The sequence below is a fragment of the Rugosimonospora acidiphila genome, from assembly GCF_039543385.1.
GTDB classification, from domain to species: Bacteria; Actinomycetota; Actinomycetes; order Mycobacteriales; family Micromonosporaceae; genus Rugosimonospora; species Rugosimonospora acidiphila.
The window spans coordinates 171,329-228,999 of the sequence record NZ_BAABJQ010000014.1 but is presented as its reverse complement, the minus strand read 5'-3'; the positions used below and the strand labels follow the sequence as shown (position 1 = coordinate 228,999).

Annotated in this window: 49 protein-coding genes and 1 pseudogene (2 of these 50 running past the window's edge); 29 read left to right on the top strand and 21 right to left on the bottom strand. The window is 70.7% G+C overall.

Features of this window, described 5'->3' with window-relative positions:
* A protein-coding gene (locus ABEA87_RS23585) for a DEAD/DEAH box helicase (protein WP_345632910.1) crosses the window boundary here: on the top strand, positions 1-1,912 show its 3' portion. Its footprint begins 515 nt before the window's first position; the window shows 1,912 of its 2,427 coding nt (coding positions 516-2,427); the start codon falls outside the window, past its left edge; the stop codon is at positions 1,910-1,912.
* Here ABEA87_RS23585 and sigJ read toward each other — a convergent pair.
* Positions 1,909-2,853, bottom strand: a complete 945-nt coding sequence (sigJ, locus tag ABEA87_RS23580; protein ID WP_345632908.1) for an RNA polymerase sigma factor SigJ — start codon at positions 2,851-2,853, stop codon at positions 1,909-1,911. The two genes, ABEA87_RS23585 and sigJ, sit on opposite strands and share 4 nt — an antisense overlap.
* 177 nt (positions 2,854-3,030) lie before the next feature.
* On the opposite strand from sigJ, the gene ABEA87_RS23575 reads away from it, so the two are divergent.
* Entirely contained in the window at positions 3,031-3,537 is a 507-nt protein-coding gene (locus ABEA87_RS23575) for a carboxymuconolactone decarboxylase family protein (RefSeq protein WP_345632907.1), read from the top strand.
* Positions 3,538-3,653: 116 nt separating this feature from the next.
* Here the strand turns inward: ABEA87_RS23575 and ABEA87_RS23570 are convergent, their stop codons facing one another.
* Both ABEA87_RS23570 and ABEA87_RS23565 read right to left on the bottom strand, forming a co-directional pair.
* Positions 3,654-5,285 carry an amidase gene (locus ABEA87_RS23570; protein ID WP_345632905.1) on the bottom strand — a complete coding sequence of 544 codons (1,632 nt, stop codon included), beginning with the start codon at positions 5,283-5,285 and terminating at the stop codon, positions 3,654-3,656.
* Positions 5,282-5,587: a hypothetical protein gene (locus tag ABEA87_RS23565; RefSeq protein ID WP_345632904.1), complete on the bottom strand. Its 306-nt coding sequence runs from the start codon at positions 5,585-5,587 to the stop codon at positions 5,282-5,284. The genes ABEA87_RS23570 and ABEA87_RS23565 overlap by 4 nt, the downstream gene beginning before the upstream one ends.
* A 196-nt stretch (positions 5,588-5,783) precedes the next feature.
* On the opposite strand from ABEA87_RS23565, the gene ABEA87_RS23560 reads away from it, so the two are divergent.
* The 6 genes from ABEA87_RS23560 (at position 5,784) to ABEA87_RS23535 (ending at position 11,004) form a co-directional block, all read left to right on the top strand.
* The gene (locus tag ABEA87_RS23560; protein WP_345632902.1) at positions 5,784-6,563 is read left to right on the top strand and encodes an aspartate/glutamate racemase family protein; all 780 of its coding nucleotides are present in this window, start codon (positions 5,784-5,786) and stop codon (positions 6,561-6,563) included.
* 102 nt (positions 6,564-6,665) lie between these two features.
* On the top strand, positions 6,666-7,109 hold the full coding sequence (locus tag ABEA87_RS23555; protein ID WP_345632901.1) for a GNAT family N-acetyltransferase: 444 nt from the start codon (positions 6,666-6,668) through the stop codon (positions 7,107-7,109).
* 71 nt (positions 7,110-7,180) lie between these two features.
* Positions 7,181-7,825, top strand: coding sequence for a hypothetical protein (locus ABEA87_RS23550; protein ID WP_345632899.1), 645 nt, complete (start codon positions 7,181-7,183; stop codon positions 7,823-7,825).
* Between the two features lie 82 nt (positions 7,826-7,907).
* Entirely contained in the window at positions 7,908-8,957 is a 1,050-nt protein-coding gene (locus tag ABEA87_RS23545; protein WP_345632897.1) for an aldo/keto reductase, read from the top strand.
* Positions 8,958-9,109: 152 nt separating this feature from the next.
* Positions 9,110-10,345 carry a sensor histidine kinase gene (locus ABEA87_RS23540; protein ID WP_345632896.1) on the top strand — a complete coding sequence of 412 codons (1,236 nt, stop codon included), beginning with the start codon at positions 9,110-9,112 and terminating at the stop codon, positions 10,343-10,345.
* Complete coding sequence (locus ABEA87_RS23535; RefSeq protein ID WP_345632894.1) at positions 10,342-11,004, top strand: response regulator transcription factor; 663 nt, start codon at positions 10,342-10,344, stop codon at positions 11,002-11,004. The genes ABEA87_RS23540 and ABEA87_RS23535 overlap by 4 nt, the downstream gene beginning before the upstream one ends.
* A 3-nt stretch (positions 11,005-11,007) precedes the next feature.
* On the opposite strand, the gene ABEA87_RS23530 is transcribed toward ABEA87_RS23535, so the two are convergent.
* Positions 11,008-11,718, bottom strand: coding sequence for an FkbM family methyltransferase (locus ABEA87_RS23530; RefSeq protein ID WP_345632892.1), 711 nt, complete (start codon positions 11,716-11,718; stop codon positions 11,008-11,010).
* Between the two features lie 301 nt (positions 11,719-12,019).
* Between ABEA87_RS23530 and ABEA87_RS23525 the strand changes: the two genes are divergently transcribed.
* The 3 genes from ABEA87_RS23525 to ABEA87_RS23515 all read left to right on the top strand — a co-directional run bounded on the left by ABEA87_RS23525 (position 12,020) and on the right by ABEA87_RS23515 (position 15,021).
* Positions 12,020-13,108: an alpha/beta hydrolase gene (locus ABEA87_RS23525; RefSeq protein ID WP_345632891.1), complete on the top strand. Its 1,089-nt coding sequence runs from the start codon at positions 12,020-12,022 to the stop codon at positions 13,106-13,108.
* Positions 13,105-14,352 (top strand): acyltransferase family protein, encoded by a 1,248-nt coding sequence (locus ABEA87_RS23520; protein ID WP_345632889.1) that lies wholly within the window; start codon positions 13,105-13,107, stop codon positions 14,350-14,352. The genes ABEA87_RS23525 and ABEA87_RS23520 overlap by 4 nt, the downstream gene beginning before the upstream one ends.
* Positions 14,353-14,478: 126 nt before the next feature.
* The gene (locus ABEA87_RS23515; protein WP_345632887.1) at positions 14,479-15,021 is read left to right on the top strand and encodes a hypothetical protein; all 543 of its coding nucleotides are present in this window, start codon (positions 14,479-14,481) and stop codon (positions 15,019-15,021) included.
* A gap of 202 nt (positions 15,022-15,223) precedes the next feature.
* On the opposite strand, the gene ABEA87_RS23510 is transcribed toward ABEA87_RS23515, so the two are convergent.
* The 4 genes from ABEA87_RS23510 to ABEA87_RS23495 all read right to left on the bottom strand — a co-directional run bounded on the left by ABEA87_RS23510 (position 15,224) and on the right by ABEA87_RS23495 (position 18,708).
* Positions 15,224-15,841, bottom strand: coding sequence for a GNAT family N-acetyltransferase (locus ABEA87_RS23510; RefSeq protein ID WP_345632885.1), 618 nt, complete (start codon positions 15,839-15,841; stop codon positions 15,224-15,226).
* A 49-nt stretch (positions 15,842-15,890) separates the two neighbouring features.
* A complete protein-coding gene (locus ABEA87_RS23505) occupies positions 15,891-17,459 on the bottom strand; it encodes an APC family permease (RefSeq protein WP_345632883.1) in 1,569 nt (522 codons plus the stop codon).
* A gap of 50 nt (positions 17,460-17,509) precedes the next feature.
* Entirely contained in the window at positions 17,510-18,148 is a 639-nt protein-coding gene (locus ABEA87_RS23500; RefSeq protein ID WP_345632882.1) for a GOLPH3/VPS74 family protein, read from the bottom strand.
* Positions 18,149-18,519: 371 nt separating this feature from the next.
* Positions 18,520-18,708 (bottom strand): hypothetical protein, encoded by a 189-nt coding sequence (locus tag ABEA87_RS23495; RefSeq protein WP_345632881.1) that lies wholly within the window; start codon positions 18,706-18,708, stop codon positions 18,520-18,522.
* Between the two features lie 335 nt (positions 18,709-19,043).
* Between ABEA87_RS23495 and ABEA87_RS23490 the strand changes: the two genes are divergently transcribed.
* Positions 19,044-21,896 carry an ATP-binding protein gene (locus ABEA87_RS23490; protein ID WP_345632879.1) on the top strand — a complete coding sequence of 951 codons (2,853 nt, stop codon included), beginning with the start codon at positions 19,044-19,046 and terminating at the stop codon, positions 21,894-21,896.
* A 480-nt stretch (positions 21,897-22,376) separates the two neighbouring features.
* Positions 22,377-22,628 (top strand): hypothetical protein, encoded by a 252-nt coding sequence (locus ABEA87_RS23485; protein WP_345632877.1) that lies wholly within the window; start codon positions 22,377-22,379, stop codon positions 22,626-22,628.
* Positions 22,629-22,765: 137 nt separating this feature from the next.
* Here ABEA87_RS23485 and dnaE read toward each other — a convergent pair whose 3' ends face one another.
* The 3 genes from dnaE to ABEA87_RS23470 form a co-directional block, all read right to left on the bottom strand.
* Positions 22,766-26,278, bottom strand: coding sequence for a DNA polymerase III subunit alpha (gene dnaE / locus ABEA87_RS23480; RefSeq protein ID WP_345632875.1), 3,513 nt, complete (start codon positions 26,276-26,278; stop codon positions 22,766-22,768).
* Complete coding sequence (locus ABEA87_RS23475) at positions 26,271-26,597, bottom strand: hypothetical protein (RefSeq protein WP_345632874.1); 327 nt, start codon at positions 26,595-26,597, stop codon at positions 26,271-26,273. The genes dnaE and ABEA87_RS23475 overlap by 8 nt, the downstream gene beginning before the upstream one ends.
* 92 nt (positions 26,598-26,689) lie before the next feature.
* The gene (locus ABEA87_RS23470) at positions 26,690-27,979 is read right to left on the bottom strand and encodes an MFS transporter (RefSeq protein ID WP_345632927.1); all 1,290 of its coding nucleotides are present in this window, start codon (positions 27,977-27,979) and stop codon (positions 26,690-26,692) included.
* A 60-nt stretch (positions 27,980-28,039) separates the two neighbouring features.
* Between ABEA87_RS23470 and ABEA87_RS23465 the strand changes: the two genes are divergently transcribed.
* The 3 genes and pseudogenes from ABEA87_RS23465 to ABEA87_RS42680 all read left to right on the top strand — a co-directional run bounded on the left by ABEA87_RS23465 (position 28,040) and on the right by ABEA87_RS42680 (position 30,467).
* Entirely contained in the window at positions 28,040-28,804 is a 765-nt protein-coding gene (locus ABEA87_RS23465; RefSeq protein WP_345632872.1) for a helix-turn-helix transcriptional regulator, read from the top strand.
* Positions 28,805-28,979: 175 nt separating this feature from the next.
* Positions 28,980-29,792, top strand: a pseudogene (locus ABEA87_RS42685) (alpha/beta fold hydrolase); the annotation flags it as partial.
* A 30-nt stretch (positions 29,793-29,822) separates the two neighbouring features.
* Positions 29,823-30,467, top strand: a complete 645-nt coding sequence (locus tag ABEA87_RS42680) for a hypothetical protein (RefSeq protein WP_425570938.1) — start codon at positions 29,823-29,825, stop codon at positions 30,465-30,467.
* A gap of 93 nt (positions 30,468-30,560) precedes the next feature.
* Here ABEA87_RS42680 and ABEA87_RS23455 read toward each other — a convergent pair whose 3' ends face one another.
* From ABEA87_RS23455 to ABEA87_RS23445, 3 genes are all read right to left on the bottom strand, one after another.
* On the bottom strand, positions 30,561-31,895 hold the full coding sequence (locus ABEA87_RS23455; protein WP_345632869.1) for an MFS transporter: 1,335 nt from the start codon (positions 31,893-31,895) through the stop codon (positions 30,561-30,563).
* A gap of 238 nt (positions 31,896-32,133) precedes the next feature.
* A complete protein-coding gene (locus tag ABEA87_RS23450; RefSeq protein ID WP_345632867.1) occupies positions 32,134-32,700 on the bottom strand; it encodes a GNAT family N-acetyltransferase in 567 nt (188 codons plus the stop codon).
* 176 nt (positions 32,701-32,876) lie between these two features.
* Positions 32,877-34,076, bottom strand: coding sequence for a hypothetical protein (locus ABEA87_RS23445; protein WP_345632865.1), 1,200 nt, complete (start codon positions 34,074-34,076; stop codon positions 32,877-32,879).
* 176 nt (positions 34,077-34,252) lie between these two features.
* Between ABEA87_RS23445 and ABEA87_RS23440 the strand changes: the two genes are divergently transcribed.
* Both ABEA87_RS23440 and ABEA87_RS23435 read left to right on the top strand, forming a co-directional pair.
* Positions 34,253-34,576 carry an alpha/beta fold hydrolase gene (locus ABEA87_RS23440; protein ID WP_345632925.1) on the top strand — a complete coding sequence of 108 codons (324 nt, stop codon included), beginning with the start codon at positions 34,253-34,255 and terminating at the stop codon, positions 34,574-34,576.
* On the top strand, positions 34,573-34,743 hold the full coding sequence (locus ABEA87_RS23435; protein WP_345632864.1) for an alpha/beta fold hydrolase: 171 nt from the start codon (positions 34,573-34,575) through the stop codon (positions 34,741-34,743). The genes ABEA87_RS23440 and ABEA87_RS23435 overlap by 4 nt, the downstream gene beginning before the upstream one ends.
* 95 nt (positions 34,744-34,838) lie before the next feature.
* Here ABEA87_RS23435 and ABEA87_RS23430 read toward each other — a convergent pair whose 3' ends face one another.
* On the bottom strand, positions 34,839-35,864 hold the full coding sequence (locus ABEA87_RS23430) for a LacI family DNA-binding transcriptional regulator (RefSeq protein WP_345632862.1): 1,026 nt from the start codon (positions 35,862-35,864) through the stop codon (positions 34,839-34,841).
* Between the two features lie 314 nt (positions 35,865-36,178).
* Here ABEA87_RS23430 and ABEA87_RS23425 point away from each other — a divergent pair, with 314 nt between their 5' ends.
* From ABEA87_RS23425 to ABEA87_RS23400, 6 genes are all read left to right on the top strand, one after another.
* The gene (locus ABEA87_RS23425) at positions 36,179-37,477 is read left to right on the top strand and encodes an ABC transporter substrate-binding protein (protein ID WP_345632860.1); all 1,299 of its coding nucleotides are present in this window, start codon (positions 36,179-36,181) and stop codon (positions 37,475-37,477) included.
* 79 nt (positions 37,478-37,556) lie between these two features.
* A complete protein-coding gene (locus ABEA87_RS23420) occupies positions 37,557-38,495 on the top strand; it encodes a carbohydrate ABC transporter permease (protein WP_345632858.1) in 939 nt (312 codons plus the stop codon).
* A complete protein-coding gene (locus ABEA87_RS23415; protein WP_345632856.1) occupies positions 38,495-39,391 on the top strand; it encodes a carbohydrate ABC transporter permease in 897 nt (298 codons plus the stop codon). The genes ABEA87_RS23420 and ABEA87_RS23415 overlap by 1 nt, the downstream gene beginning before the upstream one ends.
* A 2-nt stretch (positions 39,392-39,393) precedes the next feature.
* The gene (locus ABEA87_RS23410) at positions 39,394-40,422 is read left to right on the top strand and encodes a glycoside hydrolase family protein (RefSeq protein WP_345632854.1); all 1,029 of its coding nucleotides are present in this window, start codon (positions 39,394-39,396) and stop codon (positions 40,420-40,422) included.
* 99 nt (positions 40,423-40,521) lie between these two features.
* Entirely contained in the window at positions 40,522-44,019 is a 3,498-nt protein-coding gene (locus ABEA87_RS23405) for a galactose-binding domain-containing protein (RefSeq protein WP_345632852.1), read from the top strand.
* 234 nt (positions 44,020-44,253) lie between these two features.
* Positions 44,254-44,493, top strand: coding sequence for a PspC domain-containing protein (locus ABEA87_RS23400; protein WP_345632850.1), 240 nt, complete (start codon positions 44,254-44,256; stop codon positions 44,491-44,493).
* Positions 44,494-44,523: 30 nt separating this feature from the next.
* Here the strand turns inward: ABEA87_RS23400 and ABEA87_RS23395 are convergent, their stop codons facing one another.
* The 6 genes from ABEA87_RS23395 to rhaI form a co-directional block, all read right to left on the bottom strand.
* Positions 44,524-45,129 (bottom strand): LutC/YkgG family protein, encoded by a 606-nt coding sequence (locus ABEA87_RS23395; RefSeq protein WP_345632848.1) that lies wholly within the window; start codon positions 45,127-45,129, stop codon positions 44,524-44,526.
* Positions 45,126-46,604, bottom strand: coding sequence for a lactate utilization protein B (locus ABEA87_RS23390; protein ID WP_345632847.1), 1,479 nt, complete (start codon positions 46,602-46,604; stop codon positions 45,126-45,128). Before ABEA87_RS23390 ends, ABEA87_RS23395 begins: the two co-directional genes overlap by 4 nt.
* Complete coding sequence (locus tag ABEA87_RS23385) at positions 46,601-47,296, bottom strand: (Fe-S)-binding protein (RefSeq protein WP_345632845.1); 696 nt, start codon at positions 47,294-47,296, stop codon at positions 46,601-46,603. Before ABEA87_RS23385 ends, ABEA87_RS23390 begins: the two co-directional genes overlap by 4 nt.
* Positions 47,297-47,299: 3 nt before the next feature.
* Positions 47,300-48,802, bottom strand: a complete 1,503-nt coding sequence (locus tag ABEA87_RS23380) for a rhamnulokinase (protein ID WP_345632843.1) — start codon at positions 48,800-48,802, stop codon at positions 47,300-47,302.
* Positions 48,799-50,838, bottom strand: coding sequence for a bifunctional aldolase/short-chain dehydrogenase (locus ABEA87_RS23375; protein ID WP_345632841.1), 2,040 nt, complete (start codon positions 50,836-50,838; stop codon positions 48,799-48,801). Before ABEA87_RS23375 ends, ABEA87_RS23380 begins: the two co-directional genes overlap by 4 nt.
* Before the next feature lie 121 nt (positions 50,839-50,959).
* Entirely contained in the window at positions 50,960-52,126 is a 1,167-nt protein-coding gene (gene rhaI, locus ABEA87_RS23370; protein WP_345632839.1) for an L-rhamnose isomerase, read from the bottom strand.
* Positions 52,127-52,321: 195 nt separating this feature from the next.
* Between rhaI and ABEA87_RS23365 the strand changes: the two genes are divergently transcribed.
* The 5 genes from ABEA87_RS23365 to rhaS form a co-directional block, all read left to right on the top strand.
* Entirely contained in the window at positions 52,322-53,338 is a 1,017-nt protein-coding gene (locus tag ABEA87_RS23365; protein ID WP_345632837.1) for a LacI family DNA-binding transcriptional regulator, read from the top strand.
* Between the two features lie 400 nt (positions 53,339-53,738).
* Positions 53,739-55,256: a sugar ABC transporter ATP-binding protein gene (locus ABEA87_RS23360; RefSeq protein WP_345632835.1), complete on the top strand. Its 1,518-nt coding sequence runs from the start codon at positions 53,739-53,741 to the stop codon at positions 55,254-55,256.
* Positions 55,257-55,293: 37 nt separating this feature from the next.
* A complete protein-coding gene (locus ABEA87_RS23355; protein WP_345632833.1) occupies positions 55,294-56,334 on the top strand; it encodes an ABC transporter permease in 1,041 nt (346 codons plus the stop codon).
* On the top strand, positions 56,327-57,376 hold the full coding sequence (locus ABEA87_RS23350; protein WP_345632831.1) for an ABC transporter permease: 1,050 nt from the start codon (positions 56,327-56,329) through the stop codon (positions 57,374-57,376). The genes ABEA87_RS23355 and ABEA87_RS23350 overlap by 8 nt, the downstream gene beginning before the upstream one ends.
* 48 nt (positions 57,377-57,424) lie before the next feature.
* Positions 57,425-57,671: the 5' end (the start) of a rhamnose ABC transporter substrate-binding protein gene (gene rhaS / locus ABEA87_RS23345; protein WP_345632829.1), read on the top strand. Its footprint extends 848 nt past the window's final position; the window shows 247 of its 1,095 coding nt (coding positions 1-247); it begins with the start codon at positions 57,425-57,427; its stop codon lies beyond the right edge, outside the window.

The following is a 57,671-nucleotide window of genomic DNA, read 5'->3' as shown; positions in this document are numbered from 1 at the left end:
GGGCATGGCGGCCGACCTGGTCATCATCGACGAGGCGCACCACACCGCCGGCCGGGTCGACAAGGCCGTCGCGCTGATGCACCACGACGCGTACCTGCCGGCGACCCGGCGGCTGTACATGACGGCCACCCCCAGGGTGCTCGGCGCGGCCGGAACGGGCCGGGGCGCGGCCGGGGAGACCGAGTTCGCGCTGTCCATGGACGACAGCGACACGTTCGGCCCGGTCGCCTACACCTACCCCGTCGCCCAGGCCATCGACGACGGGTGGCTCGACGACTACCGGATCGCCGTCATCGGGGTCACCAGCAAGGAGGCGCTGGCTATCCTGCGCGGCGCCGAGGAGTCGGCCATCCTCGAACCGGCCGGTGCGCCACTGCGTACCGCCGTGGTGCAGACCGCACTGGTCCGGGCCGCCGCGGAGTTCGGGCTCAAGCGCATCATGGTGTTCACCTCCCGGGTCGCCGCGTCGCAGGCGTTCGCCCGCACGCTGCACCGCCGCGCCGAAGCCATGGACGGCGAGCACCGGCCGCCCGGCGCGCTGACCGTGGGGCACGTGGACGGTGAGCAGAGCGGCGCCCAGCGGCAGATCCACCTGGCGCACCTGGCGGACCCGCCCAGGGACGGGTGGACAGTGCTGTCCTCCGCGCGGTGCCTGCTCGAGGGCGTCGACGTGCCGGCGGTGGACGCGGTGTGCTTCAGCCGGCCGCGGTCGGTCGTCGACGTGATCCAGGGAGTCGGCCGGGCGCTGCGCCAACACCCCGGCGGCACCGGGGTGGCCACCGTCCTGGTGCCGGTACTGCTGCCCGACGATCCGAGCGAGCTGCCCGATGAGGACGACGAGTGGGCGACCCTGTGGCAGGTGCTGCGCGCACTGCGCGCCCACGACAGCCGGCTGGCCGCCGCGCTGGACACCAGCCGGGTCACGCTGGCGTGCGACGGCCCGCCCGTGCTGCCCCGCAACGTGATGGTGCACCTGCCCGACGAGTACGACACCGAACAGCTGCTGCGCCATGTGACCGTGCGGCTGCTGGAGCAGACCACCCCGGACTGGCTGGTCGGCTACGCCGGTGCGGTGGAGTTCCACGCCGAGCACGGGCACCTGACCGTACCGGAGGGCTACACCTGGGGCGGCATCTCGCTGTACGGCTGGATCGCCAACCAGCGGGCCGCGTACCGGCACCGGGCACTTTCCGCCGACCGGGTGCGGGCGCTGGACGACCTCGGCATGGAGTGGGACCCGTACGGGGCGGCCTGGCAGCGCGGCCTGAGCGCGGCCAGGGCCTTCCACGCCGAGCACGGCCACCTCGCCCCCGCCGCGAACCATAACGAGGGCGGCGTGAACCTGCACTCGTGGCTGAAGAACCGGCGCGGCGACCGGCAGCGCGGCCGGCTTCCCGCGGAGCGGATCGCGGCGCTGGACGAACTGGGCATGGAGTGGACCGCGGAGGGCTCCGACTGGGACCGGGGCCTGGCCGCGGCCCGGGCGTACCGCGCCGAGCACGGGCACCTGGACGTCCCGCCGCGGCACCGGGCAGGCGGCGTGGACCTGCACGCCTGGATCAGCAACCGGCGCGGCGAGCGGCGGCGGGGCACCCTGTCCGCCGAGCGGGTGCGGGCCCTGGACGAACTCGGCCTGCGCTGGTCGCCCAACGAGTCGGCGTGGGAGCGGGGGCTGGCGGCGGCGCGCGCCTTCCGCGAGCGCGAGGGGCACCTGAGCCCGTCCAAGGACCACGCCGAGGACGGGGTCAAGCTGTTCCACTGGCTCAAGAACCGCCGCACGGAGCTGCGCCAGGGCAAGCTGCCCGCCGATCGGGTCACCGACCTCGCCGAGCTGGGCATAGTAGACCAGCCCAAGGCTGTCGACCAGCCCAAGGCCGCCAAGCAGCCCAAACGGGCCACGACCGGAGGTTAGACCTCCGGCGCGGCCGTCCACGGCCGGAGCTTCTCGGGGTTGCGGATCGCCCAGAGGCGCGTGATCCGGTCGCCCGCGAGTTCGAACGCCATCACCGTGACGGTGACGCCCTCCTGCTGCATCACCAGGCCGGGCTGGCCGTTGACCGTGCGCTCCAGGAGCGTCATGTTGGGCACCCGGCCGGCGAGCTCGATGGCGTAGCGGGCGATCTGCTCGGCGCCGCGCATCGGGTGAAGCACCGCGCTGACCAGTCCGCCGCCGTCCGCGCTGGCCGTGACGTCGGGGTCGAGCAGGGCGATGAGGGCGTTGATGTCCTTGGCCTCCCACGCCTGCCTGAAGGTCCTGACGATGCCGGCCTGCTGGACGGTGGGGGCCGTCGGGGTCTGCGCCGCGCGGATGCGGCGGCGGGCCGAGGTGGCCAGTTGACGGCAGGCCGCGGGGGTGCGGCCGACGATCTCGGCGACCTCGGCGAAGGGGTAGCGGAAGACGTCGTGAAGGATGAACGCGACGCGCTCGGCGGGCGTCATGGCTTCGAGCATGACGAGGAAGGCCATGCTCACCGACTCGTCGAGGGTGACCCGGTCGGCCGGGTCGGCGCTGGTACCGCCGGCCCGTCCGGTGACCCATTCCGTGCTGTCGGGCAGCGGCTCCGGGATCCATTCCCCCACGTAGCGTTCCCGCCGGGCCCGCGCCGATCCGAGCACGTCGAGGCAGATGCGACTGGCCACCGTGGTGAGCCAGGCGGCGGGGGTGTCGATGGCTTCCTGCTGGTCAACGGGCATCGCGTACCAGCGGGCGTAGGTCTCCTGTACGACGTCCTCGGCCTCGGCCAGGGAGCCCAGCAGCCGGTACGCGAGGTTGATCAGCCGCCGCCGCTCGCTCATGATCGCGCTCAGGCTCGGGTCGGCCCGAACGTGTTCCGGCTCGGATTGGGTGGTCATGGCGTCTTCGGCTCCCTCGTTCGCAAACTGCTCTCACCAGTTGGACGAAGCGCCGCACCGAAATGTGAGGCCGCTGCGCCGGCTCACATTGTCGGCGCCCGGATCGTCAGGCCTCCAGAGACAGTTCAGCGCTGGGAGCCCGCGCGACCCGGCCATTATGTGAAGGGAAGTCCTCCCATGTCCACGCCCACGACGACCACGCCGGACAACCTTACGTCGCGTCTACCCGACCCCACCGAGCTGTTCCCCGAGATGACTTCCGTCGCCGGGGGCATGATCAAGGCCACCCACAACGGTTCGATCCCGCGCACCACCATCAGCCTCGTGCACCTGCGCGCCGGACAACTCGTCGGCAGCACGTACCACACCGTCCGGCAGACCGGCGAGCTTCGCAAGGCAGGGGAGACCGAGGAGCGGATCACCTCGGTGGCCTCCTGGCGGGACGCACCCTACTTCACCGACGCCGAACGGGTCGCGCTGGAGTTGGTGGAGGCCGTGCTCACCCCGAACCCGTCCGGCCAGCGCGTCCCCGACGAGCTGTACGCCAGGGCGTCCGCCCACTACGACGACAAGGCGCTCTGGACGCTCACCATAGCGATCGGCCAGATCTGCTTCTTCATCCCCGTGGCGCTCATCGCCAGGCCCATCCCCGGTAAGGCGCCCGGGAAGAACTACACCAGCTGACGGACCGGGAGCCCGGTCATGCGCGAAGAGCCCGCCCGGTCGCGCGCGAGGGGGGCGACCGGGCGGGCGCCGACGGTCGCGTCCCGTGGTGCGTAAGGGAGCGCGACCGTCGCGGGTCAGGCGCTGGTGGCCGCGGCCTGTTCCGGGGTCAGCCGTGGCGGACCGGTCACCGCCGCCCGGGACAGCGGCGCCGCCACCACCGGGTCGGCCGGGCGCTCGGTGTGCCAGGACGTCACCGCCTGATACGCGGCGGCCACCTCCAGCAGCCGGTCCTCCTCGTACGGCGCACCGCCGAGAATGGTGCCGACCGGCACCTTCGGGTCCGATCCGACGGGGGCGAACCCGATCGGCAGCGCGAGTTCGGGCAGGCCCAGGATGTCGAAGGGTACCGGCCCGGTCTGCAGCAGCACGTCGCAGCCGCTCATGACGCCGTCGAGCAGCTCACGCAGCAGGTGGTTCTTGGCCCGCTGGCCAGTGATCCACTCGTCACCGGACAGGAACAGGCCCTGCAGCCAACTGAGCAGCGACACGCCGAACAGCTTCGGGTCCTGCCTCAGGTACGGCAGGAACGGCTCGGTCCGCTCGCTGAGCCGCACGTTGTTGAACGTGTCGGTCAGCAGGCCCCAGTCGTCGGGGTAGCCGACGTTCACAATCTTCGCGCCCGGGATCGAGGCCAGTTGGTCCAGGAACCCGTGGCGCAGTGCGAGGACGTCGGCGCCGACCCCGGTGAGGTAGTCCGGCGGTACCCCGATCGTCGTGGCCCGCCGCAGCACCACCTTCTTGCCCCGGCGCACCGGCAGCGCCGAGGTCACCAGGTCCGGCACGGCCGGCAGGCCGAGCGTGCGCGGGTCGTTCTGGTCCGGGCCGGCGAGGACGCTGAGCATGATGGCGGCGTCGAGCGCGTCGCGGGCCAGCGGTCCGGAGTGGTCGCGCGTGTAGGACAGCGGGATCACGCCGTAGACCGAGGTGCGGCCCATCGTCGGCTTGAGGCCGGTGAGGTTCTGCTGGTTGGACGGCAACACGATGCTGCCGCCGGTCTGGGTACCGATGGAGGAGCACGCCATCCGGCCCGCCACCGAGCAGGCGGGGCCGGTCGACGAGCCACCCGGGTCGACCGACGGGTCCCCGGGCGTCCAGGCGTTGACGGTGGTGACCGTGCCGTTGGGGGTGGTGGCGCGGGTGGTCGCCAGCGGGCCCATCTGCCCCTTGCCGACCACTATCCCGCCGGCGGCCTTCAACCGGGCCACCGAGGTGGCGTCGTAGGGCGGTACGAAGTTCTCGAAGATGAAGGAGTTGGCCGTCGTGACGACCCCGGCGGTGTAGTAGTTGTCCTTGACGCACAAGGGAATCCCGCTCAGCACCCCGCCCGGGTGCCGGTCCGCGGCCCTGGCCTGTTCGCGGGCGGCGTCCGCGGTGACCGCGTTGAACGCCTGGTACACCGAATCGAACGTGGCGATGCGTCGCAGGTGCGCCTCGACCAGCTCCACCGCGCTCAGCTTCCGGTGGCGCAGCAGCGTGACGGCCTCGGCGACGGTCGCCTCGGTCGGGTCCTGCCTCGCCTCCGGCCGCACGTCCACGTCCGGCACGGTGACCTTCTTGCCGCCGGCCAGCGATGCCGCACCGGCGTCGGGCCCCCCGGCGGCGGGGGAGGCGAACGCGGTGGCCGGCAGGGCCGCCGCCGCGGCGGTACCGGCGGCGACCGAGGCGGACCGGGCGAGGAACACCCGCCGGTTGAACTCCCGGGTCACCGTCCCTCCCGTCCGGTCCACGCCTCGGTGATCGAGGGGTACTCCAGCGGCGGGGACAGCTCCTGGCTGAGCGCGTCGGCGTCGGTGGTCGTCGCCGGCACCGGCCGCCACCCGTTGATCGCGGTGGGAGTCTTGAGCACGAACGAGCGCAGGGAGGAGAGCACCTGCGCCTGGGTGGGCGCGCCGGTGACGGGGTCGGCGGTGGTCGGCAGCAGGTTGAGGTCGATTCCGGAAACGGCCAGCCGGGCCACGATGAACGTATTCAGCTGGTCGGTGGTCAGTGACGAGGGGTCGATGGCCATGCATTCCTCCGGGTCCGGGGAGCGAGGTGCGGGCTCGCGACTATCCGATCCGCCGTGCCTGGATCGCCGCGCTGGCCGCGTCGATGAAGATCCAAACCGGCAGCGGTTTCGCCGGCGGGTCGCGACAATGAAGAGCGCGTTTCCCGCCGGTCCGTACCGCCCGCGACGGGCGGCGCGGCGCTGGTAGAAAGGGATCATGCTGACCATCGGGATGCTCGGCGGGATGAGCTGGGAGTCCAGCGCGCACTACTACCGGCTGGCCAACGAACTCGTGCGCGAGCGCCTCGGCGGCCTGCATTCGGCCCGGTGCGTGCTGCACTCGGTCGATTTCGCCGACATCGAACACCTGCAGGCGACCGAGCGGTGGGACGAGGCCGGCCTCCTGCTCGGCCGGGCCGCCGCGGCCGTGCAGGCCGCGGGCGCGGACCTGCTGTTGTTGTGTACCAACACGATGCACAGGGTCGCCGAGCAGGTTCAGGACGCCATCGACATTCCCCTGCTGCACCTGGCCGACGCCACCGCCGCCGCGGTCACCGCGGCCGGTCTGCACACCGTCGGCCTGCTCGGCACGGCCTTCACCATGGAGCAGGACTTCTACCGCGACCGGCTCGCCGCGGGCGGCCTGCGCGTGATAGTTCCCGAGGCCGGCGACCGCGCCGAGGTGCACCGCGTCATCTACGAGGAATTGTGCCTCGGCGACATCCGTGACACCTCCCGACAGGCGTACCGGGGCGTCATCGACCGGCTCGTGGGCTCCGGCGCCCGGGGCGTCATCCTCGGCTGCACCGAGATCGAGCTGCTGATCTCGCCGGCCGACTGCCCCGTTCCGGTGTTTCCCACCTCGCGGCTTCACGTCGAGGCCGCGGTCGATGCCGCCTTGGGGGGAGCGCAGCCGAGCCGGTTCGTGGCGCAGGCGAGCCCCCCCGACGCCCTCCTACCAGGACGCATCGAAGCCCGCCACATCGCCACAGCGTAGGGCGCTGTACGCCGGAAGGGCGTCCGCTTGAGCAGCTGTTGAGAGTACCGGGATCGCGCTCGCCCGAGGGTGGCCGGGCCGGGGCTGGCCTACACTCTCGGCGTGATCATCCGTGAGGCGACCCGCGCCGACCTGCCCGCCATCCTCGCCCTGCTGGTAGACGACGACCTGGGCGCCGACCGCGACAGCGTCGAGGTCGACGAGGCGTACGAGCGGGCCTTCGCGGACCTCGACGCCGATCCGCGGGCCCTCCAGATCGTGGGAGAGCAGGACGGCCAGGTAATCGGCTGCATGCAGATCGTCTACCTCCCGGGTCTCAGCCGGCACGGCGCGCGGCGCGCCCAGATCGAGGCGGTCCGGGTCCGCTCGCAGCGTCGTGGCCAGGGGCTCGGCCGCCAGTTGATGGACTGGGCGATCGCGCACGCTGCCCAGCGCGGCTGCACGATCGTGCAGCTCACATCCCACAAGTCGAGGGTCGACGCGCACCGCTTCTACGTCCGGCTCGGCTTCGTCGCCAGCCACGAGGGCATGAAGCTGACCCTCTGATCTTCTGACCGTTTGCCCTTCTGATCCTTTGACGGTACCGGGTAGCCGAGGCGCAGGCCCGGCTCGACGTGGTGGGCCGCGAGCGCGACGCCGCCAGGGCACGGCTGGAGCAGCTCGCCGGGGCATCCGGCGCGTACACGGCCGTACTCGGGGAGAAGGAGCGGTTCCTGCGGGGATCCGACGACCCGCGCGGAGCCGAGCTGCTCAGCCTTGCCGAGGAGTCGGGGCGGCTGACCGGTGAGGTGCGCGAGGTGGACGAGGCGCTGCGGGCCGGCCGGCAGGCGCAGGAAGCGCTGTCTCGGCTCGCTGATCGGCTGTCCAGCGCGTCGGGCTGGTCGACGTACGACACCTTCTTCGGCGGCGGCGCGATCGCCAGCGCTATCAAGCACTCGCGCCTGGACGATGCGGCACGCGACGCCGCCTACGCCGACAGGTGCCTGGCCGTGCTGCGCACCGAACTCGCCGACGTGGACGGGGAGCAACCGGCCGTGCCACGGCTGGGGCTGGACGGCCTGACCAGGTTCGTGGACATCTGGTTCGACAACGCCTTCACGGACTTCGCGGTGCGCGGCCGGATCAAACAGGCCCAGGAAAGTGTCGCCCGCTCGACGCGGCTGGTCGGTGACGTGATGAACCGGCTGCGGCAGCGCTCGGCGCAGGCACGGGCGCGGCTTGCCGCCATCCAAACGCGCCGCGACGACCTGCTTACCCGGTAGCGATCGATCGACGGGTGCCCGACCACGCCCTAGTAGGCTGGGTCAGGTTTGTGTTGATCACCCGCGAGGGAGGTAAGGCCCGATGCAGCTGCGTACGCTGGGCGCGACCGGAATCAAGGTAAGCCCGTACTGCCTGGGCGCGATGATGTTCGGGGCCTGGGGCAATCAGGACCACGACGACTCGATCAAGATCATTCATGCAGCCCTGGACGCCGGCATCAACTTCGTGGACACCGCCGACGTCTACTCACGCGGCGAGTCCGAGGAGATCGTGGGCAAGGCGCTGCGCGGGCGGCGCGACGACGTGGTACTCGCCACGAAGGTGCACAGCGCCATGGGCGACGACCCGAACCTGCGCGGCAACTCCCGCCGGTGGATCATCCGGGAGGTGGAGAACAGCCTGCGCAGGCTGGGCACCGACCACATCGACCTGTACCAGATCCACCGCCCGGACCCGGACACGGACATCGAGGAGACCCTGTCGGCCCTCACCGACCTGGTGCGCTCCGGCAAGGTACGGGCCATCGGCTCGTCGACCTTCCCGGCCGAGCAGATCGTCGAGGCGCAGTGGGCCGCCGAGCGCCGCGGGTACGAGCGGTTCCGCAGCGAGCAGCCGCCGTACTCGATCCTCACCCGCGGCATCGAGACCGGGGTGCTGCCCACCACCGCGAAGTACGGCATGGGCGTCATCGCCTGGAGCCCGCTGAGCGGCGGGTGGCTCACCGGGAAGTACCGCAAGGGTCAGGAGATCGATATGACCAGCGGCCGGCCGGCCCGCATCCCGGCCCGGTTCGACCCGTCGCTGCCCGGCAACGCCCGCAAACTCGACCTGGTCGAGCAGCTGATCGAGCTGGCGGGGGAGTCCGGCATCTCACTGACCCACCTCGCGGTCGCGTTCGTGGTGGCCCACCCGGCGGTGACCTCGGCGATCATCGGCCCGCGCACCATGGAGCAGCTCACCGACCTGCTGGACGGGGCGCAGGTCAGCCTGAGCGACGACGTGCTGGACCGGATCGACCAGATCGTGGCACCCGGTACCAACGCCAACGTGGCCGACTCCGGCTGGATGCCGCCGGCCCTGGCCGACGCGAGCCTGCGCCGCCGCCCGCCGGCCCAGCGCGCGGCGGCCTGACCCAGCGACGGGCGTGAGACGGCCGGGACGTGGTGGCGAACCTCACCCGCCCCGGCTGTCCACCCCCGGCCGTCCACCCCCGGTCGTCCACCCCCGGTCGTCCGTCCACGGTCTGATGCCGGCCGGGAGGGCGGCCGGTTAACCTCGCCGGCATGGACCCGACCCCGCACGTACCCCGACCGCCGCGGCGGCGCCTGCTGCCGCCGGCGGCGCGCACGGCCCTGGTCTGGACGGCGGTCGGCCTGTTCCCGTTCGTGCTGATCCTGTCCCTCGGTACTCCCACGAGCCGCGCGAGCATCGATCTCGTCGTCGTCAAGGTGCCCCAGATTTACGCGCTGCCGATCCTGGCCATGGCGTTGCCCACCACGCTGCTGCGTCGTCGACCCGTGCTGGCCCTGACGCTGACGGTGTTCGGCGCGGCCGCGCAGGTCGTGGCCGTGCACCTGCCGCCCTGGCAGGCCGGGTACCTGTCCGACGTCCGGGTGGTGCAGATCCTGGCCATGGACCTCGCCGTGGGCGTCGTCGCGGCCACCCGGCCCCGTCGGGTCTCGATCGCGGTGGCGGTGGGAGCGGTCTGCGTCCAGATCGTCATCGGTTTCGGCAACCCGAACGGCGTGCTCCTCGGCAGGCGACCCGAGGTGCCCATGCTGGCCATGGCCATCGCCTGGATGATCGGCAACTCGGTCCGGGCGCGCCGGCGGTACGCCGAGGCGGCGGGCTCTCAGGCCGAAATCCAGGCGGTCACCGCCGAGCGCCTGCGCATCGCCCGCGAACTGCACGACCTGGTGGCGCACAGCATCGGCGTCATCGCGATCCAGGCCGGCGTCGGCAGCCGGGTGATGGACACCCAGCCGGCCGAGGCCCGCAACGCGCTGCTCACCATCGAAGCCACCAGCCGGGAGACCCTGGCCGGGCTGCGCCGGGTGGTCGGCGGGCTGCGCCGCACCGAGGCTGGCGAGCGGTCCGGGGCGGGGCCGCTCGATCCGGCGCCGGGGCTGGCCGACCTCGACCGGCTGGTCGAGACGACGATTGGCGCCGGGGTCAGCGTGGACGTGACGTGGCTGGGCGACCGGCGGCCGGTACCCGGTGACATCGACCTGTCCGCGTACCGCATCATCCAGGAGGCGGTCACCAACGTGGTGCGCCACGCCGGCACGCCGCGGTGCCGGGTGACGGTCGACTACCGGGGCGAGGAGCTGGCGATCGAGATCACCGACGACGGGCGGGGCTGCCCCGTGCCGGCCACCGGGTACGGCATCACCGGCATGCGCGAGCGGGTGGGGCTGCTGCACGGCGGGTTCAGCGCGGAACCGCGCGCCGAGGGCGGCTTCCGGGTCGCGGCGACCCTGCCGCTGCCCGAAACCGTCGCCGCGCCGGCGCGGCCATGACGATCCGGATCCTGCTCGCCGACGACCAGCCGCTGGTGCGCTCCGGGCTGCGCGTGCTCATCGCCGACGTGCCCGACCTGGAGGTGGTGGGCGAGGCGGGCACCGGCGCCGAGGCGGTCCAGGGGGTGGGCCAGCTGCGGCCGGACGTGGTACTGATGGACATCCGGATGCCCGGCATGGACGGGATCGAGGCCACCCGCCTGATCACCGGCGGCCCGGAGCCCTCGCGGGTGCTGGTGCTGACCACCTTCGACGAGGACGAGCACGTCTACGGCGCGCTGCGCGCGGGGGCGAGCGGCTTCCTGGTCAAGGACATGGCGGTGGAGGACATCCTCGCCGCGATCCGCGTGGTCGCCGCGGGCGACGCGTTGATAGCCCCGGGCGTCACCCGCCGGCTCATCGCCGACTTCGTGGCCTCCGGCACGCCTGCCGCGCCGCGCCGCGCACGACCGGTCGCGAACATCACCGAGCGGGAGCGCGAGGTGCTCACCCTGGTCGGGCGCGGCCGGTCGAACGCCGAGATCGCGGCCGACCTGTACATCACCATGGCTACCGCCAAATCGCACGTGACCCGGCTGCTGACCAAGCTGGACGCCCGGGATCGGGTGCAGCTCGTGATCATCGCGTACGAGCTGGGACTGGTCGCACCAGGCGGCTGAGCCTCAGCCGATCGCCCCGGTGGGCCGGAACAGGTAGTTGTTCGCGTGCACGCACACCTTGTCGGCCGCGCGCCAGCCCCGCCGCCACGCGTACATCGAGTAGCCTCGCTCGGCGAGCCAGTTCACGACATCGTCGGGGGAGTACTCGTACCGTGCGGTGTGCCGCGCCTCGATCTCGATGAGCATCGTCGGCCGGAACCTGTCGATGGACCGTTCGCCGCCGCGCAGCACGTGCAGCTCCCCGCCCTCGACGTCTATCTTCACGAAGTCCAGCCGGGTCAGCTCGGCCCCGGCGCACAGCCCGTCGAGCGTGTTCACGTCCACGAGTAGGTCCGCGTGCTGGGCGAACTCGTCGTTCGAGCCGAGGCCGTGGGTGTTCCAGGCGAGGAAGGACCGGCTGGTGTCCGGCCCGTGCGCGCCGAAAGGCACACGCATCGCCACCCGGCCGGGCCGCTCGCCCAGCGCCATGGTGTGGTGGCGGACGTTCCCGCGCCGCCGGGCACCCAGCACCCGTGACCAGAGCGGATGCGAGAAGGACAGCGGCTCCACGCTGTGCACCAGCCCGGCCGGCCCGACCAGGTGAGACAACGCCTGGCTGTACAGGCCGGCGGCCGAGCCCACGTCCAGGCACACGTCGTCGGGTCCGACCAGGGCGGGCAGCGTGTGCAGTTCGGTGTCCAGGTACCGCGTGTGGCGCGCCAACAGGTTTGCCACGGCGGTCGTGAGAGTGGGTCGGTCGAGGCGGGGCATGCGTCTTCTCCCGGTGGTCGGTTGTTGTCGGCGCGGTGCGAAACGCTGGCCGGACAAGGACTCGCCGGCCGCGACCGTTCGCCGTGACGCCGTGATCGTATTGAGCGGCGCGGAGCGCGGGCATCGGTCCGCGGGCGTACACCCACGGGTGCGTGCGCCGGTGCCGATTGCCGTCGACGAGCCCATGCCCCGCGCCGGCGCCGTCCGCGGGGATGCGGTCGGCGGGCCGATGCCGGCGCCGGCCGGTTTCGGCACCGTTGGGCGCATGATCGAACGGGGCAACCTCAGCAGACCGTACCGGAACCTGGCCACCGCGCTGGTGGCTCTCGCGGTGGCGGTGACGCCGTCCGCCGGCGCGCTGCTGGCCGCGCCGGGGAAGGTGGCGCTTCCGGCGCCGGCCGGTGCCGCCGCGTGGCGCGCGGACGCCCGGCACCTTCCCGATCCGATGTCGGCCGATCCCGTTGCGGTACAACGGTTCCTGGCTTCGGCCGGCCCCGCCGAGCAGCGTGGGCTGGTCGCCGAGTACCCGGGCGTGATGGGCGACCTCGACGGCGTGCCGTTCGCGCTGCGGTACGCGGCGAACCGGCGGGCCATGAGCGACGCCGGCGCGCCGTACCGGGGCCAGGACGGGCAGTTCCTGCTGTTCGACCCGCGCGGCAACGGCCGGCTGGCCCAGGTCTTCGGCGACCTGGCGACGGCCGACCGGATAGCGGTACTGGTGCCGGGCGCGGGGAACCGGGCGGCGAACTTCTGGCGCGGCGTGGGCGGCAAGCGGTTCCGGTCGCCGGCGGTGCAGGCGGCCGACCTGTACCGGGCGGCGGCCGGATACCCCGGTGGCGACCGGTTGGCGGTGATCGCCTGGCTCGGGTACGACACCCCGCGGGGCGTGAACGCGGCCGCCGCGCGCGAGGACCTCGCGCGCTCGGGCGCCGCCGCGCTGAACCGGTTCGTGTCCGGGCTGGCCGCACTCCGTCCACAAGCGACGATCGCGCTGTTCGGGCACAGCTACGGGTCGACGGTGATCGGGCTGGCCGCGCCCCGGCTGCCCCACCAGGTGACTGACCTCGCGGTGTTCGGCAGCCCGGGAATGGGCGTGGACCGCGTGGCCGACCTGCACACCACGGCGCGGGTGTGGGCGGGGCAGGCCCCGGGGGACTGGGTGCGCTGGGTTCCGGGGGTGCGGCTGTTCGGGGTCGGTCACGGCATCAAGCCCGCCGATCCGTCCTTCGGTGCCCGTCTCTTTCCGACGGCGGGCGTCGCCGACCATGACCACTACCTGGCGCCCGGCACCGACTCGCTGGCGAGTCTGGCCCGCATCGCGGCGTCCGGCGGCCTTGGCGGGGTGCGGCCGTGACCGGCGGCACGGTCACGGCCCGGCGGCCGGGCTGGGCCGTCCGGATCGAGGCCGCGACGCCGCCGCACCGCGACCGGACGGTGGACGCGCTGCGGGCGGTCGCGATCGCCGGCGTGGTGCTCGGGCACTGGCTGGTGTCGGCCCTGGTCGGTGACCCGCACCAACCGGGGGCGCTGCACGGCGCGAGCCCGCTGGCGCACGCGCCGTGGCTCGACCCGGTGAGTTGGTTCTTCCAGACGCTGGGGCCGTTCTTCTTCGCCGGCGGATACGCGGCGGCCCGAGGCGCCCTCCGTCGCGAGGGCGCGACCGAGCCGGCCTCTGGCGCGGGCGAGCACCCGCGGTCTGAGAATCGCCGACCGCTGTCCTGGCTGGGTTCCCGGCTGGTCCGGCTGATCCGGCCGGTCCTGGTCCTCGCGGCGGTCTGGCTGACCGCCCTGCTGCTGCTGCGCGCCGCCGGGGTACCGGCCGGCACCCGGCGCGCGGTCTGGTCTCTGGTGTCGCACCCGCTGTGGTTCCTGCTGGTGTACCTGGCCCTGACCGCGCTGACCCCGGTGCTGCGGGCGGTCATCGTTCGAGCTGGACTGTGGTCGGTCGGGCCGCCGGTGGTGCTGGTCGCGCTGACCGACGCGGTACGCCCGCACGGGCTGCCCACCTGGCTTGCCCTGCTGGCCGTACCGGTGGGCTGGTCGGTGCCGTATCTGCTCGGTCTGGCGTGCGGGCAGGGCCGGCTGAGGCGGGCCACTGGCGCCGTGCTGCTGCCGCTTGGGGTGGCCGCCGGGGCCGGGCTGGTGCTGCTGGCCGGCTACCCGGCCAGCGCGGTCGGGGTGCCCGGTGACGGCTGGTCGAATCTGGACCCGCCGTCATTGTTCGCGCTCGCCCTGGCCGCCGCCCAGCTCGGCGCGTTCCTGCTGGTGCGGCCGTGGCTGGCCCGGGTGCTGCGCCGCGCGGTCCTCTGGGCGCCGGTCGCGGCGGTCAACCGCGCCGCGATGACCGTCTACTGCTGGCACCAGAGCGCGCTGCTGCTGGTGACGTTCGCCGGCCTGCCGTTCGGAGCGCCGCCCGGCCTGCTCGACCCACCCACGGGCGACTGGCCCTGGCACCGGCTGGCCTGGCTACCGGTGTTCGCTGCCGCCCTGACCTGCCTGTGTCTGGTGTTCCACCGGTTCGAGGCGCGGGCCGCACGGCGGTCGGTCACCGTGCGGCCCGCGCGGCCGACCGTGCGGGCGGGCGGGTCGGCCCAATAAAGATCGGTTGTTGTATGCAACTTGCCAAATGTAACGCATTGTTACTGGGCCATGACTTCGCGTATCCTTGGGGCACGTGCACGTATCCACGTAGACGAATTCCAACGGTGCGATCGGGGTCTGGGGATGGGCATCAAAATTGTCGGCGAGATGGACGACACCCTCATCGAAGACGCGTGGAGCCTCTACCACAAGGCATTTCGCGAGCTCAACGCCCTCGCGGTCCAGCGGCACCTGATGTATCGCGACGAGTTCGACGCGGTGATGGTCGACCCTCGGGTGCAGAAGTACCTGTGCCTGGACGACGCCGGGGCACTGTGCGGGCTGGCCACGTACACCAATGACCTGCACGCGGTACCGCTGATCTCACCCGAGTACTTCGAGCGCCGATGGCCGAGGTACTACGCGGAAGGCCGGATCTGGTACGTCGGCTTCGTGGCAGTCGAGACCGGTGCACCGATCACGACGTTCCACGAGCTGATCGCCGCCATGCACGAGACGTCGACCCGCGATTCGATCACCGCGCTGGACGTCTGTACGCGTACCGACGAGATCAGGCACCTGCCCCGGTCCGTCCGGGTGCTGCTGCACCGGCTCGCCGGCAACGTGCGGATGCAACGGCTGGACGAGCAGTCGTACTGGATGTACGACTTCCCGGAAGCCGCCTGAGCGCAGCCGCAGCCGTTCTTTGGCGAGGCGAGCACAGGCTAGGGCTGGCACCGCCTGAGCACAGCCGCAGCCGTTTTTTGGCGAGGCGAGCACAGGCTAGGGCTGGCACCGCCTGAGCGCAGCCGCAGCCGTTTTTTGGCGAGGCGAGCACAGGCTAGGGCTGGCACCGCCTGAGCGCAGACCGCGTGCCGGACCCGGCGCGTCAGGCCATCGGCTCCCGCCACATCGGCCAGATCGACGGCCCGTCGTCCTCCAGCCGGATTTCCGGGCGGCAGACGTAGCCGTGGCGCAGGTACAGGTCGCGGTTGCGGGGATCGTTGGCCTCCAGGTAGGCGGGGATTCCGGCGTCGTCGAGCCTGGCGTGATGGCGGTCGAGCAGTGCGCTGCCGATGCCTCGGTTCTGCAGCCTCGGCTGCACGGCGATGAACGCGAGGTAGTGGTGCGGCTCAAGTGGGTGGTGCGCCTCGAGCGCGGCGTCCAGTATCCGCACGCGGTCGAATGCCGACTCGGAGGCGTTTTTGATCCGGACGTCGTAGTCGGCCGGTCCAGGCAGTGGCGCGGTGAGCGGGAACCACAGGGCCACGCCGGACAGTTCGCCCGTGTGCTCGTCGACGGACGTGTAGACCTCGCCGTACCGGATGGCGTGCTCGGCGAAGATGCCGAAGTAGGCGGGGGCGTACTCGCGCCGGACGGTCACTTCGGGCGCGAGCCACTGGGCGACCAGGCCGTCGCCCATCGCGTCGGCCAGAAGCTTGGTGAGTTCGCCGGTATCCACCGGGGCGACGTCGCGGATCACCAGATCCTGGATGGCATACGTCATAGCAATCCCTTTCTTGGTTTCGGGAAAGACGAGAGCGGCGAGGTGCGGTTCAGCCCCAGAACCCGCGGGCGCTGATGGGCTCGGAGTGCGGCTCGGGTTGCGGCTCAAGCCGCGGCTCGGGCTGCGGCTCGCGCCGCTGCCAGGGGATGGGCGGCGGCGTCACGTTGCCGCCGGCGCCCCGGCCGATCGCGGCGTACACCTGCGGGCGCCGCACCCGGGTGATCGCGCCCCAGCACAGGCCGAGCACCGCCACCGCCGCGTACGCGGGCGGGATGAGCCAGCGGAACGGCGAGTGCGGCGCGACCTGGAGCATGTCGCCCAGGCCGACGACGGTGGCCGCGAGCACGCCGGTGAGCAGGAGGAACGCCGCCCCCGGAGCGATCCAGGCGCGCCACGCGTTCTCCCGTCCCCGGTTACGGGCGAAGAACGCCACCACCGCGGCCGAGGCGCTCCACATCAGGATGAGCACACCCAGCCCGCCGATGACGGTCAGCCAGGCGAACAGGTAGACCAGCGGGTCGGCGTGGGTACGGGAGTAGGCGGCCAGCACCGCCAGCGCCAGGACGCTCTGCGTGAGCGAGCCGAGCAGCGGCGCGCCGGTACGCGGCTGGGTGCGGCCCCAGGCCAGCGGCAGGATGCCCTCCCGGCCCAGGGCGAATTGGTACCGGGCGACCGCGGCGTGAAAGGCGAGCAGCGCCGCGAACACGCTGGTGAGGAACAGGGCGTACCCGATGTGTAGGAGGATGGTCGGCACGTGCGGGGCGACGAGGGTGAACACCAGGTTGGTCTTCTGTGCCTTCGCCTCCGGCACGATGTTGGCCTGCCCGGCGGCGACGGCCATCGCCCACGCCGACGTGCCGCACAGCAGGCCGGGGATGATCACTGCCCAGTGCGTGGCGCGGGCGATGGTGCGTTTGGGATCCCTGGCCTCCTCCGACAGCACCACGGTCGCCTCGAAGCCCACGAAGCCGGTGATCGCCACCACGAGCATCGCGGCGGCCTGTGGAGAGAGCATGTTGGCCGGGTTGAGCATGCCGTAGCCGACGCTGCCGCCGGCCGGATGGGCGATCATCACGCCGTCGTAGATGAGCACGAGCGTGATCTCGCAGACCAGCAGCACCGCCAGTACGCGGCCGGACAGGTCGACCCAGAGCAGGCCGAGTACCGAGACCAGCGCCCAGCCCACCAGGGCGCAGGCGAACCAGCTGACGTGGTAGCCGGCGGTCTGAAACAGGTTGGAGGCGACCACGCCGAACAGCCCGAACAGGCCGATCTGCATCATCGAGTACGCCGGCAGGGCGACGAACGCCGCGCTCACACCCGGTATCCGGCCCAGCCCGTGGCTGATGTAGGAGTAGAAGGCGCCGGAGTTGACGATGTGGCGGCTCATCGCCACGAACCCGACCGTGAACATCGACAGGATCGCCGCGGCGACCACGTACGACAGCGGCACGGCCGTGCTGCCGATGACCGCGTAGATCGTGGTGACCGCGCCGAGGATGACCGTCAGCGGTGCGGCGCCAGCGACGCCGAAGAACACCACCGACGGCACCCCGAGCCGATTGCTCGCCAGTGACCGCGACACGATGTCGGGTCCAGCGGCGTCCGGTCGCGCCATTGCCAGCCTCCAAACTTGGGTCCGGCCCATGGCGTGGCGCCCGCGCGGGCTCAACGTCGACCGGCTGAGAGAACGGATCCGACGGACGTCTGCGTGTGCTCGATGAGCTCGCGTAGGTCCGCCGGAAGGGAGTTGACGACGATATGCAGATATTCCAGACCCGGACGGTGTACCGGCAGGTCCCACAGGACGTACCGGGTCAGTCCGGTCGCGAACATCAGGCCGGCCAGCATCCGGTCCTCGATGTCCAGCTCGCCCTGCCGGACGAGCAGGTTCGCCAGGCGCACCCGGGCCCAGGCCGCGGCGTTGCGCTGGTCCGCGTTCATCGGCATGTAGAGCGTCTGGCTGCTCATCAGCCTGCGGCGGACCACTGTCTCGACGGCGCCCGCCCGCAGTAGACGCTCGCCCACCTTCTCCGACGCCTCCTGGGCCAGGTACGCCAGCCAGACGCGCACGTCGCGATGCTGCGGCTGGGCGATGAGCAGGTCCAGGACGTTGTGCGCGAGCGGGTCGCCGGGCGGATCGCGACTGACGACCGACAGTTCGCCGTCGAATATCCGTACCCGGCCGAGCAGTATCAGCTCGCCCATGAGGCCGGCCGCCAGGCCCAGGCTGGTGGCCCGGGAGTGTAGGCGGGATCGGCCGTTTCGGTCCTCGTGTGCGATCAGGAAGAACTGGTCAGCCAGCACCGTAGCCACCCCTTGACCCCGACGACGGACGTAGAGCACCGGTGCCGGTCGCCGTCGGTGGCTCCGGTGCGCCGGTGTCCTGGCCATATGCACGAGTTCCCATTGTCGTGGGCCGGGGCGGTGAAACATCGATCACCTGGCGTATATGTCCGGCCGCAGACGGCAAGGGGGGCGGCGGCTACCTCGGATACACACAGGTGGGTCGGGAGACATCCGCCAGGTGGCGGATCCGCGACGCCGAAGCCGGTGGGGCGAGGGTCGCGGGCCGGGCGGGTCGATCACACACCGCCCGGCTCCGCACGTGCCATTTCGCAATTTGCACCCGGGAATTGCAGATCAGAACTTCCCATCCCCGAGGGGATTGGGCATCATCAGATGTCGTAGTGAACGTCGGGGCTCGATACGGAGGTGGTAGCCGAGCCGATCGCAATCACGTGGGCTGAAGCGTACTGGCTTGTGGCGTGGTGGCTTGCGGGTGCCTTGGCCGTTGCAGCGGCCATCAATGCACCCGCGGTGCTCATCATTACGACAAGCATGATCACGCTGCGTTTGGTTCGCATCGCGACTCCTGCCAAGCGGGTAACTACAGGGACACCCGGCCAGGTGGTCGTTACGTTCGATGTGCAACATGGACGCGGGGTGATCCTAGGATTATGCGCGGGTTAACGCAACATTAACTTAAGATGAATTAACCAGGCCCAATTGCGATCCGTGATCCTTATCGGCATTTGTGATCTGCAACGTCGTTCTACGCGACTGACCTGCGGAAATGCCGATGCAGATCATGAACCGGCAAAACATTGCCGAACCGATGTTCCTCGGCGGCTCGTCGCGGATGAACACCGAATGAATCAACCGCATTACTGACGACGCAGCCAGAGTGGGGTGTGGCGGGTTGACTGAAGCGCTTGTTGCCGAATCGCTAGTTGGTCGCCGCCACCAACTCGACCAGGCCCGCGGCTGGATCGCCGATCTGGCCGCGGGCCGCGGTCAGTCCGTGCTGATCGAGGGTGAGCCCGGGATCGGCAAGTCCTCTCTGCTGCGGGTTCTCGCCAGCGACGCGGTGTCCGCCGGCTGCCGAGTGTTCTGGGCGATCTGCGACGAACTCAGCCAGGCATTCCCACTGCTGCCGCTGCTGGAGGCCGCACAGGCCGAGACCGGGGTGGCCGGCGACGGGCCGGCCCGCATCGCCGAAATGCTGAGGGCGGAGACCACGCCCGGCAGCCGGACCGATGTGGTGGCCGCGGCCACCGAGCGGTTCCTCGCTCTCATGGACGAGGTGTGCTCTGGGCAACCCGTGCTGCTCATCGTCGACGACCTGCAGTGGGCCGACCCGGCGACCGTGATGGCGCTGGGCCGGCTGGTCCGATCGGTCCGGCAGATGTCCCTGCTGTTGGTCGGCGCGAGCCGGCCGGTGCCGCGCCGGGAGGACGTGATCGCGCTGCGCCGGGCGGTGGAGCCGGACGGCGGGCTGCTGCGCCTGCGCGGCCTGTCCGAGAACGAGGCGGCCGAGCTGATCGCCCGCGAGGTCGGCGGCGTGCCGGGAGCTCGGCTGCGCGGCCTCGCCGAGGGGGCCGCCGGCAACCCGCTCTACCTCATCGAACTGGTCGACGCGCTGGTGCGCGGCCGGGCGCTGACCGTCGAGGGCGACTGCGTGGAGGCCGCCGGGGGATCACCGCCGGACTCGCTCGCCGGTGCCATCGCCGACCGGCTGGAGTTCCTGTCCTCCTCGGCGCGCGAGGTGCTGCGGATGGCCGCGCTGCTCGGCGAGGAGTTCTCGGTCTCCGAGCTGGCCGTGGCCTCGGGCCGCCCGGTCACCGACCTGCTGCCCGCGCTCGACGAGGCACTGCTCGCCGGCGTCGTCACGGACAGCGGCCACGAGCTCGCCTTCCGGCACCCGCTGATCAGGTCCGCCCTCTACGACGTGATGCCCATCGCGGTGCGTGCGGCCTGGCACCGGGACGCCGCCCGAGCGCTCACCGAGGACGGCGCCCCGGTCGAACAGGTGGCCCGCCAGCTGCTCCCGGCCGCCGACGCGTTCCGCAGCACGGGCGCGGTGGACGACTGGATGGTGCGCTGGCTCGCCAGCGCCGGCCAGCAACTGGTCGGCCAGGCCCCGCACGCCGCCATCCCGCTGCTGCGCTGGGCGGTGGGTGCGATCCCCGCCGGGGACCCGCCGCACGACCTGCTCACCTGCCGGCTGGCCGACGCGCTCTACTCGGCCGGCGAGACCGCCGCCGCCGCGGCGGTGGCCGGGGCGGCGCTGGATCAGGTCACCCGGCCGGAACTCCTGGTCGACCTGCACTGGACGCTCGCGCCCTGCCGGATCGCGGAGGGGCGCTCGGAGGAGGCCCTGGCCGAGGTGACGCGCACGCTCGAGTCCTACGATCTCCAGCCGCGCGCGCGGGCCCGCCTGCTCGTCCTCGTCGCCCGCCTGCAGCGCAGCCTCGGCCGGCTGGAGGCCGCCGGCCAGGTCGCGAAGGAGGCGTTCGACCTGGCGGCCTCGGCGGGGGATCGCTGGGCCAGCGGTTGGTCGTTGGGCGTGCTGACGCTGATCCACGGCATGCGCGGCGATACGACCGAGTCGCTGGCGCTGTTCGACCGGGTGCGTGCCATGGTCGAGGGCGACCCGTCGCTGACCGACCTGAGGCTGATGCTGCAGATCAACCAGGCGGCCACGCTCGGCGACATGGACCGCTACGATGCCGCGTTCAGCGCCGCCGAGCAGGTGCGCCAGCTCGCCGACGACGCCGGCAACGTGGCCCGCCTGGCGCAGGCCCAGGTCGTGGTCGCCGAGTTGCTGTTCGACGTCGGCCGGTGGGACGACGCGCTGGCCGAGGTCGACCTCAGCTCCCACCCGCAGTCCGACCCGAGCGTCGAGTGCAGCGCGTACGGCCTGGCCGCCATCATCCAGTTCCACCGGGGCGAGACCACCGCCATCCGGCACCTGGCCAAGGCCGAGCGGTGCGCCGCCCGGCTGGGCGAGGACCGGCTGCTGGGCCCGCTCGCGCTGGCGCGCAGCCTGGACCGGGAGCAGTCCGAGGCGCCCGGCGACGCGTTGGCCCTGCTGATGGCCGGGCTGTCGGAGAGCTCCGAGGACGTGGAGGAGACCGCCGACCTGATGGCCGACGCGGTACGCCTCGCCATGATGGTCGGGGACGACGAGACCGCGCAGGCCGTGGCCAGCCGCGCCGAGTCGGTCGCCGACTCCTCGGACATACCGCACTGGAAGGCGGTCGGCACGCACTGTCGTGGCCTGCTCGACCGCGATCCGGTGGCGCTGCTGGCGGCCGCCGCCCATTACCACGCGGCCCAGCGCCCGCTGCCCCGCGCGCAGGCGCTGGAGGCCGCCGCGGTCGCGCTGGCCGACGCCGGGGACACCACCGCCGCGCGTACCCACTTCACCGACGCGTACTCGGTGTACTCGTCGCTCGGGGCGGGCTGGGACCTGGACCGTACGCAGGCCACGTTCCGCGCGTATGGCATCCGCCGCGGCCCGCACGCCCCGCACCGCCGGTCCCGCCACGGCTGGGACAGCCTCACCCCGACCGAGCTGCGGATCGCCGAGCAGGTCTCGCGGGGTCTGTCCAACCCGCAGATCGCCGCACAGCTGTTCCTGTCCCGGCGCACCGTGCAGACCCACGTCTCGCACGTACTGGCCAAGCTCGGGGTGAGCTCGCGGATCGACATCGCGAGGGAGGCGAACCGCCGCAGTTCGACCGGCCCGGAGAACGCCGGGCCGGTGTAGGCCCTGTCTTGCCGATCATCCGGCGGCAAGACAGGGCCCCGGCGGGCGGCCGAACGCTCACGCCAGCCGTCGAGTGTGCGTTCGGCCGCCTCGCTCTAACCGCGTACCGCCGGCCCAGGCGGTGACGCGGTGGTGCTGGCTGCGCCGGCCCCTCTGCGGCTTGGCCTGTCGGGGGGGACGGGGCCGGCGCTGCGGAGATCAGTCTGTCGACACGAGGGGGGCGAAATAACCGCCATCTAGCGGAGATGTGAATGCGCGCCGCCGGGTACCGGCGGATGCCGCAGCCGTCGCAGCAGACTGAGCCAGGTGGCGGATGTCCTGGCCGGGCGGCGCGCAAAGGATGACTGTGCAGCCGCGGGAACCGCGGAAACCGGTCGAGTCCCTGCCGCCGTACTGCCAGGAGGGCTGCGGCGGTAGGCGACGCCGGGGCGGGGCGGTCGATGCACCGTCACACGCCCCGCCAGTTACCGGGAGGATGACATGTCGTACCAGGGCCGGAACGTCAACGACGGGGAACCACCCCCGGCCATCATCGCCGCCGCGGAGCGCGACTACCGCAGCATGTGCGCCAGCGTCGCCGACGCGATGCTCGGCGCCCGTCGCGTGGCTGCCGAGCGCGGCTCGGAGGTCGAGGCGTTCGCCGAGGTCTATTTCGAGCTGAGCCGGATCAACCCTCGGGTGGCCGGGGCCATGGGCGCCGCCGCGATCGTCCAACTGGCGATGCGGCCGTAGCCGCCCGTACTCGGGCAGAGCCCCCGTCGTTGACGTCCCCCGTCGTCGACGCCGGCGGCCCGGCCGCCCAGGGCGCCGGCTCTCGATGAGCGCGGCGCCGGGCGACCGGGCGGCGACGGTAGTCGGCCGGGATGGCCTCAGGAGACGTTGCCCGCCCCGACGAGTGCCTTCAGGTCCGCGAGCAGCGCCGGGGTGACGTCCACCGAGTGGTCCTGCAGCCGCAGGAGGTGCCGGCCGACCTGCAGGCGCACCTCGGTCTTGCCGCGGTGGCGGGTGAGGATCTCGTTGAGCCGCTCGACCCGCTCCTCGTTGACCGACGTGTGCCGCATGCTGATCGTCAACGGGCGGGCGTCGGTGGCCGCGCTGCTCACGTCGAGGATCCTCATGTCGGACACGGCCACGGCCACGCCGCTGTCCCGCCGGTTGACCCGACCCTTGATCGCCACCACCAGGTCCTCGGCCAGCCGGTCGGACACCAACTCGTACGTGTTCGGGAAGAACAGCACCTCGATGGAGCCGGCGAGGTCCTCCAGGGTCGCCGACGCCCACATCTTGCCCATCTTCGTCACGCGCTTGGCCACGCCGACGAGCATGCCGGCGATGGTGATCTGCGCACCGTCGGGCATCTCGTCGTCGTCGATCTGCGCGATGGCGTGTTCGGAGTTGCTGCGCAGGATCCGTTCGGTACCGGCCAGCGGGTGCGATGAGACGTAGAGGCCGAGCATCTCCCGCTCGAAGGACAGCAGGGTCCTGCTGTCCCACTCGTGGGTCTTGATCTCGATGGTGAGCCCGACCGGGGTCTCCTCCTCCTCGACGATGGAGCCGAACAGGTCGAACTGGCCCTCGGCCTCCTTGCGCTTGACCCCGGTCATCATTTCCACGGCCTGCTCGTGAATCTCCAGCAGGCCCTGACGGGTGTGCTGGAGCGAGTCGAACGCGCCGGCCTTGATCAGGGATTCGATGGTGCGCTTGTTGCAGACCGCAAGCTCGCCCTTGCTCATGAAGTCGCTGAACGAGGCGTAGGCGCCCTTGCGCTTGCGGGTGGCGACGATGGACTCGACCACCGGCCCGCCGACGTTGCGCACCGCGTGCAGGCCGAACCGGATGGAGCCGTTGACCGGGGCGAACTGCGCGACGGACTCGTTGACGTCCGGCGGCAGTACGGTCAGGCCCATGCGCCGGCACTCGGCCAGGTACAGGGCCATCCGGTCCTTGTCGTCGCCGACCGAGGTGAGCAGCGCGGCCATGTACTCGGCGGGGTAGTTGGCCTTGAGGTACGCGGTCCAGTAAGCGATGAGGCCGTAGGCGGCGCTGTGCGCCTTGTTGAACGCGTAGTCGGCGAACGGGACCAGCACGTCCCAGATGGTCTGGGTGGCGTTGTCCGAGTACCCGTGCTCGCGCATGCCGGCCTGGAACGGCACGAACTCCTTGTCCAGGACCTCCTTCTTCTTCTTGCCCATCGCCCGGCGCAGGTTGTCCGCCTTGCCCAGCGAGTACCCGGCCAGCTCCACCGCCGCGCGCTGCACCTGCTCCTGGTAGATGATCAGCCCGTACGTCGGGCCGACGATCCCCTCCAGCGGCTTCTCCAGTTCGGGGTGGATCGGCACGATCTCCTGCTGCCCGTTCTTGCGCAGCGCGTAGTTGGTGTGGCTGTTCGCGCCCATGGGGCCGGGGCGGTACAGGGCGATCAGCGCGGAGACGTCCTCGAAGTTGTCCGGGCGCATCAGCTTCATCAGCGCCCGCATCGGCCCACCGTCGAGCTGGAACACGCCGAGCGTGTCGCCGCGCGAGAGCAGGTCGTAGGTGGGCTGGTCGTCCAGCGGCAGCTTGAGCAGGTCGATGGTCTCGCCCGTGGTCGCGGCCACGTTCTTGACCGCGTCGGCCATGATGCTCAGGTTGCGCAGCCCGAGGAAGTCCATCTTGATCAGGCCGAGCGTCTCGCACGTGGGGTAGTCGAACTGGGTGATGATCGCCCCGTCGTCCTCGCGACGCATGACCGGCACGTGGTCGAGCAGCGACTCCGCGGACATGATGACCCCGGCGGCGTGCACGCCGGTCTGCCGTACCAGGCCCTCCAGTCCCCGGGCGACCTCGATGATCTTCGCGACCTCGGGCTCGCTGTCGTGCAGGGCGCGAAGCTCGGTGGCCTCCCCGAAGCGGGGGTGGTTGCTGTCGAAGGCGCCGATCAGGGGCATGTCCTTGCCCATCACGGCCGGCGGGTACGCCTTGGTGATCCGGTCGCCGACCGCGTACGGGTAGCCGAGCACCCGGGCGGAGTCCTTGATGGCGGCCTTGGCCTTGATGGTGCCGAAGGTGGCGATCTGCGCCACCCGGTCGTCGCCGTACTTCTCGGTGACGTACCGGATGGTCTCGGTGCGCCCGCGTTCGTCGAAGTCCGTGTCGATGTCGGGCATGGACGCGCGCTCGGGATTGAGGAAGCGCTCGAAGATCAGCCCGTGGACGATCGGGTCGAGGTCGGTGATGCCCAGCGCGTACGCGACGATGCTGCCCGCCGCCGAGCCGCGGCCCGGGCCCACCTGGTGGCCGTTGTCCTTGGCCCAGTTGATGAAGTCGGCCACCACCAGGAAGTACCCGGGGAAGCCCATCTGGCTGATCACGCCGATCTCGTACTCGCACTGCCGGCGGCGGTCGTCCTGGATGCCGTCCGGGTACCGGCGGGCCATGCCGGCCCAGACCTCCTTCTCGAACCAGCTCTGCTCCGTCTCGCCGTCCGGTGCGGGGAAGCGGGGCATCAGGTTGTGGTACGTGAACATGTCGGTGGTGTCGACCCGCTCCGCGATCAGCAGGGTGTTCCTGCACCCCTCCAGCCACAGTTCCGAGGAGTCCACCTGGCGCATCTCGTCGGCCGACTTCAGGTAGTAGCCGCTGCCGTCGAACCGGAACCGGTTGGTGTCGGAGATGTTGGCGTTGGTCTGCACGCACAGCAGCGCGTCGTGCGCAGTGGCCTGGTCCGGGACCGTGTAGTGCGAGTCGTTGGTGACCACCGGCCGGATGCCCAGCTTGCGCCCGATGTCGATCAGGCCGTCCCGGACCCGCCGCTCGATCTCCAGGCCGTGGTCCATGATCTCCAGGAAGTAGTTGTCCCGGCCGAAGATCTCCTGGGTACGCGCGGCGGCGGCCAGCGCCTCGTCGTACTGGCCCAGCCGCAGCCGGGTCTGCACCTCGCCGGACGGGCACCCGGTGGTGGCCAGGATGCCGCCGGAATACTCCGCGAGCAGCTCCGCGTCCATGCGCGGCTTGCCGTACGTGCCCTCGATCGAGGCGCGGGAGGCCAGCCGGAACAGGTTGTGCAGGCCCTGGCTGTTGGACGCCCACATGGTCATGTGCGTGTACCGGCCGGCACCCGACACGTCGTCGGACTTCTGGTCGGGCTTGCCCCACCGTACCGGCCGGCGGTCGAAGCGCGTGTCCGGCGCCACGTACGCCTCGATGCCCAGGATCGGGGTGATGTCGGCGCCCTTGGCCGCCTTGAAGAACTCGTAGACCCCGTGCATGTTGCCGTGGTCGGTGATGGCCACCGCCGGCATGCCGAGACGCTTCGCCTCGGTCATCATGTCCTTGATCCGGGCGGCTCCGTCCAGGATCGAGAACTCGGTGTGAACGTGGAGATGTACAAACTGGTCAGACACCGATATTCCCTCCCCGAGTGCCGGCGGCGGCGACCGGCTTCCGCAAAATGGTGGCGCGATGCTCGACGAGCGCGTTGTTGACGGCCGAGGCCGACACCCCGAGCCCGTCCGCTATCTCCGCGTGCGTCATGCTCTGCGCGGCCTCCGCGATCGCGGCCTTCCGCACCGCGGCCATCACCGACTTCGCCTCGTCGATCAGGCGGGGCGCGCTGCGCGCCACCGCGAGCGGATCGAGGTCGAGCATGTGCACCATGGAGTCCGCGAGCGCGGTCACTCTATTGCGTAACGAAGCCGTTAACGCACCCTGATCATCAGCCACACCACACCCTAAGACACCCTAGGGTGTCAGCAAACGACCCCCCGGCGTGGCGCGTGCCGGGCTCCGGGTTGTGTTCGATCAGGGGGTCTTCCTCACCGTTCGTACGGTTTCCCGGCGGCCGGTCGCCCGGTCGGGCCGGCGACCGCGGCGGAATCCGGCCCGACGCCGGTCGGGGCGGGCTCCGGCTGGGCGACCAGCGCCCGGCGGCCGGTGGCCGGGCCGCCCGCGCCGGGCTCGGCGAGGGTGCGCAGGAACAGCCAGCCGAGGGCCGGCATCGCGATCAGCGGGGCGAGGGCGGTGCGCAGCGAGGTGGCGTCGGCGAGGACACCGATCAGCGGGCTGGCCACCCCGCCGGCGCTGACGGCCAGGCCCAGGGTGACGCCGCTTGCGGTGCCGACCCGCCGGGGCAGGTAGTCCTGGCCGAGAGTGATGTGCAGGGAGAAGGGCACGTACAGGCCGGCCGAGGCGAGCGCGACGAACAGGTACAGCGGCGGCCCGGGTGCGAGCACGACGCCGGCCACGGCCAGGACGGTGACGGCGTAGGACCACCGGACCACGGGCAGCCGGCCGAAGCGGGTGGCGAGCCGGCCGCCGGCCACGGTGCCGACCGCGCCGCCGAGATACAGCACGAACAGCGCGACGGTGCCGGCCAGGCCACCGCCACCGGTGCGCTGGCGCGCGTACAGGGAGATGAACGCGCTGAGCCCGACGAAGGCGATCGACCGGCACACGATGGCGCCGGTCAGCCTCCCGAAGGAGGCCCAGTCGTCCCGGTCCTCGTGCCGGCCCTCATCGGGGCCCTCGGCCCGAGCCGAGCGCGCGCCCGCCGTCGATGCGCGCAGCGCGGCCACGCACAGCGCCGCGCCGGCCAGGGCGGGGATGCCCAGCAGCGGGGAGGCGGGCAGACCGCCGGCGGCGATGACGGCGGAGACCAGCAGCGGGGCGGCGGCGAATCCGAGGTTGCCCCCGAGCGAGAACCAGCTCATCGCGGTGTGGCTGCCGTGGCTGGCCGCGCGGGCCGCCCGGGCGGCGGCCGGGTGGTACGCGGCGACGCCGATCCCGGAGACGCCGACGGCCGCCAGGGTCAGGGGGTAGGAGCCGCCCACGCCGGCCAGGGCGACGCCCGCACCGCCCGCCAGGGTGCCGACCGGCAGCAGCCAGGGCATGGCCCACCTGTCGGTCAACGCCCCGAACAGCGGCTGCACGACCGAGGACAGCAGGGACGCGGCCAGCACGATGCCGGCGACGGTGGCGTAGGTGTAGTCCCGCTCGGACACGAAGAACGGCAGCAGCGCGGCCACCGCGCCCTGATAGACGTCCACGCAGGCGTGTCCCACGGACAGTGCGGTGATGGGGCCGCGGGTGCGCGGGATCGAGTTCATCGACACCCGGCCATCCTGGCCGGGGCCGACCGTGGCGCGCTTCCGATAAGGTGCCAACCAATGTCGAAAATCCGCCACTCACCCCAGGCGCGGACGCGCACCCTGACGCTCACCCCCGGCCAGACCATCGACCCGCACCGCCACGACGAGCACCAAATCGTCTACGCGGGCTCCGGGGTGGTGGCCGTGACCACCGGCGCCGGCACCTGGTTCGCCCCGGGTACCCGCGCCATCTGGGTTCCCGCCGGATGCGCGCACGCCCACCGCGCCCAGGGCCACCTGGACCTGCACCTGCTCGGCCTGCCCGCGGACGTCAACCCGCTCCAGTTGGCGGCACCCACGGTGCTGGCCGTCGATCCGCTGCTGCGCGAACTGATCATCGCCTATACCCGGGGCCCCGGCGACCCTCGGGGTTCCGGCAAGGACCCTCCCGAGCGGCAGCGCCTGCGCGCGGTGCTGCTCGACCGGCTGCGTGCCTCGCCGCAGGAGGCCGTTCACCTGCCCACCCCGGCCGATCCCCGGCTGCGGGCGGTGTGCGCGCTGCTGCACCGGGATCCCGCCGATCCGCGCACCCTCGCGTCGTTGGGCGCCGCCACCGGTGCCAGCGAGCGGACGCTCAGCCGCCTGTTCCGCGCCGAACTGGGCATGACCTTCCCGCAGTGGCGTACCCAGCTGCGCCTCTACCATGCCCTGCGCATGCTCGCCGACGGTGCGCCGGTGACCGCCGTCGCCCATCGCTGCGGCTGGTCCTCCACGAGCGCGTTCATCGACGTATTCCGTCGCGCCTTCGGCTACACGCCCGGCGCCCACCACCGGGGTGCCTGAAGAAGGGGGGAGGCGCCCGGACAGTTCCACGGCGCCCAGCCGCCGACCGGGGGCACCCTCCGGGATCCGCCCCGCTAGGCTGCCCGCCCCGGCCACCCGTTTTGCCGGACCGGAACCGGTAGGCCACGTAATCTGGCCTTATGCCGGGGCTGACTCGGGTAAAAGGGGATCCCTCATGACAATTCACTACCGGTACGCGGTGGTCCAGGGGCGCCGGCTCTTCTACCGGGAGGCCGGAGAGCCGACCGCGCCCGCCCTCGTGCTGCTGCACGGGTACCCGGGCAGTTCCTTCGAGTTCCGGGATCTCATCCCGCGGCTGTGCGACGAGTACCGGGTCATCGCCCCCGACTACCTCGGCTTCGGCCTGTCCGACGCGCCGCCGGTCCAGGAGTTCGAGTACACCTTCGACGCGCTGGCCGGCCTGGTCTCCGGGCTGCTCAACGACATCGGGGTGCGCGAGTACTCCATGTACGTGCACGACTACGGCGCCCCGATCGGCTGGCGTCTGGCGTTGAACAAGCCCGAGTCGATCAAGGCGATCATCACCCAGAGCGGCAACGGCTACGAGTCCGGCTTCACCAGCCAGTTCTGGCAGCCCATCTGGGACTACGCCAACGACCCGAACCCGCAGACGGAGGCCGCCGTCCGTCCGGGGCTGAGCTGCCAGGCCATCCAGTGGCAGTACCTGCACGGAGTGCCCGACCCGAGCGTGGTGAGCCCGGACTCCTGGAACCACGACGCCGAGCTGGTCGCCCGTCCGGGCAACGACCAGATCCAGCTCGCCCTGATGCGCGACTACACCAGCAACTTCGAGATCTACGACCGGCTGCACGACTACTTCCGGGAGAGCCGGGTCCCGCTGATGGCCATCTGGGGCCGCAACGACCAGATCTTCGGGCCGGTCGGCGCGCTCTCGTTCCAGGTCGACCTCGCCGATGCCGAGGTGCACCTGCTGGACGGTGGCCACAAACTTCTCGAGAGCCATCTCGAGGCGGTCTCGGAGCGGGTCCGGGGATTCATGACGCACAAGCGCGCCGCGGCCTCGGTCGCGCTGATCGCGGGCGTCGCGGCCGGACCGCTGGCCGGTACGGCGGCGGCCTCGGCGGGCGCGCCGTCACCACCGGCGGACGCGGGGGTCAGCGCCACTCAGAACACGCCCGCGTCCCAGCCGCAGCAGGGGAGCCAGGCGCCGAGCCAGGCCCAGCTGATGCCCCAGGGCGCGCCCGACCCGTCGACCCAGTCCAACATCAACCTGGACTCGTCGCAGATCGCCAACGCGCACAGCATCGTCAACGCGGCCAATGCCATGCACCTGCCGCCGCGGGCCGCCGTCATCGCGGTCGCCACCTCGATGCAGGAGACCAAGCTGACCAACTACGGCAACCTTGGCGGCGCCAACGACCACGACTCGCTCGGCCTGTTCCAGCAGCGGCCGTCCTCGGGCTGGGGCGCGCCGGACCAGTTGACCGACCCGAACTACGCGGCCACGGCCTTCCTCAAGGCGCTGACCCAGGTGCCCGGCTGGCAGAACATGCCGCTGACCGACGCCGCGCAGGCGGTGCAGAATTCGGCCTTCGGCGACCGGTACGCGCAGTGGGAGCAGCAGGCCTCGGACCTCGTACTGTCCTCCTACCACGCCGGCCCCTACGCCAACGCCGGGTAACGGCCCGTCCGGCGTGCGCCGCCGACTGACCCACCACCGTGGCCCGCACCCACCGTGGCCCGCGCCTGCGGTGGGTGCGGGCGTACGACGGGGTCAGTGTGCCGGGGTGGGCTCCGGGTGGGTATCCGGTGCTTCCTGGGTCGTCGCGCCGGCGCGGGCCGGCATGAGCAGCAGCGCGGCGGCCGAGACCACGCAGCAGCCGACGATGTACCAGGCGATGCCGTCGCTCGACCCGGTGTTCTCCAGGATCCGGGCGGCGATCAGCGGCGCCGGGCCGCCGGCGATGACCGAGGCCAACTGGTACCCGAGCCCGGCACCGGAGTACCGGACGTTCGGGCCGAACCGCTCGGCGATCAGGGCGGCCTGCGGACCGTATTGCATGTCGTGGAATACCAGCGACACCACGATGGCCACCAGGCACAGCGCCGCCTGCTTGGAATCGAGCAGGCCGAAGTAGGGGAACGCGAACGCGGCCGTGCCGAGGATGCCCACCCCGTACACCGCCCGCCGGTCGAACCGGTCGGACAGGAAACCGAACAGCGGCACCGTAACCAGACCGATGGTCGCCGCGATGAGCACATCGTTGAGCAGGTCGTCGCGCACCAGCCCGAGATGGGTGGTGCCGTAGGTGAGCACGAACGAGGTGAACAGGTAGAACGGCGCCTGCTCGGACATCCGGACGAAGGCCGAGGCCAGGATCGCCCGCCACTGCCGGCGTACCACCTCGATCAGCGGCTGGGCCAGCACCACCGCCCGGTCGCGCAGCGCGGCGAACTCGGGGCTCTCCAGCACCCGCAGCCGCACGTACAGCCCGATGCCGATGAGCACCGCGCTGAGCAGGAACGGAATTCGCCAGCCCCAGCTGTCGAAGCTGTCCCCGGCCCAGCTGGTCATCAGCCGCACCATGCCGGTGGACAGCACCAGGCCCAGCGGCACCCCGAGCTGCGGCCAACTGGCCATCAGGCCGCGCCGGCGGCGCGCGCCCCACTCCATGGACAGCAGCACCGAGCCGCCCCACTCGCCGCCGACCCCGATGCCCTGCCCGACGCGCAGCAGGGTGAGCAGGATCGGTCCGCCGTACCCGATGGTGTGGTAGGTCGGCAGTACGCCGATGAGGAAGGTGCTGATGCCCATCAGCAGCAGGGTGGTGATGAGCATGGACTTGCGGCCGATCCGGTCGCCGAAGTGGCCGAAGATGGCGGCGCCCACGGGCCGGGCGGCGAAGCCGACGAACTGGGTACCGAAGGAGAGCAGGATGCCGGTGAAGGCCGCCTGCTTGGGAAAGAACAGCGCCGGGAAGATCAGCGACGCGGCAGTATTGTACAGGAAAAAGTCATACCATTCGATGGTTGTACCGACCGTGCTGGCGATGACTGCCCGGCGGCGCGCGGGACTGCTCGCGGGGTCGGGCGTGACGGGATTGGCCATGTTCGCCTCCAACCAAGATCTCCATCGAAATCTCTAACTTGATTGATGGCTTGGTCAACCCGGCCCGCGCCCAACGTTCGCCTCGCTGCGCCGAACGGTCGGCTGAATCCGACTCCGCGGGTGGCGAAAAGCAGGACGGCGAGTCAGCCGCGCACGCTCAACTCCTTCTGGGTTGCCCGGCCTCCGCGCGCGCGTCCACCCCGCGGCTACCCGCGGCGCGGCCGGGCCGCGACTCCCGTCACCGGGCGCGGGCGTCCGCCCACCGCACGTGCAGGTGGCCGTCGAGCGGGAACGGGGGCCGGGCCGGAAGGACCCGGTCGAACGCGTACCCGGCCTTCTCCGCGACGCGGCACGACGCGAGGTTGTCCACCTGATGGAGCAGATCGAGCCGGTTCAGCCCCTCGCCGGCGAAGCTGTCGAAGACCCAACCGGTGAGGGCTTCGACGGCGCGGGCCGCCACGCCGCGACCCCGGGCCCGCGCGGCCGTCCAGTAGCCGACCTGAGCGAATTCCCGGTCGGGAACGGCACGGTTGAGAACCACGTGCGCGACGGGCCGGTCGCCGCCGGTACCGGTCGGGTCCTCGCAGACCGCGAAGCCGAGGCGCTGCCCGTCCCGCCAGCCGCGCGACTCGGCCTCCAGCCACCGCGCCGCGTCCGCCTGGTCGCGCACCGGGCGTCGTAGCCAGTGCCGGATCGCGGCATCGTCGTGGGCTTCGATCAGGGCATCGAGGTCGGACTCGCGCCACGGGCGGAGCAGGAGCGCGGGGCCGGACGGCGTCGCGTCCACCCACAGGGTGACGGTCATGCCGGTACGGGCACGGCAGCGGCCGGCGGCCGGGTGGTGGGCATGCCACGAACCTACGCCCATCGGGCGGCAAGAGGCTGGCCGGTAAGAGGCTGAGTGGCGGGAGGCCGGGCGGCGGGAGGCCGGGCGGCGAGAGCCGCGCCGGGCGGGCCGTCGCCCGCCCGGCGCGCGAATGCTCACGGTCCGTAGGTTGCCTGTTGCACGGCGAACACGTCGCGGTGCCCCTGGGTCTCCTGCAGCGACCAGAGCAGGTCGGCGTTGGTGGTGTCCTCCCAATAGCTGAGGCTCTCACCGCCGCTGACCCAGGCGTAGGTGTGCGACCCGGTGGCCGGCGTCCAGTAGTAGAGCTGCTTGTTGCCGGACGAGTTGAACCACCATCGCCCGTTGTGGGAGGCGACCCCGTTGAGCTTGTACCAGGGCAGTTGCAGCGCCTGCGTGGCGGTGGTGGTCGCCGCGAACGTGTTGGCGCCCGAGGCGAACGGGAACCGGATGGCCCGTGGCGCCCGGTTCGGGTACGCGGTGCATCCGGACTGGCAGGTGTACTCGACCATGACGATCGAGCCGCTGACCCGGTCGAGCGAGATGGACGACCAGACCAGCGGGGTACCCGAGGTGGTGGCGGCGGTGATGGTGCCAATCTGGGGCAGCACGTAGGCGTAGTTGTGCGCGTAGTACGTGGTGCCGTCGGACTGGCGGCCGATCTGGTCGGCGGTGCCGCCGGTGTTCGTCTTGAGGATGTCCTTGAGGTTGAACACGCGCATGCCGTGGCCGGTGTCCGCGACGTAGAGGTAGTCGCCGTACCAGGAGACGCCGCCCGCGTGCACGGTGATGTCCTTGAAGCTCGGCGCGGCCGCGGTGCCGGTGGGCTCCACGAGCAGGATCTTCCGGTAGTCGTTGGGGTAGGTGGCGTCCCAGTCGACCAGGGTGATCCGGCTGCGCGACTGCGCGCCGCCGCACCCGGCGGTGGTGTACCAGCTGACCAGGATGAGCTGGTGGCCGTCGTAGTTGCCGCTGTTGGCGGTGCCGATCGCGTCCCGGCTGCTGGTGATGCCCTGCGGGTAATTGGTGCAGTCGTTGTTGTCGCCGGAGTCGAAGCCGAACCCGTCGACGTAGCCGGCGACCCCCGGGTTGCTGATGGCCGTGCGGTCGTGGTTGGCGTTCGCCATCACGGTGTCCACGCTGGCGGTGCCGAGCTTCGTGGTGAGCGCGGAGTTCAGCGCGTCGTACTGGTGGTAGTTGGAGGTGAGGGTGAACTGACTGGTAGGCAGTGAGGTGGGTGCGCTCGCGGCGTACGCGTTGGTGGTCGCGGCGGACGTCGTGGCGACCAGCGCGAGTACGCCGGTCGCGAGGGCCAGGGCCCGTTTGCGTGCTGACATGTCGGGATCCCCCGTCGTCGTAGGGATAGACAGGTCACGATACGCATGGGGTGCCCGAGATGTTGAAAACTGCGGATGTATGAGGGGTTTTATTTGGAGATCATTTTTGCGACCCCGGGCCGGCGCGGCCGTGCCGATGCGTCGACTTCGGCGCGCATCCGTACAGCCCGGTCGAGCTGGCGCTGGACGCGCTCGCGGTGCTCGACGGCCACGGGGTGAGCGCCGCCCACCTCGTCGGGGCCTCGCTGGGCGGCGTGCTGGGCCAGTGGCTCGCCGTACACCACCCGGAGCGGGTGCTGACCCTGACCGCGTTGACCACCACCCCGATGGACAACGACCCCGGCCGACGTGCTGCAATTCGACGAGCCCGGCGCCTGGTCGAGGTCTCGTACGACCGGGCGAGCGACTACGCCGCGGCCCGCCAGCACGACCTCGCCGGCGCGCGGTTCGGCGACGACCGGTACGCGGCGCTGTCCGCGATCTCCGCGCCGCCCTGGTGATCCACGGTACCGAGGACCCGATCTTCCCGGTACCGCACGGGGAGGCGCTGGCGGCGCGGATACCGAGCGCCCGGCTGCACGTGGTGCCCGGCATGGGCCACGGCCTGTTCGCACCGGGGCTGGCGGACCGGATCGCCGACCTGATCATCGCGCACACCGCCGCCTGACGCGCTCGCCGGCGAGGCGGACACGGTCTCGCCGGGGGGACGTGGCCCGGGGGTGCCTGGCGCGGGCCGGTACCCGGCGCGAGCCGGTGGCTCGCTCAGGCCGTCGAGGTGGACTCGCGGGGCACCACGTGGCACGCGACGCGGCGGACCCCGGGCTGCATCCCGTCGCCCCCGATGGCCTCCACGAGGGTGCGCGCCGCGGCCTGACCGACCTCGTGCAGGCTCAGATCCACACTGGACAGTGGCGGGCGGCTCGCCTCGACCATCACGTCCCAGTTGTCGAAGCCGATGACCCCGACCGCCTGGGGCACCGCCACCCCGTTCTCCCGTAGCGACTCGACCACGCCGCGGGCGATCTGGTCATTGCCGCACACCACACCGTCGAAGTCGACCCCCGACTTGAGCAGTTGCAGCCCAGCCTGCCGCCCCCAGCCCTCGCTCCACTGGCCGATCAGCGGCTCGTGCGCGAGCCGGAGCCCCGAGGAGGTCAGCACCTCGCGGGTGTTGGCCAGCCGGATGGTGGTGGCGTCGTCCCGGCGGCCGGACACGAACGCGATTTTGGTGCGGCCGGTGGCCAGGAGGTGCTCGGCGGCCGAGCGCGCGCCGGCGCCGTCGTCGGGTACGACCGACGCGTCGCGGGAGTCCTTGGACCAGGCCATCGCGTACACGACCGGGATGGGCAGGTCGACGCGGATGGTGTCGCGTCCGAAGATGCCGCTGCCGGTGACCAGGATGCCGTCGACGCGCCGGCGCAGGAACGAGTCCACAAAGTACTGTTCCCGGATCCGGTCGCCGCGCCCGTCGCACAGCAGTAGGGCGATCTCGTGCTCGGCCAGCGTCTCGGTCGCGCCGAGCAGGACCGGGGAGGTCAGCCGCCCGAGCCGGTCGCTGGTAATCACGCCCACCGTGTTCGTCTTGCCGGCGAGCAGGCTGACCGCGACCTCGTTGCTCTGGTAGTTGAGGTCCCGCGCCGCCTCGAGCACGCGCTGGCGCGTCTCGTACCGGACCGCGCCTCTGCCCGACAGGGCCTTGGAGACGGTGCTGATGGACACGCCGGCTCGCTCGGCGACCTCCGCCGCGGTCACGCGGCGCGGTGGGCTGGTGTCGCTGGTCTTGGGCACGGTGCGAACCTACCGGTCAGAGGAAAAAATTGCCACAACTTTTCTGTACTGGCATTCGTTTGCCGTATCTGACCGGACATTTCTGTCGCCCGAGCTACCAGTGAACTCCCTGGATGAACGGCTTTTAGGCGATATTCGGACGCATTGGGGCGACCACCCTCTGTCGGGTGTCCGACTGCTCGCGCAACGTGTTCGCAACGCGGTGTTGACAGATTTAGCAAACGGTTGCCATAGTCGATCACACCTTTGAGCGCCCACCTTTACGGCCGACGGCGCGGCTGCTCAACCCGACGCCACCAATGGATGGAGTGGGCATGAAACGTGCTCGGAACAGGGCCGTCACGGCGGGCCTGATGGCGCTGACCGCCAGTCTGGCCCTTGCCGCGTGCGGCAACGGCGGCAGTGACGCCGCCGCCAACCCCAGCAACATTGTCGCCAAGGACGACGGCGCCAAGTTGACGCTGTGGGTGCGGGCCGGCAACGAGGCGGTCACCGACGCGGTGGTCGACGCGTACAACAAGTCGCACAAGAACCAGATCGCGATCACGCATGTGCCGGCCGACCAGTACGTGGCGAAGTTCGCCGCGGCGGCCCAGTCCGGCTCGCTGCCCGACATCCTCACCTCGGACATCGTGTTCCAGGCGCAGATCGTCAAGACCGGATCGGTGCTGGACCTGACCAGCCTGCTCAAGCAGTCCGGCGCCTTCGGCCACCTGGCGCCCGCGCACGAGCAGGCGTCCACCGCGGGCGGCGAGGTGTACGGCGTCCCCTACAACACCGACACCTCGCTCTACCTCTACAACAAGGACCTGTTCACCAAGGCCGGCCTCGACCCGAACAAGCCGCCGACGACCTGGGACGGCATCGTCCAGGCCGCCGACGCGATCACCAAGCTGGGCGGCGGGAACAAGGGCTTCTACCTCAGCGGCGACGCCCCGGGCAGCCTCGCCTACGACGTCACCCCGCTGATCTGGGCGCAGGGCCAGCAGGTGGTCAAGCCGGACGGGTCGTTCGACCTGAACAACACGGCCACCCAGAAGGCGCTGGGGTTCCTGCAGGAACTCGACAAGCACGGCGACATCCCCGAGTCCTCGAAGACCGACACCGGTGACGGCTTCTTCTCCGTCTTCGCCTCCGGGAAGATCGGCATCGCGCTCGCGGGCGGTAACGGCGTGAACACCGCCACCGTCGGCACCAAGCCGAAGTTCAACTTCGGGCTGGCGCCGATCCCCGGCCCGACCGACGGGCAGTGGGCCACCTTCTCCGGCGGCGACACGGCCGGGATCTCCAAGACCACCAAGCACGCGGACGAGGCCTGGGACTTCATCAACTGGCTGTCGTCGCTGTCGACGAGCAACGACGTGTACCTGAACCTGCCGGCCATGCCGCCGCGCACGGACGCGACCGTGCCCGCCTCGCTCGGCGACCAGTTCACCGTGCCGGCGAACCTCATCAAGAAGGGCGAGACGTACGTCTCGCCGCACTACAACGACGTCATCGCCTCGGCGCAGGGCCCCTGGCTGCAGATGATCCAGTCCGTCGTGTTCGACGGTGCCGATCCGGCCGCGGCCACCAAGACGGCTCAGTCCGCGGCGGACTCCATTACTCAGTGACGGCTCACGGCGTCCCGGCACGCGCAACAGCTCGTGCCGGGACGCCGCGGGCGGGACGGATTGCCGAAATGGAAGATCGATGACCGCTGCCGCGCCACCGATGAAACCCGCGACCCAGCCCTCGGCCGCACGGGCCACCCGCCGATCTCGGCAGCGCATGCGGGAAAACGCCGGCGGATGGGCGTTGGCCGCACCCAGCGCGGTGCTGCTGGCGCTGTTCTTCCTGCTGCCGCTGGGCCTGACCATCTGGATGTCGTTCTTCAACTGGCCGGCGTTCGGGCCGAGCACCGCCGTCGGGGTGAAGAACTACAGCCAGATCCTGAGCGACCCCAAGTTCGGTCACGCGGTCGCGTTCACCGTCAAGTACACCGTGATCACCACCGTACTGGGCCTGGTGGTGTCGCTCGTCCTGGCCCTGCTGGTGCGGCCGAAGTTCCGGCTGCGTACCGGCATCCGGGCGCTGCTGTTCGCACCCGTCACGATCGGGATGGCGCCGGCCGGCCTGCTCTGGCTGTCCATGAGCAACTCCCGCACCGGGGTGCTGCCGACCCTCGCCCACGATCTCGGCCTGGCCAAGGCGGGCGTCGACTGGTTCGCCCGGCCGTCGACCACGCTGGCCATCGTCATAGTGATGACCATCTGGAAGACCGCGGGCCTGGCCATGCTGGTGCTCATCATCGGGATGGACTCCATCCCCGGTGAGGTCTACGAGGCGGCCCGGCTCGACGGTGCCAGCGCGTGGTCCACGCTGACCCGCATCACAATGCCGCTGATCCGCCGGCCGCTGTCGCTGGTCATGCTGCTCACGGTCAGCACCACGTTCCTCGGGTTCGACCAGTTCTTCACCATGACCAAGGGCGGCCCGGACAACTCCACCGTGACCGTCGTCTATTACCTGTACAACGCGGCCTTCGTGAGCCTCAACCGCGGGTACGCCGCCGCCGTTGCGGTGATCGTGGTCGTGATCATGGCGGCGATCTCGATCCCGCAGGTCTGGCTGCAGCGAGGGAAGTCCTGATGAGTACCACCGCCGTTCTCGACCAGAACACTCCCACCCCCACGGTTGCGCGTGGTGCCAAGCGCCAGCGCGGCCGGCGCCACCTGCCGCGCATCGCCGTCGCCGGGATCCTGGCGCTCGTGTTCGCCTTCCCGATCGTGTGGACCATTATCGGCGGGTTCAAGCCGACTCAGGACGCCAACGCCTCGCCGCCGGTCTGGTGGCCGTCGCACTGGAGCGTGCGCAGCTTCGGCAAGCTCGACAGCTCCGGCACGTCGTTGTTCGACTACGTGTGGCACTCGGCGGAGGTCACCCTCCTGACCGTGGTCCTGACGACCGTGGTCGCCGTGATGGCCGGCTACGCGTTCGCGTTCTTCCGGTTCCGCGGCAAGGGTTTGCTGTTCGGGGTCAGCATCGGGATGCTGCTGGTGCCGTACCCCGCCCTGCTCATCTCGCTGTTCACGGTGATGGTGTGGCTCGGGCTGACCAACTCCCTGATCGGGCTGGCCCTGATCTACACCACGTTCCAGCTGCCGTTCGCCGTCTACATGATGCGCAACTCGTTCGAGAGCATCCCGGACGACATCCCGGAGGCCGCTCAGATCGACGGCTGCACCAAGATCAGTGCTCTGCCGCGCATCCTGCTGCCGCTGGTCACGCCCGGCATCGTCACCGTCGCGCTGTTCGCCTTCCTCGCGGCGTGGAACGAGTTCCTCGCCGCGCTGGTGCTGCTGAACGACAACACCAAGTTCACCCTGCCGATCGCGTTGGTGAACGCCCAGAACGGACCCCTGAACACCATCGACTGGGGCGCGCTGCAGGCCGGAATCACGGTCACCATGCTGCCCTGCGTCGTGCTGTTCATGCTGTTGCAACGCTACTACGTCTCAGGCCTCGTGGCCGGAACAGGAAAATGAGCATGCCCGCTCGGTTCGCTGAGTACCCCGCCAGCCGCGTCGCCACTCCGTCGCGCGACGACCGACTGCTCATCGAACCCTCGTTCGTGGAAGGCCGCTTCGACAGCCACGCCGTGGACTGCCCGTTCGTCTTCTCGCAGGATGGCAGGCAGGGCATGACCTACGTCGGCTGGGACGCACTGGGCTACCAGACGGCGTTGACCTGGAACGACGGCGAGGGTAACTGGTCACCCGGGGAGGTGGTCTTCCCTCGCGATCCGAACAGCGAGCTGCGCCGGTACAACTCGGCGCTGACCTCGATCGCGCGGGACAACGACCTGTGGTCGCCCGGCGAACTCCGGCGCTTCGACGGGTGGTACTACGGCACATTCCACGCCTACCCGAACGCCGGGTACGAGGCCGGCGCCGGCTCCATCGGGTTCGTGCGCAGCCGCGACCTGCGGCACTGGGAGCAGACGGGTGACCTGCTCCGCCCCGAGGGCGGCGCGGTCTGGGAGCGGGGCGGGCTGTACAAGTCGTGGCTGCTGGAGCACGACGGACTGTTCTACACCTTCTACAACGCCAAGAACCGCGACCAGTGGCCCTGGACCGAGCAGACCGGCCTGGCCGTCTCGTCCGACCTGACCAACTGGCGCCGGCACGCCGACAATCCCGTGCTGGCCGCGGGCGGCCCGGGCGACTTCGACGAGCGATTCGCCTCGGACCCGTGCGTGCTGCGCGACGGCGAGTTCTGGGTGATGTTCTACTTCGGGCTGGCCGCCGACGGCCACGCGCGCGAGGGGTACGCGACGTCGAGGGACCTCGTCCACTGGGAGAAGTCCGGGGAGATCCTGCTCGACGTCGGCCCGGCGGGATCGATCGACTCGCTGCACACGCACAAGCCGGCGGTGATCAGCTGGGGTGGGCGGCTCGAACACTACTACTGCGCGGTCGCCCGGCAGGAACCCATGGAGGTGTCCGGCTACTCGCTGACCGAGATGCGCGGCATCACCCGGGCGGTCGGTGCGCGACCCGCGCCGGTCCAGGCGTGAACCGTCCCCACGACTTGTCAGGCCTTGTGACGCCCGAAGGAGGACCACGCACCTTTTCGCGGAACGCGCTTTATTTCGGCTAGAGGAGACAACCCCGCAATGAGACGCAGACGCACAACCGGTGCCCGGCTCGCCCGGGTGCTGCTGTCGGCGGTGGTCGCCGGAGGATTCGCCGTCGTCGCGGCGGCCACCGGGCCCCAGGCGGCGCACGCGGCCGCCCCGACCATCACCAACGACACCAACCACAAGACCGTGACCATGCGCAGCAACGGCATGACCATGGTCTACCAGTACGACCACCAGGCCGTCGTCAGCTCGTTCACGATGGGCACCACCCAGCTGCTGGGCGCCGGCATGTACAGCACCCTCACCCTGGACGCCGACGGTACGTCGCTGTCGAGCAAGACGCTGACGGCCAACCCCACGGTGACCGTCGACGGCGACACCGTGAGCACCACCTTCACGATGAAGAACGCCACCGTGTCGCTGGCCGAGACGTGGACGTTCACCCTCACCGACGACAACATCGGGCTGTCCGTCGCGCGTACCTACGACTGGCTGAACACCGCCAACCTCAAGGTGCGGCACAACGGCGAGCTGTCCATCGGCTGGGCCCGCGTCTGGGACAACATCCGGCGGCCGGCCGACGGCGGCAACCTGCCCATCGGCAACGCCTACACCGGTGACAACAACTTCTTCCTGGCCAAGATAAACGACCGCTACGGCGTCGAAGAGTCCGACTTCACCATGCTGCGGGGCGCGACCTCGCAGGCGCTGGACGTGGACGCGACCGGAAACCACAGCCTGGCCACCGAGTTCGCCTACACCGGCGACGGCAACACCTACCAGGAGACGCAGGTCAGTACCGCGCCCACCTGGAGCTACACGGCCGGAACGCCGGCCAGCGGCCTGGTCTACGGCGGTCACTCCTCCAACGGCACCACCGCCTACATCTACGCGCCGCAGGCCACCGCCCAGGGTCAGCAGGACACCGTCTCCTACACGTTCACCCCGGACGACTACGCGAAGTTCTACTCCCTCGGCGGCACCATCAACGGTGTCGACAACACCGCGGCCCTGTCCTCGATGCTCAACGACTTCGGTCGCTCCGGCGTCGTCGACAAGGGGTACGGCATGTCAACGGTTGGCCTGCGCTTCCCCGGCGTCGGGCCGTACGACATGGTGTACGCCGACCGAACGGTCGAGGGGTACTACGACCCGGCGATGACGGCCTCGCAGAAGAACGCGTTGCAGTTCTTCCGTGACACGGCACAGTCGTCCAGCGGCCACATGAACGGGCGCACGTACCACCTCGACCACCCGTGGGGCGACGGCAGCCTGTACGACGCCGACCCGTCGTACGCGATGGCGGTGGCCGACATGTACAACTACTCACCGGACAGCTCCTGGCTCACGTCGATGCGCACCTCGGTCGAGAAGTCACTCGGGTACATGATCAACAACCAGTACAACACGACCGATGGCCTGTTCCACAACGACCTCACCGACGACGCGTCCACCAAGGGCATCCGGGAGTGGAACGACGGGGCGTACATCAAGTACGAGAGCGGCTACATCAACGAGCTCATGTACGAAGCCCTGGTCGAGTGGTCCCAGTTGGAGAAGACGGTGTTCAACGACGGCGACCTCGCGTCGTCGTACGCGTCCATCGCCGCCGGCATCAAGACCCAGTTCAACAAGGACGACACCGACGGCGGCCTGTGGGACACGGGCACCGGGATGTTCGCGTACTGGCGCAACGCCGACGGGACCGTCCAGGGCGCGGTCCAGGACATGGAAATCAACCTGCAGGCGATCTACTACGGCATGGTCGACCTCGACCGGGCCAAGCAGATTCTCGATGAGGTCGACGCCGACATGCAGCTGTACCACCTCGACCTGATCCCGCAGAACTTCATTCCGCTGCAGCGCGACACGGAGACCTCGCACGGCAACGGGTTCGAGACCGGCCTCGAGAACGGCGCCATCTACCCGTTCATGACCGAGGAGTACATGCGCGCCGCGGCCGTGGTCGGTGAGCGCGACCGGTCGCTGACGTACCTGAACAGCACCCTCAACCGGTACACCCAGGACGGCTTCAACGGTTGGAGCTACCTGAACTGGTTCGATCAGGTGCGTGCGGGCGCACAGGAGGCGTGGTTCCCCTCCAACGCCAATGGCGCGTCCGGCCTGTTCGACGACGTGCTGGGCATCCAGCCGACGGCGGACGGCGTGACCATCGCGCCGAACATCCCGGACAGCATGAACGGCACGACGGTCACCCGGACCATCCACGCCGCCGACTCGCTGACCGTCGACTACACCAACGAGCTGACCGAGCAGGTCAACTACAGCTCGGCGAGCCAGCCGGTGACGCTGCAGTGGTCCGGGCAGAAGCCGGACAGCACCTACACGGTCACCGACAACGGGGCGAAGCACACCGTCACCGCGGACAACCTCGGCACCGTCCGGTACACGTACACCGGCAGCGGCACGCACGACGTGGCCCTCGCGTCTGGCAGCGCCGCCGGCTACGTCCTGCCGACCCTGCCCGGTGCCACGGACCTGGCGCTGCACAAGCCCGTCACCGCCAGCAGCAGCCTGGAGGACGGGAACTTCGACACCCCGACCGTGACCGACGGCAACGACTTCACCGTCGCCAGCTCGTTCGGCTGGTCGAGCAACAACGACCTGTCCGAGAACCACACCGAGTCGGTGACCGTGGACCTCGGCGCGCAGCAGAGCATTTCGCGCGTCAAGCTGTGGCCGAAGGACTTCGACCGGACGCTGGTCGGTAACTACTTCCCGATCGACTTCACCATCCAGACCTCGGCCGACGGGAACACCTGGAACACGGTGGTGAGCAAGACCAACTACCCGAAGCCCACCGACGGATCCGCGCAGACCTTTGACTTCGACGCGACCACGGCACGCTACGTGCGGGTCGAGGGCACGAACCTGCGCAACGACGAGAGCAACCAGTACCGCATGCAGCTCTCGGAGATCGAGGTGTTCGGTTCGGCCCCGGCCGCGCCGGCGGCGCCCAGCATCGGGGTGTCGAACACCAGCGTCAACGTCACCTGGGCCGCGCCCGCCACCAACGGGGCAGCCCCGACCGGGTACACGGTGACCCTCACCCCGCAGGGCGGCACGCCCATCGTGGCGAAGGTCGCGGGCACAGCCACCTCGACCAGCTTCGCGAACGTGGCACCCGGGGCGTACACGGCGACCGTGGTGGCCACCAACGCGCTCGGTAACTCGGCGTCCTCGGCGGCCTCGCCGGTGGCCACCGTGACGGCCGGCAAGCCGGTGCCGCTGACGGTCAGCGCCAAGGCCTCGTGTGTCAACGGCGAGGCGACCATCGCGGTCTACGCCCTCAACGGCTCGACCGGACCGGCGGACATCAGCCTCGGCGCGGCCGGGGCGACCCAGAAGTCCTCCGCCGTAGCGTCCGGGAAGGCGGCCTACCACCTGTTCGACACGGGGGCCTCGTCGGCCGCGGGCGGGAACGCCACGGTCGCCGGGTACTCCTCACGGGGTGGGGTGGGTTACTACTCCACCTACACCGCGGCCTACTCCGCGATCAGTTGTAAGTAGCAATCCCCAAGCGCCGGACCCGATCCCCCTCCGGGTCCGGCGCGCCCCAGCTTTCCTGCCCCTGATGGCCCCGGGGGTGGGTCGCGGCACACGACACCGCGACCCACCCCCGATTGCCGTATCCGGCGGCATCCGGGATGAGTCAGGGCCCTCCCCGATGCCGCGGGGGCGGTGGCGGTGCGACCGTGGAGTGGTCGGCGCACGAGGCGTCGACCACCCGAAAGGACACGCACGATGAACTCCGTACACGACTCGCTGCGCCGCCAGGGTCTGTCACGTCCGCGGGACGGCCGGGTGCTCGGCGGGGTATGCGCGGGGCTGGGGCGCCGGTTCGGCATCGACCCGTGGCCCGCCCGCCTGCTGTTCCTGCTGATCCTGCTGATCATTCCGGGCAGCCAGTTTCTGATCTACCCGGTGCTGTGGATCCTCATGCCCAGCGAGGACGCACCGGCCGCCAGCTACCCGACCCCGTGACGGATACACCGCGCCGCCACGGGCACCGCCCTACTCGGCGATCAGCACGTGCAGGGTGCGCGGCCCGTGGACGCCTTCGACGCGGTTGAGTTCGATGTCGCTGGTGGCGGAGGGGCCACTGATCCAGGTCTGTGGGCGGCGGGGATCGAGCCGCTCCAGGGCCTCGGCGGCGGTACCGACGATCTGGTCGGTGCGCACCACGCAGAGGTGGTAGTCGGGCAGCAGGGTCAGAGCGCGGCGGCCCTGCTCCGGGCCGGCGTCCAGGATGATGGTGCCGGACAGCGCGATGGCGGCGGCGGCGCCGGTGAGTACCCCGTCGACCTGGTCGAGTTGCTCGTTGGTCAGGGGCGGGTCGTCGGGCAGCGTGGAGAGACCCGCGATCCAGTCGGCCGGGATCCCGGCGGGGACGGCCAGCCGACGTCCGGCCGCGGCCCGGGCGATGGCGGCGGGCAACTCGGCGGCGGGAGTGCGGGTGATGGTGGCCCGGTAGTCGGCGGCCAACTCGGCGAACATGGCGACGAGGTCGGTGCCGTCGGGCAGCGCGCGGCGGTAGTCGCGGGGGACCGGAGGCGGCGTCGGGTGGTCGCCGAGCGCGGCCCGGATCCGGGCGAGGATCTCCTGCTTGGCGTCGGTCATCGGTGATTCCTCTTCCACCAGGCGCGGAAGGATTCCCGCGCGGGCGGGGTCAGGTCGCGGCCGGCGAACCAGCCGCCGAACCAGCCCGGGGCTCGAGTACGCAGCCAGCGGGGGCCGCCGCGCAGTCGGGTGGTGCGCCCGAGCAACCCGCCGCCGAGCCGCTGCGCGGCGGCCAGCCGGCCGGGTGCGGCGAAGGTGGCCGCAGCGGTGCCCATGATGGCCCGTTCGCCGAGGTGGCCGTGCTGGTGCTCGACGGCCTTGGCGCGCAGGTGCACCAGGACCTCCGGGATGTCGATGCGTACCGGGCAGGCGTCGAAGCACGCGCCGCAGAGGCTGGACGCGAAAGGCAGGGAAGCGGTCTGTTCGTCGACCGGGTGGCGGTTGATGCCGCGCAGTTGCGGGGTGAGGATGGCGCCGATCGGGCCAGGGTAGGCCGATCCGTACGCCTTGCCGCCGGTGCGTTCGTAGACGGGGCACACGTTGAGGCAGGCGGAGCAGCGGATGCAGCGCAACGCCTGCCGGCCGACGGTGTCGACCAGGGTGTCGGTGCGGCCGTTGTCCAGCAGCACGAGGTGGAATTCCTGCGGCCCGTCGCCCGGGGTGACGCCGGTGAACGTCGAGGTGTACGGGTTCATCCGCTCGGCCGTGGAGGAGCGGGGCAGCAGCTGCAGGAAGACTTCCAGGTCGTTCCAGGTCGGCACGAGCTTTTCGATGCCGACCACGGAGATGAGCACCTCGGGCAGGGTCAGGCACATCCGGCCATTGCCCTCGGATTCGACGATGACGATGCTGCCGGTGTCGGCGACGGCGAAGTTGCCGCCGGACACGGCGACCTTGGCGCGGAGGAACTTCTCGCGCAGGTGCAGTCGGGCGGCCTCGGCGAGGTCGGGCGGGTTGTCGGTCAGCCCGGCCGGGGCGGGCCGGCCGACCTTGCCCATCTCGGCGGTGAAGATGTCGCGGATCTCGCTGCGGTTGCGGTGGATCGCGGGGACGAGGATGTGGCTGGGCAGGTCGTGGCCGAGCTGGACGATCAGTTCGGCCAGGTCGGTCTCCCAGACGTCGATGCCCTCGGCCGCCAGCGCGTTGTTGAGCTCGATCTCCTGGGTGGCCATCGACTTGATCTTGACGATCTCGCGGGTCTGGTGCTGGCGGGCGATGCCGGCCACGATGGCGTTGGCCTCGGCGGCGTCCCGCGCCCAGTGCACGATCCCGCCGGCGGCGGTGACCCGCTCCTCCAGCTGCACCAGCAGCTCGGGCAGCCGGGCCAGCACGTCGTCCTTGATGGCCGCCCCGGCCATCCGTAGATCCTCCCAGTCGGGCAGCTCGGCGGTGACGCGCAGGCGCTTGTCGCGGATGGTGGTGGTGGCCCGGCCCAGGTTCGCCCGCAGCTGGGTGTCGGCCAGGGCGAGGTGCGCGGCCTGCGGGAACGGTGGCATGCCCAGGAAGGTGGGGTGCGGGCCGGCGGGCGCGGTCATCGGGTGGTCGCCAGGATCTCGGCCAGGTGCATGGTGCGCACCGGCGCGTCGCGGCGCGAGAGCAGGCCGCCGATGTGCATCAGGCACGAGGTGTCGGCCGAGGCCAGGACCGACGCCCCGGTGGACAGCACGTCGTCGCTCTTGTCGTTGCCCATGGCGATCGAGGTCTCCGCGTTCTTCACGCTGAACGTGCCGCCGAACCCGCAGCACTGCTCGGCGTGGGCCAGCTCCACCAGCTCCAGGCCCTCCACCCCGGCCAGCAGGCGCTGCGGCCGGTCGCCGATGCGCAGCATCCGCTGGGAGTGGCAGGTGGGGTGGAACGCCACCCGGTGCGGGAAGTACGCCCCGACGTCGGTCACGTTCAGTACGTCGAGCAGGAACTCGGACAGCTCGTACACGGGCGGTGGGGTGTGGCCGGGCACCACCACCGGGTGGGAGTGGCGCACCATCGCCGCGCAGGACGCCGACGGGGTGACCACCGCGTCGTACCCGGCGAACACCGACGCGAAGTTGCGCACCAGCGGCACGCACTCCTTGCGGTACCCGGAGTTGAAGTGCATCTGCCCGCAGCAGGTCTGCCCGGCCGGGAACTCCACGGTGATCCCGAGCCGCTCCAACACCGTGACCGTGGCCTTGCCCACCCCGGGATACATGGTGTCGTTGAAACAGGTGATGAACAGGGCCACGCGCATCGGCTACTCCCGTCCGATCCGGGCGGCGGCCTTGTCCCAGGCGCCCGAGTCGCCGCGGGGCTCGAAGTGCCGCAGCGGCTGGGTCGCGGCGACCAGCCCCCGCATCGCGGGCAGATCGGCCGGCCCGCCGTCGGCCCGGGCCTGGATCAGCACGTTGCCCAGGGCGGTCGCCTCGATCGGCCCGGCGACCACGGGCAGCCCGCACGCGTCCGCCGTCAGCTGGCACAGTAGGTCGTTGCGGGCGCCGCCGCCGATGAGATGCACGACCTCGACGGTACGCCCGGACAGCCGGGCGGCGGCCCGCAGGGCGGCCCGATGCCCAAGCGCCAGGCTCTCCATAATGCAACGTACGTACCCGGGGCGCCCGGCCGGCGTCGGCTGGTCGGTGCGGGCGCAGTACGCGTCGATGCGCGAGGGCATGTCGCCGGGTGCCAGGAAGCTCGGGTCGTCGGGGTCGATCAGCGAGCCGAACGGCGCCGCCGAGGCCGCCGCGGCCAGCAACGCACCGGTGTCCGGTTCGTGCCACCCGCGCTGGCACTCCTGCAGCAGCCACAGTCCCATCACGTTGCGCAGATACCGGATGGTGTTGTCGACCCCGAGTTCGTTGGTGAAGTTCGCATCCCGGCTGTCCGGGGACAGCACCGGGGCGGGCAGCTCGACACCGACCAGCGACCAGGTACCGGTGCTGATGTAGGCGAAGTTCGGCACGGACGCCGGCACCGCCACCACCGCGGAGGCGGTGTCGTGCGAGGCGACCGCGACCAGCGGCAGGTCCAGCCCGGTGTGGGGGAGCAGGGTGCCGATGGCCGAGCCGGGCTCGCGCAGTTCGGGGAACAGCTCCGGGCGCAGCCCCAGCCGGTCGATCAGGCTCCCGGCCCACCGCCCGGCCCGCGCGTCGAACAGGCCGGTGGTGGACGCGTTGGTGCGTTCCGCCCCGGTCTGTCCGGTCAGCCAGTAGCCCAGCAGGTCGGGGACCAGCAGCAGCCGCCGCGCCGCGGCCAGCCGTGACGGGGGCTCGGCGAGCAACTGGTAGATGGTGTTGATGGGCAGGTGCTGCGTGCCGGTGACGGCGTAGCGTTCCGGGTCCGGTACGGCGACGGCCTCGGTGCGCGGGTCCCGGTAGTGGTACGGCAGGCCGAGCAGCGCGCCGCGCTCGTCGAGCAGCCCGTAGTCGACGGCCCACGAGTCGATGCCGACCGAGGCCAACCCGTCGCCGCAGTGGCGCAGCCCGGCCAGCAGCTCCCGGTACAGCCGCAGGATGTCCCAGTGCAGCCCGTCGGGCAGCCGTACCGGCTCGTTGGGGAACCGGTGCGCCTCGGTCAGCTCCAGGCGGCCCGCGCCGACCTCGCCGATCATGACCCGGCCGCTGGCCGCGCCGAGGTCCACGGCCGCGTATCTCCGGCTCACCGAAGCCTTGGCCGGGCCGGGTCTGGCCGCCTTACGGCCGGCCACGGCCGGCCCGGAATCCCGGGCCGGCCGTGCCTCGTGCTCGTCTGCTGTCGTCATCGCAGGAACGCTGCGGCTACCCCGGCATCGACGGGGACGTGCAGCCCGGTGGTGTGCGACAGGTCCGGGCCGACCAGGGTGAAGACGGCCGCGGCCACGTGCTCCGGGAGCACCTCCCGCTTCAGCAGGGTGCGCTGCGCGTAGTAGGCACCCAGGTCCTCCTCCTTCACGCCGTAGACCGCGGCGCGCTTGGCGCCCCAGCCGCCGGCGAAGATGCCCGAGCCGCGCACGACACCGTCGGGGTTGACCCCGTTGACCCGGATGCCGTACTGGCCCAGCTCGGCGGCGAGCAGCCGGACCTGGTGCGCCTGGTCGGCCTTTGCCGCGCCGTAGGCGACGTTGTTCGGGCCGGCGAAGACGCCGTTCTTGCTGGCGATGTAGACGATGTCGCCGCCCATGTTCTGCGGCACCATCACGGTGGCCGCCGCGCGGGAGACCAGGAAGGAGCCGCGGGCCATCACGTCGTGCTGGATGTCCCAGTCCTGGATCGTCGTGTCCATCAGCGGCTTGGAGATGGACAGCCCGGCGTTGTTGACCACCAGGTCGACACCGCCGAAGGCGAGCACGGCGGCCTTCAGGGCGGCGGCGATCTGCTCCTCGTCGGTCACGTCGACCGCCACGGCGATGGCCGCGTCCGGGCCACCGATGCCCTTGGCCACGGCCTCGGCCGCCGCGCCGTCCCGGTCGGCGACCACGACGCAGGCGCCCTCGGTCGCCAGCCGGACGGCAGTGGCCTTGCCGATGCCGGAGCCGCCGCCGGTGACGAACGCGATCCGGGTGGCCAGCGGCTTGGGCTTGGGCATCCGCCGCAGCTTGGCCTCTTCCAGCTCCCAGTACTCGATGCGGAACTTCTCCGACTCGGGGATCGGGGCGTACGTCGACAGCGCCTCGGCGCCGCGCATCACGTTGATGGCGTTGATGTAGAACTCGCCGGCCACCCGGGCGGTCTGCTTGTTCACGCCGAAGGAGAACATGCCCACGCCGGGTACCAGCACGATGGCCGGGTCGGCGCCGCGCATGGCCGGCGACTCGGGGGTGGCGTGCCGGTTGTAGTAGGCCGCGTAGTCCTCCCGGTACGCCTCGTGCAGCTCCTTGAGCCGGGCGCTGACGTCCTCGAGCGACGCGGTCGGCGGCAGGTCCAGCACCAGCGGGCGCACCTTGGTGCGCAGGAAGTGGTCGGGGCAGGAGGTGCCCGCTGCTGCCAGCCGCGAGTGCTCGGCTCGGGACAGGAACTCCAGTACCACCGGGCTGTCGGTGTAGTGGCCGACCTGCGCGCGGTCGGTGGAGGCCAGCCCGCGCAGGAGCGGGAACAGCGCGGCGGCGCGCTCGCGCCGCTGCGCCTCGGGCAGCGGGGCGAAGTCCGGCAGTTCGGCGCCGAATGGGTCGGCCTTGCCGTGCTGTTCGATGAAGGCGGCGGCGGTGCGGATGATCTCCAGCGAGTTCGCCTCGCACTGCTCCGAGGTGTCGCCCCAGGCGGTGATCCCGTGGCCGCCGAGCACGGCGCCGATGGCCTGCGGCTGGCTGTCCTTGATGGCCGCGATGTCCAGACCCAGTTGGAAACCGGGCCGGCGCCACGGCACCCACACCACGCGGTCGCCGAAGCATTCCTTGGTCAGCGCCTCGCCGTTGGCCGAGGTGGCCAGCGCGATGCCGGAGTCCGGGTGCAGGTGGTCGACGTGCGCCGCGTTGACCAGGGCGTGCATGGCGGTGTCGATGGACGGCGCCGCGCCACCCCGCCCGTGCAGGCAGAAGTCGAACGCCGCGACCATCTCGTCCTCGCGCTCGATGCCGGGATACACCGAGGGCAGCGAGCGCAGCCGGTCCAACCGCAGCGCGGCCAGGCCCGCCTCGGTCAGCGTGCCCAGGTCACCGCCGGAACCCTTGACCCACAGCAGCTCCACCTGCTCGCCGGTCACCGGGTCGGTCTCGGTACCCTTCGCGGAGGTGTTGCCACCCGCGTAGTTGGTGTTGCGCGGGTCCGCGCCGAGCCGGTTGGAGCGGGCCAACAGCTGCGCGACAGTCTCATTCACGCTCATGCGCCCGCCTCGCTCCGCTCGCCGGACGCATGAGGCACGTCCACCCTGTAACTCTGATTCCTGATCCTCACGGGAAGAGCGGCTTCGCCGCGCTCGCCCTGCTGACGCTCACTCATGCTTCTCATGCTCCCCAGCCGGCCTGGTGGCCGCCCACTCGCTCGTTGACAATCTTTGTTGCGTAGTCGGTGCGTGCGTACGCCGCCATCGGATCCGGGTCCAGCCCCTGCTCCTGCCGCAGCTCGACGAGCAGCGGCCGGACGTCGGTGTTGTACGCGTCCATCAGTACCGCGTTGGCGCCGAGTACGTCACCGGCCTGTTGCGCGGCCGACAGTGCCGGCCAGTCGACCAGCAGCGCCTTGGCGGTGGCCTCCTGGACGTTCATCACCGACCGGATCTGCGCCGGGATCTTCGGCTCGATGTTGTGGCACTGGTCGAGCATGAAGTTCACCCCGGAGGAGGCGGAAAGCCCTCCGCCGCGCACCACCTCGTGCATGATGCGGAACAGCTGGAACGGGTCGGCCGAGCCGACCATGAGGTCGTCGTCGGCGTAGAACCGGGAGTTGAAGTCGAAGGCGCCGAGCTTGCCCGCGCGCAGCAGCATGGCCACGATGAACTCGATGTTGGTGCCCGGCGCGTGGTGTCCGGTGTCCACCACTACCTTCGCCTTCTCGCCCAGCGCGACGCAGTGCGCGAACGAGGTACCCCAGTCGGGCACGTCGGTGTGGTAGAAGGCCGGCTCGAACAGCTTGTACTCCAGCAGCATCCGCTGGCCGTCGCCGAGCCGGTCGTACACCTTGGACAGTGACTCGGCCAGCCGGTCCTGGCGGGCGCGGAAGTCGTCCTGGCCGGGGTAGTTGGTGCCGTCGGCGAACCAGAGCTTCAGGTCGGGCGAGCCGGTCGCGTCCATCACGTCGACGCACGCGAAGAGGTGGTCGACCGCCTTGCGGCGCACGGCCGGGTCGGCGTGCGTCACGCTGCCCAGCATGTAGTCGTTGTCCTGGAAGGTGTTGGAGTTGATGACGCCGATGCGCACCCCAAGGCTCTCGGCGTGTGAGGCAAGCTTGTGATAGTCGTCGACCAGATCCCACGGGATGTGCAGGGACACGGTGGGCGCGACCCCGGTGTAGCGGTGCACCTGGGCGGCGTCGGCTATCTTCTCGAACGGGTCGCGGGGCACACCGGCCTGGGCGAAGACCTTGAACCGGGTGCCAGAGTTACCGAACGCCCACGATGGCAACTCGATGCGCTGGGACGCGAGGGCCGCCTTGACGGCGGTTCTGTCTGTCATGAACTACTGCTCCTGCTCTGTCACCGTCGAGGGAGGGGCGTTGCACGCGTCAAGATTCGGGTTCACGATGCCTGTGTCGACTGAGCGTCACCTCAGGAGGCTTGTGAATCGTTTCATGAACCGTTATACTAAGCGTCCCCCCTGTGGGCGTCAAGACTGAGCCTTCTCGGCCCTGTGAAATCGAGACGGAGCGACATGGTCAGCATCAAGGACGTGGCGCGGCGCGCCGGCGTGTCGGTGGGCACGGTCTCCAACGTCATCAACCGGCCGAGCTACGTGTCGCCCGATACCCGTGCGCGGGTCACCGCCGCCATCGACGAGCTGGGCTTCGTGCGCAGCGAGTCCGCGCGCCAGCTGCGGGTCGGCCGCAGTCGCACCATGGCACTGCTGGTGCTCGACATCGCCAACCCGTTCTTCGTGGATGTCGCGAGGGGTGCCGAGCGGGTGGCCCGCGGCGCCGGGCTGGGCGTGATGCTGTGCAACAGCGGCCATGACCCCAATGTGGAGGCCGAGTACCTGTCCCTGTTCGCCGAGCAGCGGGTGCGGGGGGCGCTCATCACGCCGGCCGACGCCAACGGCGCCAACGTGGAGTCCTTCAAGCGCCGGCAGATCCCGTTCGTCATGGTTGACCGGGTCGGCCCGTCCGACGACGTGTGTTCGGTGTCCATCGACGACGAGGTGGGTGGCGAGCTGGCCGTGCGGCACCTGATCCGGGCCGGGCACACCCAGATCGTCTACGCCAACGGGCCGTCCACTCTGGCCCAGTGCCGTGACCGGCAGACCGGAGCCGAACGGGCGATCGCCGAGGCGGGGTTGCCGCCCGAGGCGCTGACCGTGATCGAGGCCGACCAGATGACGGTGGCCTCCGGCCGGGACGCCGGCTCCCGCCTGCTCGGCCTGGCCAGTCGCCCGACCGCGGTGTTCTGCGTGAACGACCTGGTGGCGCTGGGTGTGCTCCAGGCGATGTTCGCCGCCGGGGTGCGGGTGCCCGATGACGTGGCGATCGTGGGCTACGACGACATCGAGTTCGCCGCCGCGGCGGCGGTACCGCTGACGTCGGTGCGCCAGCCCGCGTTCCGGATGGGGCAGGCCGCCACCGAGCTCCTGCTCGAGGAGGCGGGCGACGAGGCCGAGCGGCACCAGCACCGGCGCGTGGTGTTCCAGCCCGAGTTGGTGGTGCGCGCCTCCAGCCCGGCCTCGCTGCGCCGCTAGCGACCGCCGGGTAACCGACGACGCTTGCGTGACCGACGACTTTCTCAAGCCGGCGACTTTCTGTAACCGGCGACCGTCCGCAACCAGCAAGCGCCGCGCGACTGGCGACCGGTGCGTCACCGGCGCACCGCCGCGCCGGTGACGGGTCGCGGAAAGTGGCTGCTAGCGGGCCGGGAAAGTTACAGCTGGGTCTCGGGGTCCAGGGACTTATTGACACCCTTGAAACCCCTCAGTAGTGTCTGTGCTCACGGTATGAAACGATTCACGGTATCTCTGACCAGGGGCTCACTGAGCTGGGAAGAGACCGGATGCGTGACACGGGCATCGGGATCCGTCGTGGCATCGCCACGAATCAGGTCAAGTTCATTCTGGGAAGGACGTTCGTCGTGGAGCGTCAGTCGTGAGTTCGCCGGCACAGGGGCCACCCGTGCTGGCGCTGCGGGGGGTCGGTAAATCGTTCGGGTCGGTGCGCGCCCTGCAGGACGTGTCGCTGGAGCTGTACGCCGGTGAGGCGCACGCGTTGGCCGGCGAGAACGGCGCGGGTAAGTCGACCCTCATCAAGGTGCTGGCCGGGGTGCACCGCCCGGACACCGGGCAGGTGCTGCTCGACGGGCAGCCCCTCACGTTCTCGGGTCCGGGCGACGCCCGCGACGCCGGGGTGGCCGTCATCTATCAGGAGCCCACGCTGTTCCCCGACCTGTCGGTCGCGGAGAACATCTACATGGGCCGCCAGCCGCGCCTGTCGAGGCAGCTGGGGCGCATCGACCGGCGCAAGCTGCACACCGATACGGCGGCGCTGTTCGCCCGGCTCGGGGTGGCGCTGGACCCGGCCGCTCCGGCGCGCGGGCTGTCCATCGCCGACCAGCAGATGGTCGAGATCGCCAAGGCGCTGTCGCTGAACACCCGGGTACTCATCATGGATGAGCCCACCGCGGCGCTCACCCCGGGCGAGGTGAGCAGGCTCTTCGGGGTGGCCACGGCGCTGCGCGAGGAGGGTGCCGCGGTGCTGTTCATCTCGCACCGGCTCGAGGAGGTCTTCGCCCTCTGCCAGCGGGTCACCACCCTGCGCGATGGCAGGTTCGTAGCCAGCGAACCGGTCGAGGGACTGACGGCCGACGAGTTGGTGCGCCGGATGGTCGGCCGGCACCTCGACGCGCTGTACCCGAAGGCCGAGGCGACCATCGGGAACGTGGCGCTGGAGGTCGAGCGGCTGACCCGCGAGGGCGTGTTCACCGACGTCTCGTTCACCGTGCGTCGCGGCGAGATCGTGGCGCTGGCCGGCCTCATCGGTGCCGGCCGCACCGAGGTCGCGCGGGCCGTTTTCGGAATCGACCGGTGGGACGCCGGCCGGGTGACCATCGGCGGCAGGCAACTACCCGCCGCCTCGCCCACGGCCGCGATGGCCGCCGGGGTGGCCCTGGTACCCGAGGACCGCCGGGCGCAGGGCCTGGTGATGGGCGCGTCGATCGAACGCAACCTCGGCCTGACCAGGCTCAAGGCGCTGCGCCGGGCCGGGCTGATGAGCCGCGGCCGGGAGCGCAGCCAGGCCGCAGACTGGGCGCTGCGCCTGCAGCTGAAGTACGCCCGGCTGTCCGACACGGTGTCCACGCTGTCCGGCGGCAACCAGCAGAAGGTGGTGCTGGCCAAGTGGCTGGCCACCGAGCCGAAGGTGCTGATCGTCGATGAACCGACCCGGGGCATCGACGTGGGCACCAAGGCCGAGGTGCACCGGCTGCTGTCCGAGCTGGCCGGGCGCGGGCTCGCGGTACTGATGATCTCCTCGGATCTGCCCGAGGTGATCGGCATGGCCGACCGGGTGCTGGTGATGCGCGAGGGGCGGCTGGTGGCGGAGATTCCCCGCGCCGAAGCGACCGAGGAGACGGTCATGTCCGCCGCCACCGGGCAGGTGAAGGTATGAACGCCAGGCTTGCCGGGCGCGAGTCCGGGAGCGGCCGATGAGCGCCGCCGTCCAGCAGTCGGTACCGCAGGCGCCGGCCGGTAAGTCGGAGTCGAAGGCGTTCGTCGAGCGGATCCTGCGCGTGCGCGAGCTGGCTCTGCTGGTCGTCCTCGCGGTTCTGATCATCGGTACCGAACTGGGCAACCACCGGTTCCTGTCGCAGCAGGGCGTCAAGGACCTGATGCTGAACGCGGCCATCCTGGTGATCGTCGGCATCGGCGAGGCGACCGTGGTCATCACGCGCAACGTGGACCTGTCGGTCGGTTCGACGCTGGGCATCACCGCCTTCGCGGCCGGTGACTTCCTGGGCGGCGGGGGCAACCCGATCCTGGCCGTGGTGGTGGCGGTGGCGCTGGGCGCCGCGTTGGGACTGCTCAACGGCTGCCTGGTCAGCTTCGGCCGGGTACCGTCGCTGGTCGTCACGCTCGGCACGCTGTACATCATCCGGGGCGTGGACTCGATCTGGATCGGTTCACGGCAGATCGTGGCGACCGACCTGCCGCGCGGCTTCGTCAATCTGGGCCACGGCGGGCCGTTCATCCTGCCGTACCTGGCGATGATCGGGGTCGCGGTGCTCCTGCTGGTCGGGTTGTACCTGCGCTCCTACCGCAGTGGGCGGGAGCTGTACGCGATCGGGTCCAGCCCGGAGGCGGCCCGGCTCGCCGGTATCGCCACCCGCAAGCGGATCACCGCGGCGTACCTCTTCTGCGGCGCCCTGGCCGGTCTCGGTGGCGCCCTGTACCTGGCCCGGTTCGGCAACGTCGACTCCGGCACCGGTAACGGCTACGAGCTGACCGTGGTCAGCGCGGTGGTGGTCGGCGGCGTCGCGTTCACCGGCGGGTCCGGCAGCGTGTACGGGGCGGCCCTGGGCGCCGTCCTGCTCACCAGCATCAACAGCGTCCTGCCCAGCCTCGGCGTGGATTCGTCCTGGGAACAGGCCATCGACGGCTTCCTGCTGCTTGCCGCGATCGCGGTCGACCGGCTGGTCGCTCTGCGCGTAGCGAACGTGTTGCGAAGGAGGAATGTCCGCCATGGCTGAGTCGACGCGGGCCGCGCGCGGCGGCCGGGTGGGTGCCCTGGTGCGCTGGGACACCAGCGTGGCCCTGCTGGTCATCGTGGTGCTCATCTACGGCTTCGCCGGGGTGGCGAACTTCGGTTCCGCGATCAACCTGTCCTTCCTGATCGGCAACACGATCGCCATCGCCATGGTGGCGCTGCCGATGACCATGCTGGTGGTGGCCGGCGAGGTCGACCTGTCGGTCGGCTCGATGGTCGGCCTGTCCAGCGCCCTGATGGGCGCGCTGTGGAACTCGAACATCCCGATCGACTACGTCATCGTGATGTGCCTGCTGGCCGGTGTGCTCGGCGGCCTGCTCAACGGCTGGCTGGTGACCCGGCTCGGGCTGCCCTCGCTGGCGGTGACCATCGGTACGCTGGCCGCCTACCGGGGCCTCGCGCAGATCATTCTGGGCGCCAACGCGGTGACCGACTTCCCGCAGAACTTCCTCAACTTCGGCGCGGGGCGGATCGGATCCACCTTCATCCCGTACACCTTCATCCTGTACGCCGTGCTGCTGGTGGCCGCCGTCATCGTGCTGCACGCCACGGGCATCGGCCGGTCGCTGTTCGCCATCGGCGCCAACCGGGAGGCCGCGTTCTTCGCCGGTATCCGGGTCAAGCGGCTCAAGTTGGCGATGTTCATCCTGACCGGAGTCATCTCGGCGCTGGCCGGTGTGGTGTGGACGCTGCACTACGCCAGCGCCCGCTACGACAACGCGACCGGCCTCGAGCTGTCGGTCATCGCGGCGGTGCTGCTGGGCGGCGTCGACTTCGACGGCGGCAGGGGCACGCTCGGGGGTGCGGTCGCCGGAGTGGCGCTGCTGGGCCTCCTGCAGAACCTGATGAGCCTGTCCGACGTCTCCGCTCAGTCGCAGACCGTCGTGACCGGCGTGCTTCTGGTCGTCTCCGTGCTTGGGCCGCGCGTCGCCCGGCAGGTTCGGGACGTCATCCGGCGACGGAGATCCGCCGCTGCCGTTCCGTTGGTCACGGCATCATCTCCGGAGACCCCGGGCGATGCCTGAGCGATCCGTTCGCACCGATCTCACCTCCCACCTCGAAGGGAAACCATGATGGGAATCCGGTTCTCCGCGCCCGGTCGGCGCCTGGCGGTGACCGTGGCCGGTGCCGTGGTCCTCGCCACGGTGGCCGCCGGCTGCGGCGGCGCGACCAAGAGCTCCACGGACAACAGCGGCTCGGGTGCCGCCGCCGGAGCGGGTCCGGCGAACCCGAACGGGCAGATCAAGAAGGGTCTGAAGATCGCCTTCCTGCCCAAGGCGACCAACAACCCGTACTTCACGGTGCTGGACTCGGGCGGTA

Coding starts and splice junctions, on each gene's coding strand:
- ABEA87_RS23405 (WP_345632852.1), top strand. CDS start 40,522: ATGAGACGCAGACGCACAACCGGTGCCCGGCTCGCCCGGGTGCTGCTG.
- ABEA87_RS42680 (WP_425570938.1), top strand. CDS start 29,823: ATGACGCACAAGCGCGCCGCGGCCTCGGTCGCGCTGATCGCGGGCGTC.
- ABEA87_RS23485 (WP_345632877.1), top strand. CDS start 22,377: ATGTCGTACCAGGGCCGGAACGTCAACGACGGGGAACCACCCCCGGCC.
- ABEA87_RS23565 (WP_345632904.1), bottom strand. CDS start 5,587: ATGGCCATCGACCCCTCGTCACTGACCACCGACCAGCTGAATACGTTC.
- ABEA87_RS23525 (WP_345632891.1), top strand. CDS start 12,020: ATGATCGAACGGGGCAACCTCAGCAGACCGTACCGGAACCTGGCCACC.
- ABEA87_RS23560 (WP_345632902.1), top strand. CDS start 5,784: ATGCTGACCATCGGGATGCTCGGCGGGATGAGCTGGGAGTCCAGCGCG.
- ABEA87_RS23425 (WP_345632860.1), top strand. CDS start 36,179: ATGAAACGTGCTCGGAACAGGGCCGTCACGGCGGGCCTGATGGCGCTG.
- ABEA87_RS23390 (WP_345632847.1), bottom strand. CDS start 46,604: ATGACCGCGCCCGCCGGCCCGCACCCCACCTTCCTGGGCATGCCACCG.
- ABEA87_RS23355 (WP_345632833.1), top strand. CDS start 55,294: ATGAGCGCCGCCGTCCAGCAGTCGGTACCGCAGGCGCCGGCCGGTAAG.
- ABEA87_RS23420 (WP_345632858.1), top strand. CDS start 37,557: ATGACCGCTGCCGCGCCACCGATGAAACCCGCGACCCAGCCCTCGGCC.
- ABEA87_RS23465 (WP_345632872.1), top strand. CDS start 28,040: ATGTCGAAAATCCGCCACTCACCCCAGGCGCGGACGCGCACCCTGACG.
- ABEA87_RS23450 (WP_345632867.1), bottom strand. CDS start 32,700: ATGACCGTCACCCTGTGGGTGGACGCGACGCCGTCCGGCCCCGCGCTC.
- ABEA87_RS23540 (WP_345632896.1), top strand. CDS start 9,110: ATGGACCCGACCCCGCACGTACCCCGACCGCCGCGGCGGCGCCTGCTG.
- ABEA87_RS23510 (WP_345632885.1), bottom strand. CDS start 15,841: ATGACGTATGCCATCCAGGATCTGGTGATCCGCGACGTCGCCCCGGTG.
- ABEA87_RS23365 (WP_345632837.1), top strand. CDS start 52,322: ATGGTCAGCATCAAGGACGTGGCGCGGCGCGCCGGCGTGTCGGTGGGC.
- ABEA87_RS23535 (WP_345632894.1), top strand. CDS start 10,342: ATGACGATCCGGATCCTGCTCGCCGACGACCAGCCGCTGGTGCGCTCC.
- ABEA87_RS23375 (WP_345632841.1), bottom strand. CDS start 50,838: ATGAGCGTGAATGAGACTGTCGCGCAGCTGTTGGCCCGCTCCAACCGG.
- ABEA87_RS23350 (WP_345632831.1), top strand. CDS start 56,327: ATGGCTGAGTCGACGCGGGCCGCGCGCGGCGGCCGGGTGGGTGCCCTG.
- ABEA87_RS23455 (WP_345632869.1), bottom strand. CDS start 31,895: ATGGCCAATCCCGTCACGCCCGACCCCGCGAGCAGTCCCGCGCGCCGC.
- ABEA87_RS23385 (WP_345632845.1), bottom strand. CDS start 47,296: ATGCGCGTGGCCCTGTTCATCACCTGTTTCAACGACACCATGTATCCC.
- ABEA87_RS23395 (WP_345632848.1), bottom strand. CDS start 45,129: ATGACCGACGCCAAGCAGGAGATCCTCGCCCGGATCCGGGCCGCGCTC.
- ABEA87_RS23495 (WP_345632881.1), bottom strand. CDS start 18,708: ATGCGAACCAAACGCAGCGTGATCATGCTTGTCGTAATGATGAGCACC.
- ABEA87_RS23545 (WP_345632897.1), top strand. CDS start 7,908: ATGCAGCTGCGTACGCTGGGCGCGACCGGAATCAAGGTAAGCCCGTAC.
- sigJ (WP_345632908.1), bottom strand. CDS start 2,853: ATGACCACCCAATCCGAGCCGGAACACGTTCGGGCCGACCCGAGCCTG.
- ABEA87_RS23515 (WP_345632887.1), top strand. CDS start 14,479: ATGGGCATCAAAATTGTCGGCGAGATGGACGACACCCTCATCGAAGAC.
- ABEA87_RS23505 (WP_345632883.1), bottom strand. CDS start 17,459: ATGGCGCGACCGGACGCCGCTGGACCCGACATCGTGTCGCGGTCACTG.
- ABEA87_RS23410 (WP_345632854.1), top strand. CDS start 39,394: ATGCCCGCTCGGTTCGCTGAGTACCCCGCCAGCCGCGTCGCCACTCCG.
- ABEA87_RS23470 (WP_345632927.1), bottom strand. CDS start 27,979: ATGAACTCGATCCCGCGCACCCGCGGCCCCATCACCGCACTGTCCGTG.
- ABEA87_RS23445 (WP_345632865.1), bottom strand. CDS start 34,076: ATGTCAGCACGCAAACGGGCCCTGGCCCTCGCGACCGGCGTACTCGCG.
- rhaI (WP_345632839.1), bottom strand. CDS start 52,126: ATGACAGACAGAACCGCCGTCAAGGCGGCCCTCGCGTCCCAGCGCATC.
- ABEA87_RS23415 (WP_345632856.1), top strand. CDS start 38,495: ATGAGTACCACCGCCGTTCTCGACCAGAACACTCCCACCCCCACGGTT.
- ABEA87_RS23380 (WP_345632843.1), bottom strand. CDS start 48,802: ATGACGACAGCAGACGAGCACGAGGCACGGCCGGCCCGGGATTCCGGG.
- ABEA87_RS23400 (WP_345632850.1), top strand. CDS start 44,254: ATGAACTCCGTACACGACTCGCTGCGCCGCCAGGGTCTGTCACGTCCG.
- ABEA87_RS23575 (WP_345632907.1), top strand. CDS start 3,031: ATGTCCACGCCCACGACGACCACGCCGGACAACCTTACGTCGCGTCTA.